The following is a 57671-nucleotide window of genomic DNA, read 5'->3' on the forward strand; positions in this document are numbered from 1 at the left end:
ATAGCCGTTAAACATCAGTGTGGGCACACGCTTGGAAAACAACCCGCCGCCAATGACCCGCTCGCTCGCTTGGGACCAACGCGGATGGTCTACCTCTGGGTTCACATTACTATAGAACCCGTATTCCCCTGCATTCGCCTTGTTCCAGCTGGTGGGCGGCTGCGTATCCGTCAGAGTGATCCGCACCACGGATTTGATCGATTTGTAGCCATACTTCCACGGCACCACCAAACGCAGCGGCGCGCCGTTCTGTTTAGGGATTTCCTTGCCGTAGATTCCGGTCGCCATAATCGTTAACGGGTGCATCGCCTCATCCAGCCGCAGCCCTTCGACATAGGGCCAGTCGAGCGCCTTATACGCGACACCCGGCATTTCATCGGGGCGCAGCGCGGTTTCAAACGACACGTATTTCGCACCTGACTGAACGCCGGCCATATTCAGCAGGTCGGCCAGTTCGAACCCGTTCCACGGCACCACCATCGACCACGCCTCGACGCAGCGGAAACGATAGATACGCTCTTCGATGCTCATCTGCTGCATGATGTCGTCGAAGCCATAGGCCCCCGGCTTATCGACCAACCCGTTGATCTGCACCGTCCAGGGTTCGATTGTCAGACGGTCTGCGTATTTTGCGGGGTCGTCCTTGCCGGTGCCGAATTCATAGTAGTTATTATAGCTGGTGATATCTTCATAGCTGTTGGGCGCAAGCCCCTCGGGCGCGGCAGAGGCACGGCCCGCCATACCGGCCAGCCCGATCCCCGCCAAAGCGCCCCCCATGATCTGACGTCTATTCAGAAATGTAGCATGCGGGGTGATGTCTTTGTCCGTTAGCGTGTTGATCCAGCGATAGGCCATAACAGGCGCTCCTTACCAATATACCGGAACAAGCCTACTGCGGGTTAGCGTGCCCACCAAACGCAATCCGTTACATTTCAAGGGACACACCGGAATGTCAGGGCACCTCATGCAAACAGGGCCGAGGTTTCCCCCGACCCTGCCCGTTCAAGTTATCGCACTCTATACTGACACTATATACTATGTGCTCAGTGGACCGTCGCCTCGTCCGGTTTCGCGCGATTGCTGGCAGCAACGCGGTCGCCGATGATCAGCCCTTCGGCACCGGCATGTACCGGAATAAGATCCCCGTCCAGCACATCACCGGCCAGAATCATCTCTGCCAACGGATCTTGCAGTGCACGCTGGATCACCCGTTTCAAAGGACGCGCCCCGAACACCGGATCATAGCCTTCGTCGGCCAGCCATTTGCGCGCAGCGTCGTCCAGATCCAACCCGATCTTACGACCGGCAAGTCGTTTGAGCAGACGGTTCATCTGAATATCGACGATCCCCGCCATGTCGCCACGTGCGAGACGGTCAAAGATCACCGTTTCATCCAGACGGTTCAGGAACTCGGGGCGGAAGTGGCCCCGCACCGCATCCATTACATCCCGCTTTGCCTGCACCATGTCGCCCCCGTCAGGAAGCTGGCTCAGCGCTTGGGCACCAAGGTTGCTGGTCAGCACAATCAACGTCTGCTTGAAGTCGACCTTGCGACCCTGACCGTCGGTCAACACACCATCGTCCAAGACCTGCAACAAGATGTTGAACACATCGGGGTGCGCTTTTTCGACCTCGTCGAACAGCACAACCTGATAAGGGCGACGCCGCACAGCTTCGGTCAACACACCGCCTTCGTCATAGCCGACATACCCCGGAGGCGCACCGATCAGACGGGCCACGGCGTGTTTCTCCATGAACTCCGACATGTCGATCCGCACCATTGCATTCTCGTCGTCGAACAGGAATTCGGCTACAGCTTTGGTCAGTTCGGTTTTACCCACGCCTGTTGGCCCAAGGAACAGGAAGCTGCCCAAGGGACGTGCCTCGTCGTTCAGGCCAGCACGCGCACGGCGGACCGCGTTCGACACGGCCTTGACCGCTTGGTTTTGGCCAATGACACGGTTGTGCAACTGGTCTTCCATCCGCAGCAGCTTGTCACGTTCACCCTCAAGCATACGGCCAGCTGGAATGCCGGTCCAACGCTCGACCACGCTCGCGATCTGATCCGGGCGTACGGCCTCTGCGACCATGACGTCTGCCTCGCTTTCCTCCGCTTCGCCGAGCTTGCGTTCCAACTGCGGGATCACACCATAGGAAAGCTCCCCCGCTTTGGCTAGATTGCCTTCGCGTTTGGCAATCTCAAGCTCGGCACGGGCGCGGTCCAACTGCTCTTTCAGCTCGCGCGCGCCTTCAAGGCGATCGCGCTCGCCCTGCCACTGCGCCGTCATTGCGTCTGCTTTTTCCTGCAGATCACCTAGCTCTTTCTCCAGCTTGTCCAACCGGTCCTTGCTGGCGACGTCGTCCTCTTTCTTCAATGCCTCTGCTTCAATCTGCAGCTGCATGATCTGGCGGTCCAGCGCGTCCAGCTCTTCGGGCTTGCTGTCGACCTCCATGCGCAGACGGCTGGCCGCCTCGTCCATCAAGTCAATGGCTTTGTCGGGCAAGAAGCGGTCCGTGATATAGCGGTGCGACAGCGTGGCCGCAGCAACAAGCGCAGAGTCACTGATCCGCACACCGTGGTGCAGCTCATACTTCTCTTTGATACCCCGCAAGATCGATATGGTGTCCTCGACCGTAGGTTCACTCACCATAACAGGCTGGAACCGACGGGCCAAAGCCGCGTCTTTCTCTACGTACTTGCGGTATTCATCCAAGGTCGTCGCACCAACGCAGTGCAATTCCCCCCGCGCCAAGGCAGGTTTGATCAGGTTGGCAGCATCCATTGCACCATCAGCCTTACCGGCACCGACCAGCGTGTGCATCTCGTCGATAAACAAGATCACCTCGCCCGCGGCTTCAGTCACTTCGGTCAGGACGGCTTTCAACCTCTCCTCGAACTCACCACGATATTTCGCGCCGGCAATCAATGCGCCCATGTCCAGCGCCAGCAGCCGTTTGTTGCGCAGCGATTCAGGGACGTCCCCATCAATGATACGCAGCGCGAGACCTTCGGCGATGGCGGTCTTACCCACCCCCGGTTCACCAATCAGCACCGGATTATTCTTTGTACGGCGGCTCAAAACCTGCATGGCACGGCGAATTTCCTCGTCCCGGCCAATGATCGGGTCGATTTTGCCTTCGCGGGCACGTTCGGTCAGGTCCAGACTATACTTCTTAAGCGCTTCATACCCGTCTTCGGCACTGGCGCTATCAGCCGTGCGGCCCTTGCGGATATCGTTGATGGCAGCGTTCAGACCCTGCGCGGTGACTTTGCCCGCGACCAATGCGTCCTTGGCACCGGATTTGACCATGGCAAGCGCCATCAGCACACGTTCTACCGGCACAAAGCTATCGCCTGCTTTTTTCGCAAGCGCTTCTGCTTCGGCCAGAACTTTGGCTGTGGTATTGTCCAGATAGACCTGTGCCGCATCGCCTGACACTTTTGGCAACTTACCCAAAGAGAGTGTCAGCGTTTCGGTAACGCGCGCCGGATTGCCACCCGCAGCGACAATCAGATTGCTTGCCAGCCCTTGGTCATCGTCCAACAACGCTTTTAGTAAATGTTCCGGCGTCAGCCGTTGGTGGCTTTCACGCGTCGCGATTGTTTGCGCAGCCTGAATGAAGCCGCGCGAACGTTCTGTAAACTTGCCCAAGTCCATGAGCTTCTCCTTTTCTCAAAGCGACCACGGGTGCGACGCCTGCTTGGCAGCGCGTCATTATGTGATCCTCGTATTAGGATTTGGGGACAGGCAGGGGCGGCTTCAAGAGAAGGCGCTCACAAATACGTCAACAAAAAAATGCGCATCAAGCCAATATTTGAACGGATGATGAAATTTAATCACACCGCGAAGTCATTGGATTCGCTGTAAAAATTACTGTTTCGCAAAATTCCGCTTATGGCAATAGGCAATCAAATAAAAGTTAATTGACTGTTTTTAAGGGAAAATTTACATTTATCCACAAGGGTAGCGACAATAGATGGAACTTTTTAGTCACACCCACGTTGTACCGGCAGAGAATGACAAAGCCGATCAAGCCAAGTTTAATCAGTACAACAAGTTTTGAGGTACGAACATGCAGACGCGCCAAATCCAGATGAACGACGTTATCTATAATGCGACAGAGCAATGCTTCGAGGCACTGGTTACTGTTCATGATGGCGATCGCTCCCGCAGATATGCCTGCGCAATCAATGCGCCGATGACAATGTCATTTGATCAAGCCGCCGAAGGGCTGACCAAACAGGCAGAACGTCGACACTTGGGCCGCGGCGGCATGCATTCGGAATTTCGCAGCATCAAACCATCGCCCCGCAGCGGTCGCCCACGGTTCGACCCCAAGGCTTGGTTGCAATCTGTTGCAAAGCTCAACGGCCACCGCGCCGCTTGATTTTCAGTTTCGGCGGAACTGCCTGTGCGCCCGTCCCGGCGCATGTCCCGCCCGATCCAGAGACTTCTGCCTGCCTGCACGTCTCTGACACTTGCCCGGACAGCCCTTGTGCTGCCCGGGTTTTTTTTGTGCCCGTCGCGAGGTGTTTGCGTAGACACGAGAGTATGAACGCCGTAAGCCTCCAGCGTTTGTCCAATTTCATTACTATCGGAGCCCGCCCCATGTCAGATGACCGCCTGATCGTCGCCCTTGATGTTCCCCATGCTGTTGCCGGCCTTGAACTCGCGAAAAAGCTTGGCGATACGGTGAGCTTTTACAAAATCGGATTGGGAATGCTGACAGGCGGCGGCATGGCGCTGGCAAATGAGCTCATCCAAGAGCATGGCAAACGCATTTTTCTGGATATGAAACTTTTTGACATCAGCGCGACCGTCGAAGCAGCGGTAAGGGGTCTTGCGCAGTTTGATCTTGATTTCCTGACTGTTCACGGCGACCCCCACGTGGTGCGCGCCGCGATGCAGGGTGCCGCGGGTTCGCGCACCAAAATTCTCGCAGTGACAATTCTGACGTCGCTGGACCGGAACGATCTGGACGCCGCTATGATCCAGGCGGGCGACATTCCCGATCTGGTACAAACCCGGGCCGGTCGTGCACTGGATGCAGGCGCCGACGGGGTCATCGCTTCCCCTCAAGAAGCCGCGCTGATCCGCGCCCTGCCAGAGGCAAAAGGCAAGCTGATCGTAACCCCCGGCGTACGCCCGACCGGTGCGGCTCTTGGCGATCAAAAACGGGTCGCGACGCCGGGCCAAGCGATCAAGGATGGCGCGGATCATATCGTCGTCGGCCGCCCGATCTGGCAAGCCGAAGACCCCGCAGCCGCCGCCCGAGCGGTCCTGGCAGAGCTGCCCTAATCACCCCCAAATGGCATCAAACCCGTTTAATAGCGTGCTTGGCCTATGTGATAAATCGGTAACAAACCCAAACTGGCTACCGATCAAGCCCAATTGCGTGTATGTTTTATGACATTCATATGGCAACCTTACTTTGGTGATACTCCCCGACGAGCTGGTTCTTCCTGAAGTTCGTCACCTCCCCCCGCTTTAGGCGGGGGTCTTTCTTTTCCCAGTCTAAATTTTGCACCCAGCCGCGAAATGATCGCGACGCGCCTGCCCATGGCGCAACGGCACGCAATCGAATAGACTTGCCTTAACCTTCCCTTAACCCCATTTATTCGCCATGCCCGCACTCTGCCGTGACTGCCTGTCCGAAATCACGCCTGCCCGCCGGTGCTCTGCCTGCGGCAGCCCGCGCATCACGTCGCATCCCGAATTATTTGACCTCTCCATCGCCCATATGGATTGCGATGCTTTTTATGCGTCGGTGGAAAAACGAGACAACCCCGCACTGAACGGTAAACCCGTGATCATCGGCGGCGGGCGGCGCGGCGTGGTATCGACCGCTTGCTATATCGCACGGGTCAAAGGGGTTCGATCCGCCATGCCGATGTTTCAGGCGCTCAAGCTCTGCCCCGAAGCGGTCATCATTAAGCCTCGCATGGACGCCTATGTCGAAGCCTCCCGTGCGATCCGCGCCTTGATGGAAGAGCTCACGCCTGCCCTGCAACCGCTGTCACTGGACGAGGCATTTTTGGACATGACCGGCACGACCAAGCTGCACGGTGCGCCCCCTGCGGTGATGCTCGCGCGGTTGGTGCGCCGGATGAAGCAAGAGCTGGGGCTGACCGGCTCTATCGGCCTGTCGCATAACAAGTTTCTGGCCAAGGTCGCCTCTGATCTAGATAAGCCACACGGGTTTTCGGTCATCGGCAAAGGGGAAACGCAGACATTTCTGACCGACAAACCGGTGAGCATGATCTGGGGCGTGGGCGCTGCCACCCTAGGGGCGCTGAACAAGGCGGGCATACGCACCTTTGCTGACCTGCTGCGGTGGGAACGGACCGATCTAATTGCCCGTTTCGGGAGCATGGGCGACCGCCTCTGGCATCTGGCCCGAGGCCAAGACAACCGTCGCGTTTCCGCGCACGAACCGATGAAATCCATTAGCAACGAAACCACCTTTAACGAGGACACCTCGGACCCCGAACTGCTGGACGGTCACCTGTGGCGCATGGCGCAAAAAGTGGCGGACCGCGCAAAGGCCAAAGAGCTTGCGGGGCGCGTTGTTGTTCTCAAGCTGAAGCGTGCCGATTTTTCGCTGATTACCCGGCGGGTGTCTTTGTATGACCCCACTCAGCTGGCCGACCGCATCTACCGCACTGCACGCGGGCTGTTTGATCAGCTGGGCGAGCCGGGGCCGTTCCGACTTCTGGGATGTGGCATTTCCGATCTTAGCGCCGCGGATGGGGCCGACACGGCGGGTGATCTGCTGGACCCCGATGCCGTGCGGCGTGGTCGGGCCGAACGGGCGACCGATGCCATCCGCAACCGGTTCGGGGACAAGGCCATCGTCAAAGGGCGCGCGCTGCGCTGATTATTCCGCCGCGAGCGCCAGGCTTTCAGGCCGGATACGCGCGATTTCAGCAACAACGCCGCTCAGCGCTTTTTGGACATCCTCGAAATCGCCATTGGGACGCACCAATGATTCGTTCATATACAGCGATCGGTCCAATTCGACCTGTACCGCGTGCTGCCCCCGCGCCGGACGGCCATAAGCCTGCGTGATATATGCCCCCGCAAAAGGCGTGTTTCGTGTGACGGTAAAACCCGCGCTCGAAAAAGCGGCTTCGATTTGATCAACGACATCGTTGCCGGCAGCCGCACCAAAACGGTCGCCTAACACAACATCGGGCCGCTTGAGCCCCATCCGCGCGACCCCTTCCATCGCCTCATGCGGCATGGAATGGCAATCCACGAGAATCGCCTGCCCGTGATCGGCACGGGCGTCATTCAGCAGGCTTTGCAGCATATCGTGATACGGCACCCAATACGCCGCGATTCGCTCTCGGGCTTCGTCGAGCGTCAATTTGCCCTGATAAATCGACCGCCCATTCGCCACAACGCGCGGGATAACCCCCAAACCCGAGGCCACCCGCGGGTTATGCGCCTGCCGACGCACCCCTTCGATCAAGGCGGGGTCCAGCTCGTCTCGCGACCGGTTCAGATCAAGGAACGCACGCGGGGCACCCGCCATCAGAAATGGAGCCCCGAAATGGGGGGCGGATTTGAACAAAAGATCAACGAACGCGTCCTCTGACGAGCGGATGCTATGCCCGTCCAACACTGTGGACCGCAGAAAGGAAAAGCTGTAATTCCGACCCGAATGGGGCGACGCGAACACCGTGCAGGAATGGGCTTGATCAGGGCGAACGACTTCGTAGGCGATGTGTGGCATTGTTGCACCTTTCAAAAATGAACATAGCGCATGTTTTTACAAAGCCAAAACCCCTTGATCATGCCTGCGACTCTATTTATAGACCCCGCTACTGGTGCAGATATTTCGTGCCCTGATTTGGTTCGGGGTGCAAATTTTGTGCTACATAGGGGGTGATTAGCTCAGCGGTAGAGCACTTCGTTGACATCGAAGGGGTCACTGGTTCGATCCCAGTATCGCCCACCACCTAATTCATGGCTCAGCATTCGCTGAGCTGCCCGCAACCCGGCGCTGGCCCGCGCCACGACACAGGAGAAAGACCATGAAGGTTCGCAATTCGCTCCGCTCGCTCAAGAATCGGCATCGTGACTGCCGCGTTGTGCGTCGCAAAGGCCGCGTTTACGTAATCAACAAAACGCAGCGCCGTTTCAAAGCCCGTCAGGGTTAAGCTTCGCGCGCATTTGATTAAAAGCCGCTCCTTCGGGGGCGGCTTTTTTCGTTTGGGCTGATGGAACATGCCACGCCCTGCGCCGGCACCCCGGCCATTCGCGGCTGGCCCCTTGCGATCCCCCCAATACCCCCTAGGTTCATCTTTAACTTCAAAAGATGAACTGAAAGGGATCTCATGACCGATCTGCCCGACTACACCCCACCCGCCGTATGGGAGTGGGAACCCGGCAACGGCGGTAAATTCGCCAACATCAACCGGCCCGTCGCAGGCCCGACCGCGGATAAAGAGCTGCCAGTCGGCGAACACCCCTATCAGCTTTACTCCCTCGCGACCCCCAATGGTGTCAAAGTCACCGTGCTGCTGGAAGAACTGCTGGCAGCGGGCCACAAAGGCGCCGAATATGACGCTTGGTTGATCAACATCGGCGAAGGCGACCAATTCGGGTCCGGCTTTGTCGAGATCAACCCGAACTCTAAAATCCCCGCGATGATGGACCGGTCCGGCGATGCGCCACAACGCTTGTTTGAATCCGGTTCGATCATGCTGCATCTGGCCGAGAAGTTCGGCGAATTCATCCCCAAAGACCCAAGCCAACGCACCGAATGTATGTCCTGGCTGTTCTGGCAGATGGGCAGTGCACCCTATCTGGGCGGCGGCTTTGGCCACTTCTACGCCTATGCGCCGGTCAAGATTAAATACTGCATCGACCGCTTCGCGATGGAAACCAAGCGTCAGCTGGACGTGTTGGACCGGCATCTGGCCGATAACGAATATATGGCGGGCGAGTATTCGATTGCGGATATGGCGATCTGGGCTTGGTATGGTCAGCTGGTTCTGGGGCGGCTTTATGATGCGGCTGAATTCCTGAACGTCGACTCGTATGAAAACCTGATGAAATGGGCCAAGAAAATCGATGCGCGACCCGCGGTGACGCGTGGCCGTATGGTCAACCGTCCCTTCGGTGAACCCGAAATGCAGCTGCACGAACGTCACGACGCCAGCGATTTCGACACCAAAACCCAAGACAAAATCGACGGCTAAACGACCGCGTCTTGCCGTCCCTGTGCGGCAAGACGCTTATCCTATAAATTCAGTCAAGTATTCCTTGATGTCTGACCTCAAATCTGTTTCTTACTCTTTTTATAAGTTTTACACAGATGGAGGTCACCTCATGACTTTTACGAAAACCACGTTCACGGCTGCCTTGTTGGCAACGGTTGCCCTACCCGCTTTTGCAGAAGGTCAGCTGAACCTCTATTCTGCACGTCACTACGACACTGACGAGCGTCTGTATTCGGACTTTACCGAGCAAACCGGCATCACTATTAACCGCATCGAAGGCAAAGCAGACGAGCTGCTGGCCCGTGTGGCTGCCGAGGGCGCGAACTCTCCTGCGGACGTACTGATCACCGTCGATACGAGCCGCCTGAGCCGCGCCAAGGAAATGGGCCTGCTGCAATCCGTTGACAGCGACATCCTCGAAGAGCGTATCCCAGGCAATCTGCAAGACGCCGACAACGAATGGTTCGGCTTTTCGCAGCGCGCGCGGATCATTTTTTACAGCAAGGATGCCGTAGACAACCCACCGCAAACCTATCTGGACCTCGCCGACCCGGCCTACGAGGGTCAGGTATGCATCCGTTCCTCTACCAATTCTTACAACCAGACGCTGCTGGCCGCTTTGGTTACGCACCACGGCGAAGAAAAAGCCACCGAATGGGCGCAGGGCGTTGTGAACAATATGGCACGCGCACCACAGGGCGGTGACACCGACCAGCTGCGCGGTCTGGTTTCGGGCGAATGCGAAATCTCTGTCTCGAACTCCTATTACTTTGCCCGCGCCATCCGTACCGACGTGGACGGGCTCAGCGCTGATATTGATAAAATCGACGTGGTTTTCCCTGACCAAGAAGGCAACGGCGCACACATGAACCTGTCCGGTGCCGGTGTTGCAGCCAATGCGCCAAACCGTGATAACGCGGTCAAATTCCTCGAGTACCTGTCCTCCGACAGCGCACAGTCCTACTTCTCTGCGGGCAACGACGAATACCCCGCCGTTCAGGGTGTGGAACTGGCAGAGTCGGTTGCCAAGCTCGGCGAATTCAAAGCAGACGAGGTCAACCTCTCGGAAGTGGCCAAGAACATTCCGGCTGCACAGAAAATCTTTAATGCGGTTGGCTGGGAATAATCCCAGCCTGCCACGGCAGAGACATGACATTGAACCGCATCGGCCTTTGGCCGGTGCGGTTTTTTCATGGGCGATGCAAAAGGGTTAGGTTTGGCGCCCGACCTGCCGGCAGATCAGGATGACCGGAAGCAGCCCCATCGCCACGATTACGAGGCTCGGCACCGCAGCCCCGTCCAGCCGTTCGTCGCTGGCCAGCCGGTAGGCCTGCACCGCAAGCGTGTCGTAGTTAAAAGGCCGCATGATCAAGGTCGCCGGCAGCTCTTTCATCACATCGACAAAGACGATCAACAGCGCGGTCAGCAGACTGGGCGACAGGATCGGCAGGTGAATACGGCGCAGCGTCCCCACGGGGGTCTCTCCGAGCGACCGTGCGGCGGAATCCATATTGGCATGCACCATCGCTTGTCCGCCCTCATACGCGCCCAATGCGGCCGCGAGGAAGCGCACCATATAGGCGGCCACCAGAAGCCAGATCGACCCCGTCACCAACAAACCGGTCGAGATGTCAAAGGTGCTGCGCATCCATGCGTCAAGCTGGTTATCGAATGTCGCGAAAGGTACCATCAGCCCCACCGCGATCACCCCGCCCGGCACCGCATAGCCAAGACGCGCAATATACCCCGCCCCAAAGGACAGCTTGCCCGGACGTAGCCGCTGGAAGAAGCCAACGCAGACCGCCGCGGCCACGGTCAGCACCGCAGCCACCCCCGCCAGCGTGGCAGAGTTACGGATGAAGCCCAGATAGCGCGGGCTGAGCAGGTCCTGCTCTGACCCTGTGCCCATCCAGATCAGCACAATGACCGGTAGGATCGCACCAAAGATCACGGGGATACCGCAGGCCAACAGCGCCGCAGCAGCACGCCAGCCTGTCAGCGGTGCCGGAGGCATGGCCACGGCACGGCGGGCCGGATCATGGTACTTCGCCTTGCCACGCTGGATACGCTCAAGCATCGCGAGCAGCAGCGCAAAGCTGAGCAAGCACAGCGCGAGCTGCGCCGCACCAGCGCGGTCGAACAGGGAGAACCAGCTGGTGTAGATCCCTGTGGCAAAAGTCTGCACCCCAAAATAGGCGACGGTCCCGAAATCGGCGATCGTCTCCATCACCGTCAGCAGGACGCCTGCGGCAATCGCAGGGCGCGCCAGCGGCAGGCTGACCTTAAAGAACGCGGCCCATGCACTGCTGCCTAAAGCACGCGCTGCCAGAAACGTCGTGGCGGATTGCTGCAAGAAGGCCGCACGCGCCAGCAGGTAGACATAGGGGTAAAGCACCAGCACCAACATCAGCGCCGCCCCCCCCAAAGACCGTATCTCGGGGAACCAGTAATCGCGCGGGCCCCAGCCTGTCAGGTCACGCAGAGCGGTCTGCACAATGCCCGGATGGTCAAGGATATGCGTATAGGCATAGGCCAATACATAGGCAGGAAAAGCCAGCGGCAGCACCAGCGCGATCTCAAGCACGCGCGCACCGGGAAAGCGCGTCATGGTGACCAGCCACGCGGTCCCGACGCCCAAGGCAAAGGTCCCCATCGCGACCATTGCCACCAAGAGCAGCGTCGTGCCAGCATAGCCCAGCAGAACAGTATCGATCAGATGGCGCACCGTATCGGTGCCCCCGACCAATGCAGCCAGCAGTACGGCAATCATAGGCAAGGCACAGGTCGCTGCAATCGCGACCGCAACCCCCGCCAGCAAACGCACGCCATCGCGCGATTTTTTCACGGCGGCGGGGCTTGTATTTATATCCTGTGTCGTCATGCGATTGGTTTCGACTAATTCAGTCGGAAATACCAGCGGGATGACTGAAAATTGTACTGCCGCCCCATGCGCAAAGGCGTGATCTTGCCTTTGCGGCCTGTTTCACGCCGGACACCGGCGCGATTTAGTCATAGCTACGCTGGTCTTCGATCACCAAGCCATCGTTCGGCAGGCTTCCGGGGGCGGCCAGCACGACCTTGCCCTTCAGCTTGAGCAGCGCCGCGACAGAGGCACCGTAGGCTTCGGTATCGTCGCCTGTCGTCTCAAGGTGGACAGTCATCACGTCTTGTTCGTTCGCGCGGCTTGCCACAATGCGGGCTTTAGTTACCTCGGGGTGCTGCGCGACAAGGGCGGCGACCTGTTCGGGGCGCACGAACATCCCCTTGATCTTGGTGGTCTGATCTGCACGGCCCATCCAGCCCTTGATCCGCATATTGGTACGACCGCAGGGCGACGCCCCCGGCAAAACCGCACTCAGATCGCCTGTCGCGAAACGGATCAACGGATAATCGGGGTTCAACGTAGTGACCACGACCTCGCCTACATCACCGGGTGCGACGGGCGTGCCCGTACCGGGGGTCACGATCTCGACGATCACATTCTCGTCCACGATCATGCCCTCTGCGGCGGGGCTTTCATAAGCGATGTTTCCCAAATCGGCTGTCGCATAGCTTTGCAGACAGGTTATGCCGCGCTGCGCATAATAGTCGCGCAAGGATGGGAACAACGCACCGCCACCAACGGCGGCTTTGGTGATGCCAAGTGTCACCCCCATCTCGTCGGCTTTTTCCAAAATGATCTTGAGGTAATCTGGCGTGCCGGCATAGGCGGTCGTGCCGATATCACGGGCCGCGATGACCTGCAGTTCGGTCTGGCCGGTGCCCGCAGGCAAAACCGCCGCCCCCACAGCCCGCGCACCGGATTCAAAGATCATCCCCGCCGGCGTCAGATGATAGCCAAAGCAGTTCTGCACGATGTCGCCTTTACCGATCCCCACCGCATGCAGGAACCGCCCCATACGCCACCAGTCCGGCGCATCGGAGGATGGTTCGTAGATCGGGCCTGGAGACTGGAAGATATGGGTGAACGCATGCGCAGGCCTGGTTGTGAAACCGCCAAAGGGCGCCGATTGCGCCTGCTGTTTGCCGATCTCGGATTTGGGCAGGACGGGCAACGTGGCAAGATCGTCAGCGCTGGTGATCGTTTCTGCTGTGACCCCGTCCAGCGATCCTGCATAACCCGGCAGCGCCTGCGCCCGTGCGATCTGGGCTGGCAAAGAGCGGGCGAGGTCAGCCGCCCGCGTCTCTGGGCTGCGGGTCTCTAGGCGGTCAAAGTGGGACGTCTGTGCCATGTCGCTTGCTCGCAATTCATTTGGGTGATCAGGAAATGGAAGGGTCGTGAGGCGTGCGCTAGATCAACTGAGCCAGCGTTTGCGGCGACGGTAGCTGCGCACATCGCGGAACGATTTGCGCCCGTCGTCCGACATGCCAAGGTAAAATTCCTTAACGTCCTGGTTCTCGCGCAGATCCGCAGCAGGGCCGTCCATTACGACGCGACCGGATTCCAGAATATAGCCATAGTGCGCAAAGCGCAGCGCGACGTTGGTGTTTTGCTCGGCCAGCAAGAACGTTACGCCTTCGTTTTCGTTCACCGATTTGACGATCTCGAAAATCTGCTCAACCAGCTGCGGTGCAAGGCCCATCGACGGCTCGTCCAGCAGGATCGTTTCGGGACGCGACATCAAGGCGCGACCGATCGCACACATCTGCTGTTCCCCGCCCGAGGTATAGCCCGCCTGCGATTTGCGCCGTTCGCGCAGCCGCGGGAAATATTCATAGACCATCTCTAGATCACGCGCGATGGCCGCCTTGCCGTCGCTGCGGGTATAGGCCCCGGTCAGCAGGTTCTCTTCGATGGTGAGGTGCTCGAAACAGTGACGCCCCTCCATTACTTGCACGACACCGCGTTTCACCATATCTGCAGGGCCCGAGTTATGGACCGGCTCGTTACGGTATTTGATCGACCCTTTGGTAACCTCGCCGCGTTCTGAATGCAGAAGGTTGGAGACCGCCTTGAGCGTCGTCGTCTTGCCCGCGCCATTGCCGCCCAACAAGGCCGTGATACCGCCCTTGGGCACCTTCAGGCTCACGCCCTTTAGCACCAGAATGACCGAGTTGTAGATCACCTCGATATTATTGACCTCAAGAAGGGTCTCGACCTGCGCGTCGGGCGTTGGGGTGGCATCCAGCATGGGTGTCTCTTTCACTAGGTGGCGTGGGGATCGGACGCGGCAGCACTGCCGCCGCGCCCTTGTTTAATGGCTGCGTTTAGCAGCTGGGTTCGATACCGGATTCTGCTGCAAAGGCCTGCGCATCTTCGGTGACCAGCGGGGCCAGCACGTCTTGGTCCGACTGGATATAGTCAGTGATCAGGCTCCAGCTGTCGGCCGCTGCATCCCATTGCGCCACAGCACCAAAGCCGTTGCCGCCATGGTTTTCGCACGACACGGTGAACTCCGGCCCGAAGTTGGGCAGACCCAGATCCGCCATTTTGGCTTCGGTGATTTCCAGTGCCTCCATGCCATCACGCATCTGCGCCGGTGTCAGCGCCTTGGTGTCGTGAATGCCCTGTGCCGTTTTGGCAGCTTCAGCCGCCAGCATCGCCGCATAAAGACCACGGTTATACAAAGCGGTCCCGATCTGGTCGCCCGCGCCTGCCGCTTTACCTGCATCAACAACAAACTTCTGGATGTCGTCGAAGACGGGGAAGTCATCGCCCACATTGTGGAAGGTCAGCGCCTTGTAGCCGTTGGCTTTTTCGCCTGCTGGACGCACGTCGTTTTCAGAACCGGACCACCAGATGCCGATGAACTGATCCATCGGATAGCGGATGTTCGCGGCCTCTTGGACGGCGACCTGATTCATCACGCCCCAACCGTACATGATCACGTTGTCCGGCTTTTCACGACGGATCTGCAACCACTGGGATTTCTGTTCCTGACCGGGGTGGTCAACGGGCAACAGCGAAAGTTCGAACCCGTGCTTTTTGCCAAGCTCTTCCAGCGTGCGGATAGGCTCTTTGCCGTAGGCAGAGTTGTGATAGACCAGCGCGATCTTCTTACCTTCAAGGCTGCCACCGTTCAGATCCAGCAAGTGCTTGATCGCGACCGATGCGCCGTCCCAGTAGTTCGCGGGGTAGTTAAAGATGTTGCTAAAGACTGACCCGTCTTTGGCCGATGTGCGGCCATAGCCCATCGAGTGGACAGGAATGCCGTCTGCCGTAGCTTTAGGGATCAGCTGGTAGGTGATGCCAGTAGACAGCGGCTGATAGACCAACGCGCCTTCGCCCTTGGTGCTTTCATAGCATTCCACACCTTTTTCGGTGTTATAGCCGGTTTCGCATTCGATCATCCGGATCGGTTCACCACCGATGCCGCCGTCACGTTCGTTCAGCAGCGTAAAATAATCCGCATAGCCGTCGGCAAACGGAATGCCATTCGCCGCATAGGGGCCCGTGCGATAGCTGAGCGACGGGAATACAAGCTCTGCCATTGCGGGGCCCGCAGCCAGAGCAGCGCCTAGCGCCAACGTAGTCATCTTCAGTTTCATCGGTGTTTCCTCCCTTGGATGTATCCGATCTTGCCGGGTTGTCCCGGTCGTCTTCTTCGGCCTTGGGTCTCCTCCCCCGTTGGCCATGCCGCCCCCCGCTAGTGCGGGAAGGGCCACAATCTCAGTTTTTCCTTGGCGACGCGCCACAGCTGCGCCAGCCCGTGCGGTTCCGCGATCAAGAAGATGATGATCAACCCGCCCACAATCACAAGCTGCAAGTGCGCCACGATATCCGTCGGCCAACCCAGCCAGTCGACGCCCACGATTTTCAGGGCCACAGGCAAGAGCACAAGGAACGCGGCCCCGGCAAAGCTGCCAAAGATCGACCCCAGCCCGCCGATGATGATCATAAAGAGCACAAGGAATGATTTCTGGATACCAAAGACTTCGCCGACCTCGACCGCGCCCAAATAGACAGAAAAGAACAACGCACCCGAGATACCGATAAAGAACGAGCTGACCGCAAAGGCCGTCAGTTTTGCCCGCAGTGGGTTCACCCCGATGATCTCGGCCGCGATATCCATGTCACGGATCGCCATCCATTTGCGCCCCACCGACCCGCGGGTCAGGTTCCGCGCCACATAGGCACTGAAAATCACGAACATCAGGCAAAACAGATAGGTCGCCCAAGCTTCGGTATTCGGGCCCGTGACCTCGATCCCGAAAAAGGTCCGTTCAGGCGCACTGATCTGGCCCGAGGCAGAGTAGTTGTAGAACCACGGCACACGGTTAAAGAGCCACACCAGAAAAAACTGCGCCGCCAACGTGGCCACAGCCAGATAGAACCCTTTGATCCGCAGTGACGGCAGGCCGAACAACACGCCGACACAGGCCGTGACCAGACCCGACAGCAGCACATGCACCAGCATGCTGACTTCGGGAAAAGCCGTCATGAACTTGTAGCAGGCATAGGCCCCCACAGCCATAAAGCCGCCGGTCCCCAGACTGACCTGTCCGCAATAGCCCACCAGGATATTCAACCCGATCGCCGCGATGGCGTAGATCAGGAACGGCAGGAACAGCGAGTTCACCCAGTAGTCGTTGATCATAAACGGGATCACCGCGATGGCGATGAACAGCACAAAGTAATAGCGATACCGGTCAAACTTGATCGGAAACGTCTGGCTATCTTCCGCATAGGTGGAGCTGAAATCCCCTGATTCACGATAAAGCATCAGATGCGCCCCTCATTCCAAATGGTTTTAATTCCTGGGGCCCGAACCCTACACATTGGCAAAGCCCCAGTCAGGGAGTTGCCAAAACTACACACGCTCAATGATCTTCTCCCCGAACAAGCCTTGCGGACGGAACACCAGAAAGATCAGCGCCAACATGTAGGCAAACCAGTTCTCAGTCGCACCGCCAAGGAAAGGCGCACCAATCAGGAATTCGAACAGTTTCTCACCCACACCGATGATCAAGCCGCCCACGATGGCACCGGGAATAGAGGTGAACCCCCCCAGCATCAGCACCGGCAACGCCTTGAGCGCGATCAGCGAGAGCGAGAATTGAACCCCCGATTTCGTGCCCCACATGATGCCTGCCACCAGTGCGACAAAGCCCGCCAACGACCACACGAGGATCCAGATAAAGTTTAGCGACACGCCGACCGACAAAGCCGCTTGGTGGTCATCCGCCACAGCGCGCATGGCGCGGCCCTGTTTGGTGTATTGCGCAAACATCACCAGCCCGATCACCAGCAACGCGGCGATAATGCTGGCTACGATATCCAGGTTATCGATGAAGAACCCGTAGCCAAAGGCGTTAAAGGTGGTGTCGTCGATCCAGGTGTTCAAACCCTGCGGCAGGCCCACATCCATAGATTTGATGTCAGACCCCCACATCAGATCGCCCACCCCTTCAAGGAAATAGGCCAGACCGATGGTCGCCATGAACAGGATGATCGGCTCTTGCCCGACCAGATGGCGAAACACCAACCGCTGGACCGCATAAGCCAGACCGATCATCACCACCATGGTCAGCAAGATCGCAAGGAACGCCGGTACATGCCATCCGAAATGGTGAATATCCGTGCCCAGGATCGCGTTGATCAGATGGCTGAACGGCACCTGCCCGTCGATGATCCCGGCAAGGGTCAGAGCCGCGAACAGCGCCATCACACCTTGGGCATAGTTGAAAATACCCGAGGCTTTGTAGATTAGAACAAACCCCAACGCGACCAGTGCATACAGCACGCCCGCCATCAGACCGTTCAGGAACACCTCGATTGTAAAGGCCAGTTGCTCAGGCATATCAGACCCTCCTCATCGCAAAACCAGTGGCAAAATCAGTCATGGGCAACCCCCAGGTACGCGTCGATCACGTCTTGGTTGTTGCGCACCTCGCTTGGGGTGCCGTCGCCGATCTTCTTGCCGTAATCCATCACGACGACGCGGTCGCTCAGGTCCATCACAACGCCCATGTCGTGTTCGATCAGGGCAATCGTCGTGCCGAATTCATCGTTCACATCCAGAATAAAGCGGCTCATGTCCTCTTTTTCCTCGACGTTCATCCCCGCCATCGGTTCGTCCAGCAGCAGGATCGACGGCTCAGCAGCCAGCGCGCGCGCCAGTTCAACCCGCTTCTTCAAACCATAAGACAGCCGCGACACCGGCGTCTTGCGGATCGCCTGGATCTCAAGGAAGTCGATGATCTTTTCGGCCACTTCGCGGTTCGCGGTCTCTTCGCGCTCTGCCTTGCCCTTCCAGATCGACTGCCAGAACATGCCGGTCTTCATATTGGTCAAACGCCCCGTCATGACGTTGTCCAGCACCGACATCCCCTCGAACAAGGCGATGTTCTGGAACGTGCGTGCGATGCCTTGCTGCGCCACCTCGAACGGTTTCATCGACGGACGTGGGGCACCTTTGTACCAGACCTCGCCTTCTTGCGGCACATAGAACCCGCTGATCACGTTCAGCATGGATGACTTGCCCGCGCCGTTCGGGCCGATGATGGCGCGGATTTCGCCCTGACGGATATCGAAGGAGATATCCTTGATCGCCTCTACCCCACCGAACCGCAGGGTGATGTTTTTCATTTCCATCACAACAGGGCCAATCTGGCGCCCATCCGCTGTGACATAGCCGTCGGTCATATCTTTCACGCCGCAGCCCCCTTCCAAATGGTCTTAAAATCCACTGCGCAACCGCAGCGCCCGCATGATCCGTTTGATGGCATGCTCATTGCGCGGCCATCTTGCGGGTGTCTGCGAACACCTTGGCGTCGCGCACCTCAAGCGTAGCCGCGATTGACCCCTTGCGCCCGTCTTCATAGGTCACTTCGGTGACCGTGCTGACCGAAGGCGACCCGTCGTAAAGTGCGGCGATGATGTCGGCGAACTTCTCGCCGATGACTTTGCGCCGCACTTTGCGCGTGCGCGTCAACTCTCCGTCGTCGGCATCAAGCTCTTTGTGCAGCACGACAAAGCGATGCACCTGACAGCCCGACAGCATTTCATCCTCGGCGATAGAGGCGTTGACCTCTTCCACATGGCTCTGGATCGTGTCCATTACTTGGGGATGCCGCGCCAGTTCTTGGTAGGACGCATAGCCAATGTTGTTGCGCTCCGCCCAGCTTCCGACCGCTGTCAGGTCGATATTGATAAAGGCGGTGCAGGCGTCGCGCCCGTTGCCGAAAACCACGGTCTCCAGGACATTGGGAAAGAACTTGAGCTTGTTTTCCACATATTTCGGCGCAAACAGGCTTCCATCGGCCATTTTGCCCACATCCTTGGCGCGGTCGATAATGCGCAGATGGCCCGAGCTTTCCTCGATAAAGCCAGCGTCACCGGTCGCGACCCAACCTTCGGCATCCTTGGTATCGGCGGTGCTTTCGGGGTTTTTGTAATACTCGACGAAAACGCCGGGGCTGCGGTAGAACACTTCGCCATTTTCGGCGATCTTTAGCTCCACGCCGGGGCAGGTCACACCAACCGTGTCACTACGCACTTCGCCGTCCGGCTGCGCGGTGATAAACACCGTCGCCTCTGTTTGTCCGTAAAGCTGTTTCAAGTTGATCCCGAGCGAGCGATAGAAATCGAAAATCTCGGGCCCGATTGCCTCGCCCGCGGTATAGCCGACGCGCACGCGGCTGAGGCCCAGCGTGTTTTTCAGCGGGCCATAGATCATCAACTCGCCCAAGGCATATTTCGCGCGGTCCATCGCACCGACGGATTTACCATCCAGAATCGCGGGGCCAACCCTGCGCGCATGGGCCATGAATTTATCAAACAGCCACTTTTTGAACCGGCTTGCGTCCTCCATGCGGATCATCACCGATGTCAGCTGGGTTTCAAATACGCGGGGCGGGGCAAAGTAGTAGGTCGGGCCGATCTCGCGCAAATCAACATGCATCGTATCAGCCGATTCAGGGCAGTTCGTGCAAAACCCTGTCCACAGCGCCTGACCTACGGAAAAGATGAAATCCCCCACCCAAGCCATCGGCAGGTAGGCCAGAATATCGTCGGTCTGGCGCAACTTGTCGAAGACAGAGGAAGATTTGGCTGTCTCGATAATGTTGCGGTTGCTCAGCACCACGCCCTTGGGCTTGCCCGTGGTGCCTGAGGTATAAAGCATGACGCCCGTGCTGTCGTAATCCAGCTTGGCCTGACGTGCCTCAAGCTCTTTGATGTGTTTATCGCGTGCCTTGCGGCCCATGTCTTGGACGGCGCTATATTGGTCCAGCGCGGCGTGATCGTATTTGCGCAAGCCGCGTGGATCGAGATAGATCATGCGTTCGAACTGGGTCAGCTGGTCTTGAACGTCCAGCACCTTGTCGACCTGTTCCTGGTCGCCCACGACGGCAAACCGTGCGCCGCAATGGTCCAGTACATAGGCCATCTCTTCTGCGTTGGCATCCTGATACAGCGGCACCGGCACCGCGCCAACCATCTCTGCGGCCATCATGGCCCAATAGAGATAGGGGCGGTTGCGACCGATGATGGCGATAAAATCGCCTTCGTTCGCGCCAAGTTCCAGCAAGCCAAGCGCAAGCGCTTCGACCTCGTCGCGGGTCTGCGACCAGGTCCAGCTTTGCCAGATGCCATATTCTTTTTCGCGATACGCGGGTGCGTTCGCAAATTGCGTTGCATTACGATGCAGCAGCGCCGGAACCGATTGCGGTCCGTCGGCGCTCACGAGCGTGTGAGCCAAATGTCTTCCTCCCAAACCCTGCTCTTTTTCGGCAGGTCGATCGCTGGTGCGATTTTGATGTCGCACCATGATGTTGACCCGATGCTCTGCGTCAACTTTTACCTAATGATTTCTCAATCCTAACGAATTGTAACAGGCGTGATTTCACAGGTTGCGCTTGGCGGCACGGTGGCGATGGTGCAGTCTGACGCGGGGGGCGGCCGGATGCAGATTGACGATAATCAGACGAAACTCATGACGGCTGCGGGGCTGAACCTGATCGCGCAGGCACTGACAATCTATGACGCCGATTTGCGGCTGGTGCTTTGCAACGCGCCGTTCCAGCAGATGTTCAACCTGCCCACAGCGCTTGTGACACCTGGTGCCAGCTTTCAGGAAACGATCACGCTGCTGGCGCAGTCAGGGGAATACGGCGACGTGGACGATGTGGGGCCGTTTGTGGCGGAACGCGTGGAACAAGCCCGCGCGTTTGAACCGCATTATATGGAACGCACCCGCGCGAACGGGCGTACCATTTCGGTCGAAGGGTCCCCGCTGCCCCAAGGTGGATGGGTCACCGTCTATACCGATATTACCCGTACCAAACAGCATGAGGCCCTGCTGCGCGCGCGGTCGGACGCGCTGTCGGGGCAGGTGTTGGCCCACGCCGAAGAGCTGTCGGCGACCAACCGCGAACTTGCCGCCATGAACACCGCGCTGGAGGAAGCGAAACGCCAGCTGACCTTGTCAGAGGCGCGGTCCCGTCTCACGACCGAAATGATGCCAGCCCATATTGCGCATGTCGATGCAAACGCACGCTATACCTATACCAACCGGCGGCTCGCCTCTGTCATGCCGGGCCGCCGCGCTGACCTGATCGGCAACCATATCGCCGACGTTCTGGGCCAGCAGGCCTATGAATGCGTCGCCCCGTCGCTGGTCCAAGCGCTCGCTGGGAAACCGTCGGTGATCGAATTTACCGACGACCTTAGCGCCCGCCGCATCCGGGGGGCCTTTACCCCCGATACCCATGGCGGTGTCTATATCCTGTCGATGGATGTGACCGAAGAAACCCAAAACCGTGTCGCCCTGCAACAGACCCGACGGCGCGAGATCGCAGCGCAGGTGATCTCTGGGCTGGCGCATGATTTTTCCAACCTGCTGACCATCATCCTTGGCCTGCAATCACGGCTTGGGCGGCTTGACGGCCAACCGGCTGAAGCCGCCCCGTTGATCGAGGGCACCCTTGCAGCCGCGCGTCGGGGTGGCACCTTGCTCAGCTCTATTGCGGATATGACGGGGGCGCGCACGCTGCGCCCGACCGCAACACATATCCCGCGGCTGCTTGAGGATCTGTCCCTGATCGCGCGGCCTACCCTGCCCAAGGGAATGACGCTGAGCATCGACAGCCAGATGGTCGACGCGCCTGTTCTACTGGATAGCGGGCTGGTGCAGGACGGGCTGTTAAACCTGATCCTGAACGCCCGCGATGCCTGCGGGGCCGCGGGGGCCATCTCGCTTGAGGTGCGCCAGGTCCATGATACCTGGATCGAATGGGTCTTGCTCGACACCGGCCCCGGCTTTTCGCCCATGGCGCTTGAACACGGGTTCGACCCGTTTTTTACGACCAAAGGGGCCGAAGGATCGGGACTGGGGCTGCCGATGGTCTATGACATGGTGAAATCGGCGGGGGGCGACTTGCGGCTTGGCAACACCACCAAGGGCGCTCAGGTGACCATGCGCCTCCCCTATCGCCCTGCAGTTACCGCCACCACCGGGCTGGTATTGCTGGTCGAAGACGCCGATGATCTGCGCGCTCTGGTGCGGGATATGCTGATGGGCCTCGGCCATTCCGTGATCGAAGCCGCCAGCGCGGACGAAGCGACCGCGCTGCTCGCCGATCTGCCCGATATCGCGCTGATCCTGTCAGACATCCAGCTTGTCGGCGAGGCGACAGGGCTGGACCTTGCCAAACGGCTACCACCCGACGCGCCGCCACTGGTGCTGATGACCTCGCTGCCGCCCGATGACGCCCAGTTCCTAGAGGCGCAAACCCTCGCACCTGTTTTGCGCAAACCGTTCGAAGCCGCGGACCTGACCGCATTGATTGCCCCGAAAGAGATCGCCGCCCAATGACCCGCCCCCTTGTCACCATACTGGACGATGAACCCGAAATCCGCACGCTGCTGGCTGACGCGCTGGAGGAAGCGGGCTTTGACACGCTCTCGTTCGGCCGCGCCCGCGCGTTCGAGGCCGCCTTGGCGACCCACACCCCCGACGTTTGCCTTGTCGACCTGTCCCTTCCGGATTCCGACGGGCTGACGCTGGTGCACCGTCTCGCGTTGGAACAGGGCGCGATTGTTATCATCATCTCGGGCCGCGCTCAGGTGCAGGACCGCGTCACGGGGCTGGAGCTTGGGGCCGATGATTATATCATCAAACCCTTTGATCCTGCCGAAGTCGTCGCCCGTATCCGCGCCCGCCTGCGCAGCGCCAAGCCGTCGCCCCAGGCAGGCACGGTCGCGGCATTCAGCGGGTGGAAAGCGCATTTCGACCGCTATACGCTGGAGGATGATACCGGTGCCGAAATCCCGTTTTCCCATGCCGAGGGGGAGGTCCTGCGCCTATTTCTCGACGCGCCCAAACGCTTGCTGAGCCGCGCACAGATGCAATCAAGCTTGGGCGGCGTCGCCTCTGAAAGCTTTGACAGGGCGATGGATGTCCGCATCTCTCGTTTGCGCACCAAGCTGCGCGAAGACCCCAAGAACCCCCAGCTTATCAAGACGATTTATGGGGCGGGCTATATCTTTCTGGGCGACGTCACATGGAGCTGACACCCCGTTCATGTCCCATCTTTTTAGCGACCGCATGAACCTTGGTATTGCGCGCCTGCCCTGTGGCCCGTTAGTTTCCACCGATGATCGAATGTTTGCTCTACCGGACCAACGCTGCCCAACGACGGCTGTTCTACCGCGTGGAAATCGCGATGAACCTTTTCAGCGAAGTATCCGTACTGCGCGAATGGGGTGTGGCCGGCGGACAACCCAAAGCGGTCGTCCAGTGTTTCGGCAACCTGCGCGAGGCGTCAAAAATGGCCGATCGCTATCGCAACCGTGCTGAACGCCGCGGGTATCTACGCCACTGATCCCAAATGGGTGTCGACCCGGGCCGGCATCTGCCCCAACGTCTCACACGATATTGTGGTCGCGCAAAAGGTTGGGGTTGATCTGCAGGGTTACTCTGCGGGTTGGGGGACTGTCGCGGCCTCTACTTTCACGGCAGAGAATTTGAACTCGGGGATTTTCCCATAGGGGTCAACCGCCGGATTGGTCAGGATATTCGCCGCGGCTTCGACATAAGCGAAGGGCAGAAAAACCATATCGGGCGACACGGCGCGGTCTTCACGGGCCATCAGCTCGATCGACCCACGCTTTGTCGTCAGACGGATATACGCCCCCGGCTGCACCCCCAGCTTGCGCAGCGTCGACGGGTGCAGCGAACAGTTCGCCTCGGGCTCCAACCCGTCCAGCACATGGGACCGCCGTGTCATTGACCCCGTGTGCCAATGCTCCAGCTGGCGCCCTGTGGTCAGGATCATCGGATAGTCTTCGTCGGGCGCATCATCAGGTGCGATAATGCTGGCAGGCGTGAACCGTGCGCGCCCGTCTTGCCGCGGGAACCCGTCGGCAAAGACAATCGCCTGCCCCGGATCAGTGGGACTGGTCGAGGGATAGGTCACGGCCCCTTCGCTCTCTAGACGGTTCCATGTGATGTTATTCAGCGACGACATGTTCAGCTTCATCTCGGCGAAGACCTCGCTCGGGTCGGTATAGGTCCACCCCAGCCCCAGACGTTTCGCCAGTTCGACCTCTATCCACCAGTCTTCTTTAGCGTCGCCCGGCGGCGGAACGGCCGGGCGGCCCATTTGCACCTGACGGTTGGTGTTGGTCACAGTGCCGGATTTCTCGGCAAAGGCGCTGGCGGGCAGGATCACGTCGGCAAAGTTCGCGGTTTCGGTCAAAAAGATATCCTGCACCACGAGATGATCAAGCTTGGCCAGCGCATCGCGGGCATGTTCCACATCGGGGTCGGACATGGCGGGGTTCTCACCCAGAACATATAGGCTGCGGATGTCGCCATCATACACCGCGTCCATGATTTCGGTCACGGTAAGACCCTTCTGATTGCTGAAATCGCTGCTTTGCCACACATCGGTAAAGGCAGACCGCACGCCGTCGTCAGACACCGGCTGGTAATCGGGCAGGAACATCGGGATCAGCCCCGCATCAGACGCGCCCTGCACGTTGTTCTGCCCCCGCAACGGGTGTAGCCCCGCACCGGGCCGACCGATCTGCCCCGTCATCAGCGCGAGCGAGATCAGGCAGCGCGAATTATCGGTGCCGTGGATGTGCTGCGAGATGCCCATGCCCCAAAAGATCATCGCCGCATTGGCCCCCGCAAAGGTCCGCGCCACATCGCGCAGGACCTCAGGCTCAATACCGCAAATCTTGGACATTTTCTCGGGGGTAAAGGTTTTCAAGTGGGCTTTCTCGATTTCCCAGTTTTCGGTGTAAGCCTCGATATACTGTTGATCGAACAGCTTTTCCTCGACGATCACATGCATGATCGCGTTTAACATCGACACATCGGTGCCGGGGCGGAATTGCAGCATATGCGATGCATGACGTTTAAGCGCTTGCCCGCGCGGGTCCATCACGATCAGCTTGCCGCCGCGCTTGGCAAATTGCTTAAAGAACGTCGCCGCGACGGGGTGGTTCTCGGTCGGATTCGCCCCGATCACAATCGCTACATCGGCGTTTTCGATCTGGTTGAAGGTCGCGGTAACGGCCCCCGAACCGACGTTCTCCATCAGTGCTGCCACGGACGATGCATGGCAAAGCCGCGTGCAGTGGTCGACGTTGTTATGACCAAAACCCTGACGGATGATCTTTTGAAACAGGTAGGCTTCCTCGTTCGTGCATTTCGCCGACCCAAAGCCCGCCACGCCCGTGCCGCCGATCTTTTTCATGCCACCCGCGGCAAAATCCAGCGCTTCGTCCCAAGTCGCTTCGCGGAAGTGGGTTTGCCAGTTGCCGGGATCGACATTCAGCCCTTTGGGTGGTGCATCCTTGCGACGGATCAGCGGTTTGGTCAGCCGGTGCGGGTGGTGGATATAGTCGAAGCCAAAGCGCCCTTTGACGCACAGCCGCCCCTCGTTCGCGGGGCCGTTGATGCCATCGACGTATTTGATTTTGCCGTCCTTAACCTTGAGCGACACCTGACAGCCGACACCGCAGAACGGGCAGATGCTGTCGACCTCGCTGTCGAAATCCGCACTGTCGCCGACCTGATCAGCGTCCAGTACCGTCGCTTCCATCAGGGCTCCGGTGGGGCAGGCCTGCACACATTCGCCGCATGCCACACAAGAGGACGCGCCCATCGGGTCGGCCATGTCGAACACCGGATAACTGTCCTGCCCCCGACCGGCCATGCCGATCACGTCGTTGACCTGCACCTCGCGGCACGCACGCACACACAAATTGCACTGGATACAGGCATCAAGATTGACCCGCATTGCGACATGGCTGTCGTCCAGCAGCGGAATGCGCCCCTCTTCCAGCTTGGGAAAGCGGCTTGCTGTAACCCCTTCCATTTCGGCCATATCCCACAGATGGCTGGACTTATCATGTGCCACCTCACGCGCGGGCTGATCTGTAACCAGCAGCTCCATCACCATCTTGCGGGCATTTTCCGCGCGGGCATTGTTGGTGGTCACGACCATGCCGTCGCTTGGTTCACGCAGGCAAGACGCAGCCAGAACGCGCTCGCCTTCGATCTCGACCATACAGGCGCGGCAGTTCCCGTCAGGGCGATACCCCGGCTCTGGCGTAAAGCACAGATGCGGGATTTTCAGCCCGCGACCATTGGCGATTTCCCAAATGGTCAGCCCGGCATCGGCCTCGACCGTTTCGCCGTCGAGCGTGAATTTAACCTTGTTCGCCATGTGGAAACCTCCTGTACCGCCCCACAGTATAGGCAGGGCACCTCCACGTCGGCAGTCATAATCCCGACACCCTGCCCCGTTTTTGCGCCACCGGCGTTTCCGATATGCGGCGCGGGGGGCCTGCGGCAAAAAATCCCTGCGCAAGGTGCGGGCAGCCTTTCAACCCGCGCAAGGCTTGCCTATCAATGGCGCAACAGAAAAAGGCGCGCCATGTCCCACATTACTCTTATCCGCCACGGTCAGGCAAATTCACAAGCCAAAGACGAAATCAGTTATGACAAGCTCAGCCCGCTTGGTCATGAACAGGCCGCGTGGCTGGGCGATCACCTGCGGCAGTCGGAAACGCATCATACGCGGCTTTATACCGGCACGCTGCGGCGCCATAAAGAAACCGCCGAAGGCATGAACACCGGGCTTGAACCGGTCCGCGATGCACGGCTGAACGAGCTTGAGTATTTCACGCTTGCCACCATGATGGAGCAACAGCACGGCATCCCCTTTCCGACCGAGCAGGGCGGCTTTACCAAACACCTCCCGTTGGTGTTCGAGACGTGGAAAAGCGACCAGCTTGAAAACCCGCCCGAAAGCTACGCCAACTTCGAAAGCCGCATCAAATCCGTGCTCCAGGAAATCTCGGACGGGGACGGTCCCGCGCTGGTGGTGACGTCGGGGGGGCTGATTTCTATGGTGATGGCGCAGGCGATGGGGCTGGGTATTCCGGCCATGTCGCGCATTGCGCTGGCGATCATGCACACGTCAATGCACCGGTTGTTCCCCATCGGCGGCCATTGGTCACCGGTGTTGTTCAACGCGGTGCCCCATCTGGACACGCCTGCACGCCGCGTCGCGCAGACCCATATTTGAAAGGTAAAATGATGCTTTCGCTTTATTACACGCCCGGAACCATCTCTGTTGCGGTGGCGATCGCCCTCGAAGAAGCGGGCCTGCCCTATCGCGCGGTGCGCGTTGATTTCGCCACGGCAGAGCAGACAAAACCCGACTATCTGGCAATCAACCCCAAGGGCCGCGTCCCCGCGCTGCGCCTTGAGGATGATACGATCCTGACAGAAACGGGTGCCTTGCTTGATTATGTCGCCGCCATCGCCCCCAAGGCAGGGCTGTCCCCGTCGGACGCGACCGCAGCGGCACAGATGCGCAGTGCGATGTATTACCTCGCCTCGACCATGCATGTCGCACACGCCCACAAAATGCGCGGATCGCGGTGGGCCAAGCACCAGTCAAGCTTTGACGATATGACCGCTCAGGTGCCCGAGACCATGGCCGCCTGCGCCGAATTTGTCGAAAATGATATCCTGCGCGGACCGTATGTATTGGGCTACGCTTTCAGCCTCGCCGATCCGTATCTGTTCGTCGTGTGCAACTGGCTTGCGGGGGACGGCGTAGAGACGGCGGCCTTCCCCAAGATCACCGAGTTCATGCAGCAGATGACCGCCCGCGACAGTGTCGTCGCGGTAAAAGACAAAGGCATGCTATGACCGCGCCACATCTCTGGGTCCGTGCCGAACAGCGCGACAATGAAACCCGCGTGGGCATTACGCCCAAAGGGGTTTCGACGCTGATGGAACAGGGTTTCCGCGTCACGGTCGAAGCGTCGGATACCCGCGTCATCGCAACCGACGCCTACAAGGCCACAGGCTGCGCCATCGCGCCCCAGAACAGCTGGCCTGATGCCCCCGCTGATGCGATCATCTTTGGCCTGAAAGAGCTGCCCGAAAACGGCACGCCACTGGTCCATCGACACATCATGTTCGGGCACGCCTATAAAGGGCAATCGGCAGGGCGCATCCTGCTGCAACGCTTCAAGGCTGGCGGCGGCATGTTGCTGGATTTGGAATATCTAACAGATAATTCCAGTCGCCGTGTCGCCGCCTTTGGGTATTGGGCAGGGTTTGCGGGTGCTGCGGTGGCCGTCAAATGCTGGGCAGCCCAAACTCGCAACAAGGTCGTCGCCGCGATCACGCCTTATCCAGACGCCGACGCGCTGACCCGCGACCTTGCGGCACAGATTGACGGGCTCGAGGTGCCGGACGCTTTGGTCATCGGCGCGCTTGGTCGGGTCGGCAGCGGTGCGACGGATTTATGCGCGCGCCTTGGCATCAAAGTAACCGGTTGGGACGTGAAGGAAACTGCTCACGGCGGCCCCTTCCCGGAAATCTTGCAGCACGTGCTGTTTTTCAACTGCATTCTGGCGGGGCCTCAAACGCCGGTTTTTGTGCCCAAAAGCGCGCTCGATAGCTCACGGGCGCTGCGGGTGATCGGGGATATCGCCTGCGACCCCGATAGCGATTTCAACCCTGTGCCGGTCTATGACCGCGCGACAACATGGCAAGAGCCTGCCTTGCGCGTCCACAATACCCCGCCACTGGACGTCACCGCGATTGATAACCTGCCATCGATGCTGCCGCTGGAAAGCTCTGAAGACTACGCCGCGCAGCTGCTGCCCACGCTGTCCGCGCTGGCCGATGATGATGCCCCTGTCTGGCAGCGTGCACGCGCAGTTTTCGCCACGCAGAGCGCAAAGCTGTAATGCCTTGCGGTTGGGCAGGTCACCTGCCCGACCGGATTACCCGAACAGACGGTAATAAATGCCGTCGGGTAGGAACTGCGCCAGCCGGAAGAACAGCGAAAATCCGAACGGAAAGCTTTTCTTAAAGCTGGTGCCGCTCATGTGTTCGACCACCTGTTGGGCGGCGGCCTCGGGCTCCATCAGAAACGGCATTTTAAAGTCGTTCTTGTCGGTCAGCTGCGTCTTAATAAAACCGGGGTTGATCACCTGCACCTTGATGCCGGTTTTGCGCAGATCAGCGTGCATACATTCCGCCAGCGACAGGGTACCCGCCTTGGAGGCAGTGTAACCGATAGATTTTGGCAATCCACGATAGGCCGTGAGGCTCGAGGTAATAACGATATGCCCCGCGTCGCGCTTGACCATATCAGGCACGACTTCTCCCATCACGCGCACAAGGCCGGTAAGATTTACGTCTATCATCGTGGTTGCGTGTTCAGGCTCCCACGCCTGCGCGGCGAATGGCCAGTAGGCCCCCGCCAGATAGACAATTCCGTCCACCGGACCAACAGCTTTGACCGCAGCACGGATACTATCGATATCCTGCACATCGATGGTCTGATAGCTGGCGGACACGGGCAATTCCTTCGTCAATGCCGCCAGCTTGTCTTCGGATCGGGCCGAGACAATGACTTCGGCACCCAGTCGGCCAAGCTTATGCGCAAGAGCTTCGCCTAATCCCGCACTCGCCCCGATCAGCCAATAGCGCTTTCCGGTCCATTCGGTCATTGTTCATCCTTTCTACGAATTGTCGCAACAAGCTCGGCCACCTTCAGGCCAAATTTGCGAAATTGGCTGCGGTTGATGATCGTGCCGTCCCGGGTAAGATACATCCAGTCCACGGTTTTCAGCAGGTGCGCACCGACATCGTCGGGCAACTGGATGACATATTTCGACTGTACCGTCGCGCCAACGTTGCGCCCTTTGGCAGTGCCGATGACGTCGGGCGCCGTCGCGGTGAAATGCCCTGCCTCACCCAATGTGATCGTCCAGACACGGTCTTGGGTGGTATTATCGTCATAGACGAAATGTTCGTTAATCTGCGCGGTGTCGCCATCCCATGTCACAACAAAGTCAGCCACAAAGCTGCTGGTCACCCGTCCCGACGGGCCAAAGATTACGCCTTCGCAGACCATGGCCCCGTTTAAATGTTTCTTCATGTCGAAGACCGTGTAGTCGTCCGCATAGTCCGACGGCTTTTGTGCAGAAAAGCTCATGACAAGCCGCCGCGCCAGCCAGACCGCAAGCACCAGGGCAGCCCCTATAAAAACATACAGAACATCGATCATATTTCGTCATCCTTTTGCAGCGGCGTGGCGGCCATCAACCCGATGGCAATCAGCTTGAGCACGCAAGGCACACCGGCATAAAGCCCTATGAGGGTAGAGATCGCCACAGGTCCATTGCCCGTGGCAGCACTGTCAAAACCGGACGCCTGCAGGGTGGGAAGTAGCGCTATGGCAGCGAAGGCAAGGGAGAATTTTGACACAAGTGACCACAGCCCGAACCCTTCGGCGGCGGATGGGGCCACAACCGCCATACGTGCTGCAAACATGGCAGGTAGAAGCGTCAGATCGGCCCCGAGCACCGCACCGGAGGCAAGACACACCAGCACGAACCACGCCAGATCCCCCACCCCCAGCAATAATGTCCCCGCGAACACCACAATCGCCAGCGTCATCGCAGCAAGCAAGACGGGCTTGGGGCCGAAACGCTCTGCCAGTTTGCCCCAGAACGGGGCCGCGACGGCAGCAGAGAGGAAGAACAGCAACAGCAGCGGCCCCTCCCACCCCGGTGCGCGCAACACGCTTTCGACATAGAACAGGAAGAGCGTCGACGTGACTGCAACGGGGGCGGCATTGAAAAGCGCGATCACCAGCAGCCGGCGCGCGACGGGATCGCGCAGGACCACGCCGATACCCGTGGTGCCCACAACGCCTGTGCTGTGCCACTCGCCCCGCATGGCAAAAACGCCCGCCGCGCCAAGCACGGCAAAGCCGACGGCGAACCCCGCAAACGGTGCATTTAACACCACCCCGAGCATCACAGGCAGCACCGAGGCGACGCAGACGCCCAGCAACGCCCCTGTCTCGCGCCAGCGTGCCAACATCAGATGCCCACGCCCGGGCAACGTCGCCGCCTTGGCGACGCCTTGAGCATAAAAACAGATCGTGAGGAAACTGAACGCAGAAAACACGCCCGTCAGTGTCAGCGCAAACCAGATCAGCGGCGGCAGCAACGGCGGAACCGCAAACAGCGCAAACATCGACCCTGCCATCAGGGCTGTGCCGACAGCGACAGCCACCCCGCGCTTGTGGCGCAGCATATGCGACAAGCGCCCCAGCAGCGGGTCTTGGACCACATCAAGCAGGCGCAGCCCAAACAGCACCGACCCCAAAGCGCCAAGGGACACCCCGTATTCATCAACAAAGAACTTTGGCGCATGGATGTAAATCGGCAGCCCCGCCGCCGCCAGCAGCGAAGCAAACAGCGCATAGGCCGGCAGTTGATGCGCCGAGCGGGTCACGTTTTCGAGACGTCATTCACCGGCGGTTCGGGGCGCGGGCGATAGCCGCCGCCCTTCCACCAGAGTTTTAGCGCCTGCCAGTGGATTAGCCCGAGCACACGCCGCGCCCCGAACGGACGCCGCAGCAGCGACCACACGATTGCGCGGTTCGTCAGCGGGGTGCGCGTACCGGTTAGCGTGGCGATCAACCCGCCAGTGGTCCGGGTATAGTCGATCCAGACCCCGATATGATCATCGCGAATATCAAAGCGAAAGCTGTATCCGCCTTCGACCGGCTGAAAGGGCGAGACATGAAAAATCTTCGTCGCGTGCAGGTGATCGGTCGGCTCTATCGGGCGCAGGTCATCGTGGTGACACAGATAACTGTGGCGGTCGCCGAATGTGTTCGACACCTCTGATATCACCGCGATCAACGCCGCGTCGGCGCGTCGGCAAAGCCAGAAACTAACGGGGTTAAAGCCATGCCCCAGAACCCGAGGCTGTGCCATCAGCTCGATCCGCGCGACGCCGGTGACGTTATGCTGCGCCAGAACATCGCGCACCCAAGCGGCCCCGCGACCCGCACCTTTGGGGCCACCGTGGTCCGCGTCCCACAGGGATGTCACAGCGCCGCGGTTGCGCCCGAATAACGTGGGCGTTTGCAGATCGGCCTCTGCATCCAGCACCACATAATCGATAGAATAGCGAAAGCTGTTTTCGACCGCCCCCTTGCGCCCATGATAGGTCACGCCCCGGATATGATCCACGCGCGCTGTCATTCGGCGGCCAGCGACACCTTGGCCTTGGCACGCAGCCCCTGGACCACATCGACAGCGCTGGATAGCCCGTCTTCGTGAAAGCCGTGCTTCATCCATGCGCCGCAGAACCAGGTGTTCTGTGCGCCATTGAATCCGCGCACCTGCTCTTGGGCTGCCAACGCGCCCAGATCATAGACCGGATGGCGCAGAGTGACCTGATCATAGATCAGTTCCTCGCGGATCGGGCGTTTGGTGTTGAGCGTGACAAAATGCGGATCGTCCATCGGGATAGGTTGCAACGAATTCATCCAGTATGTCAGGTCGATCCGGTCGGTCTGCTGTCCCTTGTCCTCAGCATAAATCCAAGATGCCCAAGTTTTGCGCAGCTTGGGCATCACGGATGCATCCGCATGCAGCACCACATCGTTGGGTTGGTATTTCACCGCGCCCAAAGCCGCACGCTCTGCCGTGCTGGGGTCGGCCAGCAGTGCAAGTGCGTCATCCGAATGGCTGGCAAACACGACCTCGTCAAAGGCTTCCCATTCCGCGCCGTTGGTTTTCACCTCTACCCCCAACGGGATACGGCGGACGGATTGGACAGGGGTGCCAAGGCGGATGTCGACGCCTTTGTCCGACAGCGATGCCCCCAGACGGTTCACGTAATTCTGTGACCCGCCGTCGACCGTATACCACTGGTGCTGGCCTGTGTGGCTTAGCAAAGCGTGGTTTTCAAAGAAGTCGATCATCGAATAGGCTGGGAAATCCATGATCTTGTCCACGGGTGTTGACCAGATCGCGCCGGACAGCGGCGTCAGGTAATATTTGCGGAAATATTCGCCCGCGCCCAGCTTGTCCAAAAAGCCCGCGATGGTCAGCGTGCGATCCTGCGCCAGTTTGGTCGCCGTGTTGTTGAACCGCACGATATCGGTCAGCATCCGCAGGAATTTGGGGTTTAGTGCATTGCGCCGCTGCGCAAAGATCGAATCCAGCGTCATCAGGCCATATTCAAGCCGCCCCCCGTCAATGGACGCACCAAAGCTCATGTTGGATTTAACCACGGGCACGTCCAGTTCTTTGAACAGTGCGGCGAGGTTGGGATAATTGGCATAGTTGAACACGATAAAGCCCGTATCCACAGGCTGATCGCCCTTCCTGCCCGCCATCTTGGTGCGCGCATGACCGCCCAGACGGGGGCAGCTTTCGAACAAAGTGACCTGATGGTCGTCGCCCAACATATGCGCAGCCCCCATGCCGGAAATACCCGCGCCGATGACGGCAATTTTTCGCTGGCCAGCCAAAGGGGTGTTCTGTGGCGGGTCGATGGCTTCAAATGGCATAAGGCGAGAAATTCCAGTCTGTCAGGTTTGGTCTGTGCTTGGGCTGATACACGGGCCGGACTGTACATGAGTTGCAGTTAATAACGCACTAACTACGACTTTCTGTAACACCCCTGTCGTGGCTCCTCGCTTAGTTAGCCCGTCAGGGCGTTTTGTCAGGGCGCGACAAGGGTACAACGCGACTATCCTGCTCTGACAACTCTTCGAAATCGAAATTATCAAGCCGCGCCGCACGTTTGCCCGCGCGTTCGGCGGCAGTGCCCAACCCTTCAAGGTCGGCGCGGGCCTGCCCGAAATGGGTGTTCAGCTTGCCCACGCGTTCCACCACAAGCTCTACGTCGCGGTGCAACATCTTGAGCGTCTTGCGAATGGCCCCCGCCTGTTCCCGCATCCGCGCGTCTTTCAGGATCGCACGCATGGTGTTCAGCGTCGCCATGCAGGTGGTCGGTGATACGATCCAGACCCGCGCGTCAAAGCCTTCACGCACCAATTCGGGAAAGTTGGCGTGGAGTTCCGCATACACGGCCTCGGAGGGGAGGAACATCAGCGCGCCATCGGCTGTTTCACCTTCGATGATGTATTTCGTGGAGATCGCTTGGATGTGCGCTTTGACCGCGACACGCATCGCACGGGAGGCGTCCTTGACCTCGTAATCGGTCTTGGCACGGCGCAGCGCCTCGTAGGCTTCAAGCGGGAATTTGCTGTCGATCGCGATCGGCCCGGGCGGGTTCGGCAGGTGGATCATACAATCCGCGCGTTTGCCGTTCGAGAGCGTCGCCTGCATGGTATAGCTGTCGCTTGGCAGCGCCTTGGAAACGATATCACGCAGCTGGATTTCACCGAATGCGCCACGGGTTTGCTTATTGCTCAGGATGTCTTGCAGTGACAGTACATCGCCGGACAGTTTGGTGATATTATCCTGCGCCTTGTCGATCGCCGCCAGCCGCTCCTGAAGCTGGGTCAGACTGGTGTTTGTCTGCTTGCTTGACCCGTGCAACGTCGCGCTCATGCGTTCCTGCATCTCTGCAAGCGACCGCGCGGATCGGGCAGCGTTATCGGCCAGCCGGTCCTGCATCTGCTGCTGTACATGGGCCATCCGCGTCTCGATGCTTTGTACCATCTGGGCTTGCGCATTGGCCTGCGTGTCCGACACGGTCTGCAAGCCGCCGCGCAGTTGTTCCTGCCCCATGCCAAGCTGTTGCACATGGCCCCCCAAGATTTGCATCTGTCGCGCCAACGGGGCGGTAACACGCGCCGACCGGCCCGCGGCCCGCACGGCCATCACCAGCAAGATCAGCACCAGCAAGACCACGCAACCGCCACCGATCAGCAGCAGCATCGCAGGGTCTGTCAGCACATAGGTTTCATCACCAACCTGGATCATGTGCGTCCGAACAGACGTTCAATATCGCTCAACTTCAGCTCGACATAGGTGGGGCGGCCATGGTTGCACTGGCCGGAATGGGGGGTCGCCTCCATCTCGCGCAGCAGCGCGTTCATTTCCTCGCCGCGCATCCAGCGTCCCGACCGGATTGATCCGTGACAGGCCACACGGCTGAGGATCGCCTCGATCCGGGCCTGCAGTGTGTTGCTTTCATATTGGTCCGCCAGTTCATCGAGGATATCCAGCACCATCGCCTTGGCGTCCACCGTGCCAAGGATCGCGGGCGTTTCACGCACGGCGATCGCGCTACCGCCAAAGGGTTCGATCCCCAGTCCAAAGCGCGCCAGTTCATCCGCGACCTCAAGCAGCCGCGCACAGTCAGAGGTCGACAGATCCACGATTTCGGGGATCAACAAGGCCTGCGCTGCAACACCGTTTTCCGCCATCTGGCGTTTCAGCTTTTCATAGACCAGACGTTCATGCGCCGCGTGCTGGTCAACAATCACCATGCCCGTCGCCGTTTGTGCGATGATGTAATTCTCATGCACCTGCCCGCGTGCGGTTCCCAAAGGAAAGTCCGGCGCGGGTGCCGGCGTCTGCGCGTCATGGCTTTGTGCATCAGGGGCGTCAGCACCATACTGCGGCGGCGTATCTACACGGCCCCACATGCCAGCGGTTTCGGCAAATCCCGGCTCCGGTGCTTGGGCCTGATAGGCGGTCGTGCGCGCACCAAGAGAGGGGCGGTCCATCTGATATACACGCCCGGCAGGTTGTTCGGGCCGCATCGCCCCCAAGGTCGCATTCGCTACAGTGGTCGAGGCACGGTGCCCCGCATCCGCCAGCGCATGTCGCAACCCTGAAACGATCAACCCGCGCGCCAAACCGGGGTCGCGAAAGCGCACTTCGGATTTGGCGGGGTGGACGTTCACGTCGACGAGCTTGGGGTCACAATCGACAAACAGCGCGGCAGCAGGATGGCGGTCGCGGCTCAGCAGGTCAAAATAAGCCCCGCGCAACGCGCCCACCAAAAGCTTGTCGCGCACCGGGCGGCCATTAACGAACAAATATTGCGTCACCGCAGAGCCGCGCGAGTAAGTGGGCAAGGCGGCATATCCGGTCAGGTGCAGACCGTCGCGTTCGGCATCAATGGCCAGCGCATTTTCGGCAAACTCGCGCCCCAGCACTTGTGCCAGACGGCCATGCAGCGCAGCGAACATATCGCCTTGTTCTGCGTCCGCGCGAAACACCTCGCGGCCCGGACCATCGCCGGACACATCGCGCAGGGTGAAACGCACGAAAGGTTCCGCCATCGCCAACCGCTTGATGATGTCAGAGATCGCCTGCGCCTCGGCGCGGTCGGTCCGCAGGAATTTCAAACGCGCAGGGGTGGCAAAGAACAGGTCGCGCAGCGTGACCACCGTGCCGCCGTTCAGCGCGGCGGGGCGCACAGGGCCAGTCACGCCCCCGTTGACCGAAATCTCTGCCCCGTCTTGCCCAGCCATGCGGCTGCAAATGGTAAGCCGCCCGACAGCGCCCAGCGATGGCAACGCCTCGCCGCGAAAGCCGAATGTGTGGATGTTCAGCAGGTCCGTTCCGTCGATCTTGGAGGTCGCGTGCCGTGACAGCGCCAGCGCCAGATCGCCCGCCGCAATGCCGCAGCCGTCGTCCGTGACGCGGATCAGGGTTTTGCCCCCGTCGGCATATTCAACCGTAATCTGGCGGGCACCCGCATCAATCGCGTTCTCGACCAGTTCCTTGACCGCAGAGGCAGGGCGTTCAACGACCTCTCCGGCGGCGATACGGTTAATCGCAGAGTCGTCCAGTTGCCGGATAACCGGAGGATTTTCGCTTATGTTGGGGTTTGGATGCGCCATGCGGCTAGACCTAGCATAGAGGCGCGCGATTCTGAAAGCCGCGAATAGAGACGGTTAACGCCTGTCGGCGGTGTTAATCCTGTGTGGCCGCGTTGAACCAGGCGACGATCTCGGCGCGTTCGCTGGCCTGCATATGGCTCAGGTTCGCAGGGGGCATCGCATCTGTCACACCCGCTTGCAAATAGATCTGTTTCGCGGCGCTGGCGATCTGGTGTTCGGTCTCGAGCCGGGCGGATTTCGGCGGCCAGAGCAGCCCGTCCCACGCCGGTTCTGCGGCGTGGCACATGCTGCACCGGCCACGCACGATGTCATGCACCCGGTCGAACCCTTCGGCTTGGGCAAAGCGCAGCGCAGGGCCAGTGGCCTCTTCGGGTTCGACACTGCGGAACATGGGCGCAGTCGACAGCCACATGATCGTGACGAACAACAGCGCGGTGACCGCCCATGTCCACGTCGGGTTGCCCTGACGCGCGTGCAAGCTGTTGAAGTAGTGGCGGATTGTGACCCCCATCAGGAATACCAGCGCCGCGATCAGCCAGTTCATTTCCGACGCAAATGCCAGTGGGTAGTGGTTGCTGAGCATCAGGAAGATCACCGGCAACGTCAGATAGTTATTATGCGTGCTGCGCTGTTTGGCGATCTTGCCGTATTTCGCATCCGGCACCCGCCCCGCCTTGAGGTCGGCCACCACGATCCGCTGGTTCGGCATGATGATGAAAAACACGTTTGCCGACATGATCGTCGCGGTGAAAGCCCCCAGATGCAGCAGCGCTGCGCGCCCCGAAAAGACTGACGTATAGAAATAGGCCATCCCCACGAGGATCACATACAGGCCGATCATCAGCCGCGTGTTGTTGTCGCCGAATTTGCTTTTGCAAATTTGATCGTAGACCAGCCAGCCAAAGCCAAGCGACAGCAGGGAAATCCCCACCGCCTGCCAGTTCGCCAGCTCTGCAACACTGGGATCAACAAGATAGAATTCGGCCCCGAGGTAGTAGACCAGGATCAGCAACGCAAAGCCCGAGAGCCAGGTCGAATAGCTTTCCCATTTGAACCAGATCAGATCGTCGGGCATCTGCGCAGGTGCCACCAGATACTTTTGGACGTGATAGAACCCGCCGCCGTGGACCTGCCACTCTTCCCCGTCTGCGCCGGTTTTGAGGTTGCGGTCGCGGTGCAGGCCCAGATCCAGCGCGATGAAGTAGAACGACGACCCGATCCACGCAATGGCCGTGATGACATGCACCCAGCGAACGGCAAACTCGATCCAAGCGCCAATGGCGGCCATATCGTACATGGGGGTAGCTCCTTAGTGACGTGTCTTGGTTGTATGCGGCAGCGTGCCTTTGGAGCTGCCCGACAACCCGCCCGAGACTTCCTCGGTTGATTCCTCGGCAAGTTCTTCGGGCAGAAGCAGGTTCAGCACAATAGCAATCAGAGCGGCGGGAAGCAGTCCGCTGGTCAGCAGAATCTTGGCCGTGTCAGGCAGGTGTTGCACCGCACCCGGCTCCAGCTGCAGCCCCAGACCAATCGAGATCGAGATGGCGAAGATCACCATATTGCGGCGGTTCCAGTCCACATCCGACAACATCGACATGCCCGCCGCCACGACCATGCCGAACATTACGATGACCCCGCCGCCCAACACCTCGATCGGGATGGTACGGATCACGCCGCCCACCTTGGGGACGAGCCCACAGACGATCAGGAACAACGCGCCGATGGTGACGACATGGCGGCTCATGACGCCGGTCATCGCGATCAGGCCGACGTTCTGGCTGAACGATGTGTTGGGCAGGCCACCAAAGATGCCCGCAACAGCTGACCCGATCCCGTCGGCATAGGTCGCGCCCTGAATTTCGCTATCCGTCGCTTCGCGGCCCGCGCCGCCTTTGGTGATCCCTGCGACGTCGCCCACGGTTTCAATCGCCGAAATGAACGCCATTAAGCAAAAGCCGATGATCGCTGCGGCCGAAAATTCGAACCCGTATTTCAGCGGGTTGGGCAGTGCAAAGGCGGCGGACCGTGACCATGACCCGCTGATATCCCCAAAGCTGAGCATCCCGACGGCCAGTGCATAGACGTAGCCTACGATCAATCCGATCAGCACCGCGGAAATGGACAGCATCCCGCGGGTGAAAAACTTAACCCCCAGCGTAACAAAGATCACCACCAGCGCGGCTGACCAGTTCAGCAGGCTGCCATAGGCCGGCGTGCCAATTGCCGGCACCCCACCTGCGGCGTATTGAATGCCGACCTTGACTAAAGCCAGACCGATCATCGTGACCACCAGCCCGGTGACAAGCGGCGGCAATGCAAAGCGGATCTTGCCAATAAACAGCCCCAGAAACGCGTGAAACATGCCCCCGATCACCACGCCGCCAAACAAGGCAGCCAGTCCGTCGACACCTTTGCCCGCCACCAGCGGGATCATGATGGGGATGAACGCAAAGGATGTGCCTTGCACAATCGGCAGCCCTGCCCCGACCGGCCCGAGCGTCAGCGTTTGCAACAGCGTCGCGACACCGGCAAACAGCATCGACATCTGGATCAGGTACAGCAGTTCGGGAAAGTCAGGCGAGTTCGACCCGAAGCCAAAGCCCGCCGCACCCGCGATGATGATGGCGGGGGTGACATTTGACACAAACATCGCCAGCACATGCTGAACACCCAAGGGAATGGCGCGATGCAGCGGCGGCATGTAATTGGGGTCGCGCAGTTGTTCCGGCGTGCCGATGGCGTGGCGTGTCATAATCAATGTCCCTTGTTGATCGCTGGCCGCAGTTTGTGCGGTCCTGTTAGGCGCGGGGTTTACCCCTTGATCACATAAGGCGGGTCCAGCGGGTATTCGTCAAGGTTCGCGCTTGCGCCGATGCTGTCCACAACCGCGAATAGCCCTGGCTCTGCCAAAGGCGTAAGCACGCCGTGCCATGTCCCGCGGCGAAAGTTCACGCCCTGATGAGGCGCGGTAACAAAGGCCAGCGGCGTGCCGGGGGCATCGCCTTTGTCCCGTGCGACAATGACAAGAAACGGCTCACCAGACAGCGGGAGGAACGCCTGCGATCCTTCGGGGTGACGTTCAAGCAGGTCCAACCGGTAAGGCAAGCTACGTGCCTGCGCGTTAAAAATGCTGATGCCCGCGCGCCCCTCCGGCCCGAAATCAAGCGCTGCCAGATCATGATGCCGTCCGCACAGCCCTGCGTTGATGATACGGTCCGGTGTACCAGAGGCGTCCAGCACCTCTCCGAAGGGGGCGAAGGCGGCAGCGGTCAGCGGCTGAACGGCGATCTCGCGCATGGCAGCGCCGGTCATAGCGACAGCGGCATGTGGCGGTTCACATCCTTATACAGCAGATAGCGGAACGGCTCATCGCCCGTCGCGATACAGGCCTGCGGACAAAAAGCGCGTAACCACATGAAATCGCCCGCTTCTACCGGAACCCAGTCGCGGTTCAGCAAATAATCCGCCGTGCCTTGAATGACATAGAGCCCGTGTTCCATCACATGGGTTTCCGCAAACGGAATGCGACCGGCCGGCTGGAAGGTCACGATATTGACGTGCATGTCGTGGCGCAGGTCACCGGGGTCGGCAAAACGCTGGGTTGCCCAAGCCCCATCGGTATCGGGCATGGCAATAGGCGCGACATTCTTGTCATGGGTGACGAACGCATCCGGCGCATCGATCCCTTGGGCAGGGACATACCGTTTACGCACCCAATGGAGACCACACGGCGTATCGCCGGTGTTCCACAGCGTCCACGGGGTAGCAGGGGGAATATACGCGTAGGACCCCGCCACCAGATCGTGGGCGTCGCCATCCAGCGTCAGCCGCGCCGTCCCCGTCGCCACAAACAAGACCGCCTGCGCCTGTGCGTCCGGCTCGGGGGTGTCGCTGCCACCATTGAGGGCAAGTTCTATCGCGTATTGCGCAAAGGTTTCGGCAAATCCGGTCAGCGGCCGCGCCAACACCCAAGCGCGTGTATTCTTCCAACCCGGCAACAGGCTGGTCACGATATCGCGCTGCACCGAGGCGGGGATCACCGCATAGGCATCGGTGAAAACAGCTGTGCTTTCGGGCGACACGGATTGATCCGGCAGACCGCCGGGGGGGAAGGCATAGGTCATAGCATATCCTCTAGCCGCAGACGTGCGATCCGTTCGACCTGCGCGCATGCAGTGGTAAATTCATCTTCGGTTGCATTGGCGATACGGGTTTCGAACTGGCGTAGGATGCCGTCCTTGTCGTGATCCTTGACCGCGATGATAAACGGAAACCCGTGTTTGGCGACGTATTGGCTGTTCAACGTCTCGAACCGCGTACGCTCGGCGTCGGTCAGTGCGTCCAGCCCGGCGCTGGCTTGCTCCTGCGTGCTTTCCGCCGTCAGCCGTTTGGCCGCCGCCAGCTTGCCCGCCAGATCGGGGTGCGCGGTCAGCACGCCCAAGCGTTCCGCCCGCGTCGCCGACCGGAACATCCGCGCCAGTGCATTGTGAATCCCCGCGACAGAGTTATGCGCAGGCCCGAGTTCAAGCTCGAAGGCGCGTTCCGCGATCCACGGCGAATGTTCGAACACGCCACCGAATTTGGCGACAAAGCTGGCGCGGTCCATTTGATCCAGACGCAGGCGCGGCTGCGGCGGATGGGTCGCGCGCCAATGGTCTGCGATATCGATGCGGCGCGGCGTCCAGACGCCCTCGAACCCTTTGATATAGTCGATAAAGCGTTTCAGCGCCTGTATCCGCCCCGGGCGCCCGATCAAGCGACAGTGCAAGCCGACCGACATCATTTTGCCCTGACCTGCGCTGCCTTCGGCATAAAGCGCATCGAAGGTATCGCACAGGTAGGTGTAGAACTGTTCGCCCGAGTTAAAGCCCTGCGGCGTGGCAAACCGCATGTCGTTGCAGTCAAGCGTATAGGGTATGATCAGTTGATCGCGGCCCGCCACCTGTGTCCAGTAGGGCAGATCATCGTCGTATGTGTCAGAGATATAATCGAATTCGCCTGTCTCGGCTGCCAGCGCCACCGTGTTCACAGAGCTGCGTCCTGTGTACCAGCCGCGGGGAGCGTGACCGACGACTTCGCGGTGGAGACGGATGGCCTCGTCCATGTTAGCGCTTTCGACCTCGGCGGTGTGATCCTTGTAGTCGATCCACTTCAGCCCGTGGCTTGCGATCTCCCAGTCGGCTTGGGTCATTGCCTCTACCTGCTGGGGGGACCGCGCCAAGGCGGTGGCGACACCATAGACGGTGACGGGAATATTGGCACCGGTGAACAGGCGGTGCAGCCGCCAGAACCCCGCTCGCGCGCCGTAGTCGTAGATAGATTCCATATTCCAGTGACGCTGCCCCGGCCAAGGGGCGGCCCCGACGATCTCGGACAAGAATGCCTCTGATGCGGCGTCCCCGTGGAGCAGACAGTTTTCGCCGCCCTCTTCGTAATTCAGCACAAATTGTACAGCGATCCGCGCCCCTCCCGGCCATTGAGCGTCAGGCGGTGTCGGGCCGTAGCCGTGAAAATCACGAGGGTAACGTGTCATGAGATCGTCCTTTGGTCAGCGCCCGCCTGCAAAGGGAAACCTCGCACTGTGGGCCGATTGTTTTGTTCAACCTACAGTTTTCTGGCACTGATTTTTCGCAATGTACAGCCAGCCACCCCCTTACAGAAGGTTGGCTGGCTGCCAGATCGGCTCGAGTGGCCCTGCTCTCTTATACCGAAAGTTCTAAGGCGCTGGCCGGCCTGAAACTAAAACACATGGGGGGATAAAATCGGGCGGGAAGGTGAGTGGAAGGGGCCGCTCTTGCTGCGCTATGCAACACGAGTCCTGCCGGCCCCTGCCCAATGATCGCCGCACCAGATGCGGCTTGCCCGATCATAAGAATTCTGTCCCCCAGAATACATATTCGGATTGTATGGATCGCTGGCAGGCGACACCTCCGATTATATGTTGTCTACCATATAGGCTCAGGATGATTCGCGGCTCAAGCAAAAACGAATCGGTATGTGCATATTTTTTCGCCGCCCCCCGAATCGCCGGCTTTTCCCGCCCCTCGGCCTTCCCCGCTGATCCGCCATTGACCTGCCGTGACACCTGCCTATCGTAAGGGTCCAACGGATCAGGAAAGACCCTACTCATGGCAAACGGCTACTTGACGACGCATGTTCTGGACACCGCACGTGGACGCCCCGCAGGGGGGATGGAGATCACGCTGTACCGGATCGAAGGGACCAACCGCATGAAGCTGGTTCAAATGAGCACAAATGCCGACGGACGCACCGACACGCCGATCCTGCCCAAAGGCCAGTTTGCAGCCGGCACGTACGAGCTGGTGTTCGACGCCGGAGGCTATCTCGACGCGATCGGGGCAGAGCCCGAGTCACCGCGGTTCCTTGACCAAATACCGCTGCGTTTTGGCATTTCGGACACGGACGCGCATTACCACGTGCCGCTTTTGCTATCGCCTTTCGGGTATTCCACCTATCGCGGCAGCTGAACGCCGCTGCCAGATGTGACGTGAGGGCGCGATGCTTGCATTGCGCGCTTGCCCCGTGGCACATTGACTGTCTGATCAGACAGGAAAGCGCCCATGTCCACGCATGTAAACAACCCGACCGAACTGGCACAAAGCCACCTGCCGCAGGTGACTGAACCCCGCAATCCGGGGATGCCGCTGGATATGGATTGGGTGCGCGCCGTGCAGGTAAACACCTCTGCGGTAGAGCGTCGTGCCGCTGGCCTGCCCGCACGCCGGTCCGTGAAAAAAGACCATCAAGCCGCGTGGCTGCTGCGCGCCGTCAGCTGCATCGATCTAACGACGCTATCGGGCGATGACACTGCCCGCCGCGTGGAACGGCTGTGCGCCAAGGCCCGTCAGCCGATTGCACCCGCTTTGCTGGACGCGCTTGGCATGTCGCGGATCACCGTGGGCGCGGTCTGTGTCTACCACGAGATGATCGCCCCCGCCAAAGCAGCACTTGAAGGCACCGGCATCCCGATTGCTGCCGTGTCCACCGGTTTTCCCGCCGGGCTGTCCCCTTTCGAGCTGCGCCTGCGCGAGATCGAGATGAGCGTCGCCGCAGGAGCCGCCGAGATCGACATCGTTATTTCACGCCGCCATGTCCTATCGGGCGACTGGCAGGCGCTTTATGATGAAATGCGTGCCTTCCGCGCCGCATGCGGTGACGCCCACGTCAAAGCGATCCTTGCAACCGGAGAGTTGGGCAGCCTGCGCAACGTCGCGCGTGCGTCGCTGATCTGCATGATGGCGGGGGCGGATTTCATCAAGACCTCGACCGGCAAGGAAAGCGTCAATGCGACCCTGCCCGTGACCCTCGTGATGATCCGCGCGATCCGCGACTATTTCGACCGCACCGGCTTCCGCGTCGGCTATAAACCTGCGGGCGGGATCTCGAAAGCCAAGGACGCGCTGATCTATCTTGCCATGATGAAAGAGGAATTGGGCGACCGCTGGTTGCAGCCTGACCTGTTCCGTTTCGGGGCGTCGTCGCTGTTGGGCGACATCGAACGCCAGCTCGACCACCATGTGTCGGGCAGCTATTCCGCAAGCCATCGTCACGCCATTAGCTGAGCCGCGTGAAACCAATGTCGGATTTGAGTATTTTGAAAAGGGTGAACCCATGAGCGTGTCCGAAATCTATGAAACCATGGACTATGGGACGGCACCGGAAAATGCCGCTGACGCGCTGGCGTGGCTGGTCGATCAAGGCAGCCGTTTCGGGCATTTCATCGACGGCGCGTTCACCGACGCACGCGATGATTTCGAAAGCCGCAACCCTGCGAACGGGAATGTGCTGGCGACGCTGACGCAAGCCAGTCAGGCCGAAGTCGACACCGCCGTCGCTGCTGCACGCAAGGCGCAGCCAAAGTGGGTCAAGCTTGGCGGACACGGGCGGGCGCGGTTCCTGTATGCCTTGGCGCGGTTGTTGCAAAAACACAGCCGGCTATTTGCCGTGCTGGAAACGCTGGATAACGGCAAACCCATCCGCGAAGCGCGCGATGTGGATGTGCCACTGGCGCAGCGGCATTTCTACTATCACGCAGGCATGGCCCAGCTGATGGAGTCCGAGCTGCCCGACGCAGAGGCGCTTGGCGTGTGTGGGCAGATCATCCCGTGGAATTTCCCGCTGTTGATGCTAGCGTGGAAAGTCGCACCTGCTTTGGCGATGGGGAACACGGTGGTATTGAAACCTGCCGAGTATACGTCGCTGACCGCGCTGCTGTTTGCCGATATCTGTATGCAGGCTGGCTTGCCCAAGGGGGTTGTGAATATCGTGACAGGCGACGGCCCCGTGGGCGAGATGATTGTGCAATCGGATGTCGACAAGATCGCCTTTACTGGATCAACACCCGTGGGCCGGCATATCCGCGAGGTGACAGCCGGGAGCGGCAAGGCGCTGACGCTCGAGCTGGGGGGCAAGTCGCCCTATATCGTGTTTGACGATGCGGATCTGGATTCAGCCGTCGAGGGGCTGGTCGACGCGATCTGGTTCAATCAGGGTCAGGTCTGCTGTGCAGGCTCGCGCCTGTTGGTGCATGAACCTGTGGCGGATCAGTTCTATGCCAAGCTGCGCGTGCGCATGGCGAAGCTGCGGGTCGGTAATCCGCTGGATAAATCCGTTGACGTGGGCGCGCTGGTCGATCCCGTTCAGGTGCAGCGCGTGACCGATATGGTCGCCGCCAACACCAGTGGCGAAGTGTTTACCGCAGGCGAGATCCCTGCGACCGGCTGCTATTATCCCCCCACGCTGATCACAGGCATGAACCCTGCCGATCCCTTGATGCAGGACGAAATCTTTGGCCCCGTGCTGGTATCCACCACATTCCGCACCCCCGCCGAGGCGGTCGAACTGGCCAATAACACCCGCTACGGTCTGGCCGCGACGGTCTGGTCCGAGAACATCAATCTGGCGCTGGATATCGCGCCCAAGCTGGTCGCGGGCATCGTATGGGTGAACGGCACCAACATGATGGATGCCGCCGCAGGCTTTGGCGGGGTGCGCGAAAGCGGCTTTGGCCGTGAAGGCGGCTGGGAAGGCCTGACAGCCTACACCCGTTCGAAAACCACGCAAAAGCCGTTGAAAGAGATCGCCGCCTTTACCGGCAGTGGCACGCCAGCGGACCCGATTGACCGAACCGCCAAGCTGTATATCGGGGGCAAGCAAAGCCGTCCCGACAGCGGCTATTCCGCACCTGTGTGGGGCAAGTCCGGCGATCTGCTGGGGCATGTCTCGCTTGCGTCGCGCAAGGATGTGCGCAACGCCGTGGAGGCCGCTCACGCTGCAAAGGGCTGGAGCAAGACAACCGGCCATTTGCGCGCGCAAATCCTGTATTACATCGCTGAAAATCTGGCCGCACGCGGGGATGAGTTCGCGCAACGGCTGGATGCGATGCAGGGTGGCAAGACCGGCAAAGCCGAGGTCGATCTGGCGGTCAAACGGCTGTTCACCTATGCCGCCTGGGCCGACAAATATGACGGTCAGGTGCATGGCGTGCCGATCCGCGGGGTCGCGCTTGCGATGAAAGAACCTGTTGGCGTTATCGGCGCGCTTTGCCCCACAGAGGCCCCATTGCTTGGGTTGATCTCCTGCATGGCCCCGGCGATTGCCATGGGCAACCGTGTCATTCTTGCGGCCAGCGGCCCCTTCCCGCTTGCTGCGACGGACTTTGTTCAGGTTCTAGAAACCTCTGATGTGCCGGCGGGCGTGGTGAATATCGTGACCGGGCCGCAGAAGGACACGGCAGAAACGCTGGCGCGGCATATGGATGTAAATGCGGTCTGGAGCTTTGGCGACAAAGCGCAAAGCGAAACCGTGGAACGGGCCAGCGCGCAGAACCTGAAACGCACATGGGTCAACAACGGCATGGCGCGCGACTGGGATGGCGCAGAGGGCGAAGGCAAAGCGTTCCTGCAAGCCGCGACCTCGGTCAAGAATATCTGGATTCCCTACGGCGAATAACGTCTTCTTGTCCTGCTGAAACGAAAAACGGGCGCTGTGGAGCGCCCGTTTTTTTGTATGTGTGGTTTGCTAAAGGAGCCGTCAGTCGTTCTGACCTGGTGCGGTGCCGTCGACCCCTTTGGGTTGCCCGACGACGACAAAGGCCAGTCCTTCGGGATCAAGCAACTCGTCTGCAACGCGTTTCACATCATCCAGCGTCACGGCTTCGACCTTGTCATTGCGGGTGGCGATATAGTCGATGGGCAGGTCGATCATTTGCATCCCCACAAGGATACTGGCGATGGTCTGGTTGCCATCAAAGCGCAGCGGGTAGGAACCTGTGATATAGGTCTTGGCATCATCCAGCTCTTGCTGGGTCACACCGTCGGCTGCGGCCTTGGTCCATTCCTCCTTGATCACGTCCATCGCCTGCCCGATCCGATCGTTGGCCGAGCTGACGGAGCCTTGGATCGTCTCTGCCAGATCCATAGGAACCAAGGAGGAATACACGCCATAGGTCAGCCCGCGCTTCTCGCGGACTTCGGTCATGAGACGGCTTTCAAAAGACCCGCCGCCCAAAACCTGGTTCAGTACCGTTGCAGCAAAGAAATCATCGTCTTTCTGCGAGATACCGTTCTGCGCAAAGAGCGCGACCGATTGCGGCGTCGGGAAATCCACGACCGTCGTGCCCGAGGGGATGGTCACCTCGGCACGAGGGGGCAGCGGCGCGCCGGTCTTAGGTAGATCTCCCAGCAGGTCGTCCAGCATCAGGCCAAGCGCTTCGGGCGTAATATCCCCCACCGCGCCAATGAAGATGCGGTCGCGGGCCAGAACCGCCTTATGCGCCGCGATCAGGTCGTCACGGGTCAGGGCGGTCACGGTGTCTTTCGTCCCGCTGAGAGGCGAGCCGTAGGGGTGATCGCCATAGAGCAGTTCATCCATCTTCTTGCGCGCGATATCGTTGGGGTCCTTGGCACTGGAACGGATGCCAGACAGAACCTGACCGCGCACACGTTCAATCGCGTCGGGATCAAAACGAGGGGACTGCACCGCCTGTTTCAGCAGCGCGATAGAGGCGTCCTGATTTTCGGTCAGAAAGCGCGTTGAAATTGCCAGTGCGTCATCATCCACACTGAACCGGAAACTGCTGGCGAGACCTTCGGCGGCGCGCGCAAAATCGCGGGCATCCATGTCACCGGCCCCTTCTTCGAGTAAGCCGGACATCAGGTTGGTAGCACCGCGTTTTTCGGGCGCATCCAGCGACGCGCCCCCGCGAAACCGCAGGTCAAGCGCCACGAAGGGGATCGAATGTTCCTCTACCAGCCAAGCGGTGATGCCACCGGGGGATGTGACCTCTTGGATATCCACCTCGGCGCGGGCGGGCAGAGCGGCTAAAACCGTCAGAACTACAGCGTAAAATAGTCTCATTCTGTCACCTCTTCGCGCATCAGCCACCCTGTGACAGAAGCCTCGCGGTTAAACACATCCTTGGCGGCCTGCATGATGTCATCGGCTGTCACGGCCTCGAGCACATCTGGCCAGTCTTGCACGTCTTGCACGCTCAGCCCGATCGCCAATGCGCTGCCATAGCGATTGGCGACGCTATCGGCATTGTCGCGCGCATAGATTTGTTCGGCGCGGACCTGTTGCTTGATGCGTTCAAGCTGTTCGGCATCCACACCGTCTTTCATGAAACCGGCAACGGCCGCGTCCATTGCATCTTCGGCGTCCTGTAGGGAGACGCCGGGCTGCGGGACCACGACAATGTTAAAGGTCGTATCATCCAGCGATTGGCCACTGTAGAATGCAGCAGAATAGGTTGCTATTGACGTATCGAACTGCAGCTTTTCGGAGAAATAGGACGTCGTGCCGCCGCCCAAAAGCTCCGCCAATATCGTGAGCGCCGCTGCGGTTTGTTGATCACCGGGGTCACGTTCCTGGGCAAGATACGATCGGCTCACGTATTCCTGCGCGACGCGGTCATCGCGGAAAGTCAGACGGCGTTCAGCGGTTTGGGGCGGTTCTTGGGTGCGCAAACGTTCAGGCAGCTCGGGATTGGCGGGGATTTTACCGTAATATTGCTCAGCCAACTGTCGCACATTGTCAGGTTCCACATCGCCAGAGACGACGAGAATAGCATTGTTGGGCGAATAGTAGAGCTTATAGAAATCCAACGCATCCTGCAGGTCCAGCTCGCGCATTTCATGCATCCAGCCGATGACCGGCGTGCCGTAGCGGTGATTAAGGTACTGCGCCGCGTTCAACTGTTCGCGGAATAGCGCGCTCGGGTCATTCTCGGTGCGCTGGTTGCGTTCTTCGATAATCACGTCGCGTTCAGTCGCGATGTTTTCCGGCGTCAGACGGATGTTTCTCATCCGGTCCGATTCCATTTGCATCATCAATTCGAGCCGATCCGCGGCAACCCGTTGGAAATAGGCGGTATAATCATAACTGGTAAAGGCATTGTCGCGCCCGCCGTTCTTGGCAACCGTGGCGGAAAATTCACCGGCTTCCATCTTGTCGGTGGCCTTGAACAACAGGTGTTCGAGGAAGTGCGCCACGCCGGAAGACCCTTTGGGTTCATCCGCGGAACCGGCGCGGTACCACACCATCTGCTGCACGGACGGGGCACGGTGGTCTTCGACGACCACGACCTCCATCCCGTTGTTCAGCGTGAAATGTGTGACGTCTTCGTTGTCTCGCGCCAGCGCCACTGTGGTGGGCAAGGCAAGCGCGAATAAAGCCCCGAGGGCCGGTAATCTGATCATGGTCGGTCCTTTGAGCAGGGTCCTAAGACCTCTTACTTACGCCACCTCGCGGGGCGATCAAGGGACCTAACAGAATTGTAATTCAGCCAGCGTCACTCTGCCGGAGGCGCAGAGGGTGTGCGCGCACCGGCACGACGCCAACGCGCGGCCTCGCGGGGGGCGTCTAGAATCTGACGTTTATAGGCTTGATCGTAGCGATCCGTCGGTACAATCTTGATTTGCGTGAACCGTGCCTTGCGTTTGCGGAAGGCGGCGTCGGTTTCGGCCAGTTCCTGACGGATATTATTGGTTACACCCATGCGGCTGGCCTGTTGCACCAGCGCCACGTCGGACGCCGGAATGCCTTCGGCATTGCTTTGCGGGGTGCCGCCAAAGGCCAAGACCCCTTCGGCAATCGCATTACGATCGGTCAGGTTCGCCTGCCCCGGCGTCGGCACGGGCAGCGTGGCATAGCTGTCAGGCTGCTGCAGCGACTTGGCGGGCTGGATCATGAATTCGTCAGGCCCTTTCGCAGAGCTGCGAATGTCCCGCAGGCCAGTGTTGCCGCAGGCCCCAAGGGCAAGCGGTAGCAAGACAAGAGCGGCGACAAAGCGCATGACGGATCTCCTTAAGGACTTGTTAAGGTCTTTGTACCAATATCGCAGTCACGCGGTAATTGTCACTGGCCTTTTTTCGGGGCCTTTTTCGGTGTGGCTTTTGCCGGTTTCTTGGGGTCGCCCGTGAAATAAATCAGCCCCAACGCGCCCGCGAAAATGAAGATATCCGCGATGTTAAAGACGAAAGGATTATTGATCCCACAGCAAGACATGTTCAAGAAATCAAGTACATAGCCATAGATCAACCGGTCAACGACATTTGCCAGTGCGCCACCGATCAGCATGCCTGCGCTGATATTGGCCCAAAGGCTCATGGTTTGGCGGTTGGCCCAGACGACCACACCCACGCAGATGGCACAGGCCAGCCCGATGAGGATCCAACGACTTGCGTCGGACCCGTCACCGAAAAGGCCAAAGTTGATCCCGCGGTTCTCGCCGTAGCGAAAATTGATCAGCGGCGGCAATACGTCGATAGACCGGATGCGGCTCAGCTCCATCGCGTGCACAACAATGTACTTGCTCAGTTGATCCGCCAAAAACGCCGCGAAACCGGCCCAGAAAATAATACGCATACCGACCGCTTTCCGTGGTTAGTGGCGGAAGTGGCGCATGCCGGTAAAGACCATGGCAAGGCCGGCCTCGTCCGCTGCTGCGATCACTTCGTCGTCTCGCATGGACCCACCTGGCTGAATGAGGGCTGTCGCCCCTGCTTCGGCGGCGGTGATCAGCCCGTCAGCAAAGGGGAAAAACGCGTCGGACGCCACAACAGAGCCTTGGGTCAACGGTGCAGGCAAGCCCATGGCTTCGGCCATGTCCTGTGCCTTGCGTGCGGCGATACGTGTGCTGTCGACGCGGCTCATCTGGCCGGCACCGACGCCCACGGTCGCGCCATCCTTAACGTAAATGATTGCGTTGGATTTCACGTGCTTCGCGACGGTCCAAGCGAACATCAAGTCCGACAGCTCCTGTTCGGATGGCTGACGCTTTGTCACGACCTTCAGGTCATCCATAGTGATGCGACCGACGTCTTTGTCCTGCACCAGATAGCCACCCGATACCTGACGGAACGACAGCGCCGCCTGTGCCGGATTGGCCAGACCGTTGGTGGTCAGCAAGCGCAGGTTCTTTTTCTTGCCGAAGATCTCCATCGCTTCGGGTGTGGCGTTCGGGGCGATCACGACCTCGGTAAAAATCGCGCTGATTGCGTCGGCGGTTTCTGCGTCAAGCGTCTGGTTCAAGGCGATAATTCCGCCAAAAGCGCTGGTGCGGTCGCAGTCGAACGCGCGGGTATAGGCGTCGACCATTGATGTGCCTTGCGCCACGCCGCAGGGGTTGGCGTGCTTGATGATCGCACAGGCAGGCCCGTTGGCCGGATCAAATTCGCTGACCAGTTCGAACGCCGCATCGGTGTCGTTAATGTTGTTATACGACAGCTCTTTACCCTGATGCTGGGTGGCTGTTGCAACACCGGGGCGGGCCGACCCATCGGTGTAGAACGCCGCTTGCTGGTGGGGGTTTTCACCATAGCGAAGGGTCTGTGCCAGCGTGCCGCCGACAGTGCGCCGACGCGGTGTGCCCCCGACCTGCGCAGCCATCCATGTGCTGACAGCGGTGTCATACGCCGCTGTGCGGGCATAGGCCGTCTGCGCCAAACGCTGACGCAGTGCATAGGTGGTCTGGCCGTTATTCTCGGTAAGCTCTGTCATCACTGTCGCGTAATCTTCAACGTCGACGATCACATTCACAAAACCATGGTTCTTGGCGGCAGAGCGGATCATCGCGGGGCCACCAATATCGATATTCTCGATCACCTCGTCATATCCGGCACCCTTGGCGACGGTCTCTTCAAATGGATAAAGGTTCACGACCACCAGATCGATCGCGCCAATGTCATGTTTGTCCATCGCTGCGACATGTTCGTCATTGTCCCGCAGCGCCAGCAAGCCGCCGTGGACAACGGGGTGAAGTGTTTTGACTCGTCCGTCCATCATCTCGGGAAATCCGGTAACCTCGGATACGTCCTTGACCGTCAGACCTGCGTCGCGCAGCGCCTTGGCCGTGCCGCCGGTGCTCAGCAATTCGACCCCATGCGCCGCGAGCGCCTGCCCCAGTTCGACCAGACCGGTCTTGTCAGATACGGAAAGAAGCGCGCGGGAGACGGGGTAGAGATCAGGCATCAGGGAGGTTCCTTTGGTCAATCTTGGTCATCATATGGATCGTCGAGCGATAAATCTCGCACGCCAATCGCAGTTTCCTGCGCTTTGGACAAGGACCACCTGACCCTGCTGGCATAGTCAACGACCCGCCCGCTGAGTAGAATCTGCACGGACGCACGGGGCTTAAGGCGGTTGCGCTCGAGGTAAACACTTGGTTCCAAAGACAGTTTATGGGTCCCGTCGTGGCGGAAGACCCAGATTTCACCGCTTTTCTGCGCCATAGAGATTGCCGCCCCGCCCAGATCAACAGTGGCATCCACATCGGGGTGCAAGTGAAAACGAATCTCGAACGGGATACCGCCCAGTTTCACCGCGTCCATTTCGCGGTCAAAGGCGCGCTTTTCGGCGTCCTCTATGGCCAGCAGCATATCCTCGCCTGCGAGACCGCGACCGTCATGGGCCAGTTCAAGACTGCGCGCATGGGTCAGACCAAAGCCCGCGACATATCCGTTATGCCCGCCCTGAAACTGGGTACCATCCCCGACCGACCCAATTTCCACGGGCACATAAGTCGGGCATTCAATAAGGGCCTCGGCGCTTGTGTACCGGTCCGGCTCTGCCAAGCGCGCGCTGGAATATCCCCCCAGCGACAAGCCCGAATGCGACGGCGTCGCGCGCCCCGCCCGGCGCCAATCGGCACCAAATGAATCACCTGGTCCGCAGTTCACGACCAAGGGACGACGCCCGCTGGTCAGTTCAAACGCAAGCGTAGAGGCGTGCGCATTGAACGACGCCGCCCCACCCGGAGGCGGGCTGGCGTCAACAATCACGCTGGTGCGCCCTGCTGACAAACGCGCATAGCCCATCGACAACCCGTCCGGCTGCCGTGTTTTGATTTTGGCCGTTGCCAAGGCATGATCGAGCCATCCTTCGGCTCCGCGACCGCCGCCATGGAACCGCGCCAAGCCACCGTCTGCATGGCGCAGCGTCCGCAACGTCGGGGCGATGCGTTCGATCGCTTCCATATGCGCAGCCGGCGTGCCGCGCCCTGCATCGCTAAGCGCGGCGGCGGCCCACGTCAAAAGGGTGAAAGCGTGCAATAGTTCTTCGGGGTTACGGGTGGGCAAACCGCCCTGCGCATCGATCTGCGCCTCGCACTCGCGAGCCAGCGCCTTGATTGCAGGATCGGCACGCGCCTCTTGCCCTTCGAGCGATAACCCTGCGTAAATCAGCCCTGTCAGCGCCTCGAACCGCGGCAGGCCGGGTGCGGCAGCGTGCCAACGGCGCGACAAGAAATCTGCCTGTTCCACCAGCGAACGGTAGAAAACATCGCTTTGGTCCTGAGACGTGCCACGCAAGACAAACAGCGCATGGTTGATCCAGCGGATCAGCCGGCGACCGGTCAAATCAGGCGTCCAACCGATGCCCCGCCCCTTGCCGTAGTGATCGATCCACCCCCAAAGCCAACGTTGCGCGGTGGCGCGGGCGCGCACGTCGCCGACCGCAGCCAGATCATCCATCCAGGCAAAGCCGTGCAGATCACGGGCAAAATCCTGATCCGGCGTGGCGACTTCCCACAGGCTCGAGGCGTCCGGCGCTTCGATCAGGCTGCCTGAAAACAAAAGGTTGCCCGCGATTAGCTGCCGCCCGCGTGCGAATGACCCGATCGTGCGGGGTTCGGGCGAGGATACGAATCCCGTGGCTTTGGTACGCGTCTTGGTCGCGGCACGGGCGTGCCACTGATTTAAAAAACGCGTTTTTCGCGCATTGAAGCTGTTACTTGTCATGCGGCTGCCCTTGTACGCTCTGCTGGCGTTTCGCGGATGGTAGCCGCTGTTGCCACCTGAGTCACCGCATTTTGACAGGCCCTGTCGCGGGCGACGAAAATCCGCCCGCACATTCGGGGAAGTTTAAGCGTCCTTGCGCAGGCAGACGATGTAGAACCCGTCCATACCACCCAAATCAGGCCAGTAATCTGGACGCAAGCGCAGCCCGCCCTCTTCTGTGGTCCAAGCCGAATCTACGCCGGGCACGGCCAAGGCATCGGGGTCCACACGCATGTCAGCGTGACGCTCTAACGCCTCGTCGACCTGTACCTCGCCCTCATCGGGCAGCAGCGAGCAAGTACAGAAAACCAAGCGACCGCCAGGGTTTAGCAGCGACCAGGCATGGTCGATCAATTCCGATTGCAGTTCGATCAGGTCGCCGAATTCCGAACCATCTTTGGCATGGGGCAGATCAGGGTGCCGACGGATCGTGCCCGTCGCAGAGCAGGGCGCATCCAGCAAAATCGCATCGAACATCCCCTCGAAACGCCGCGCATCCACGACAACCGATTTGGCCGGCAGGTGTACCCGCGCGAGGTTTTCCTTGACCCGCTGCATCCGTTGCTTCGAGCTGTCAACGGCCGTGACCTGTGCACCCGCAGCAGCAAGCTGCATGGTCTTGCCACCCGGCGCGGCGCAAAGATCCAAAACGGCCTCGCCCTTTTGCGGCGCAAGAATTTTGACCGGCAATGCGGCAGCCGCATCCTGAACCCACCAATCACCTTCGGCGAAACCGGGCATGGTTGTCACCTGCCCTGCATCCACAACGCGCACCGAGCCGGTTGGCAGAACGACACCGCCCACGGCCTCTGCCAGTGCGGCGGGGTCGCGTTTGGCGGTCAAATCAAGCGGTGCACCTGCGAAATGCGCGGCTTCGATGCCGGTTATTGCCTCGGGCCCCCACGCCTCGGCAAGCGGGCCACGCAGCCACTTGGGCAAACGCGGAGAGCGCAAGGCCGCCCAGGCTTCAGGCCCTTCGGCGGCAATCTTGCGCAGCACTGCGTTGGTCAGCCCCTTGAGGTGACCCAGTTTTTTATGCGTCGCGACCAGTTCAACCATCGCATTCACCACGCCATGCGCCGCACCGCCCTGACAAAGCTCGATCGTGCCGACCCGCAACGCATTGCGCACGGTCAGCGGCGGATATTTCGAGAGGTGTTTCTGAAGCAGGCGATCCGCCCGTTCCATCCCACGCAAGGTATCAGTGGCTAGTCGCTGGGCCCGCGCACGATCATCGGGGGGCAGCTTGTCCAGCACACCCGCCGCAAGAAGTTCTGACATCAAACGTTCTTCCCCCAGGATCATATCCAAAAGGTACACCGCACTTCTGCGGGCCTGAACGCCGGTGTCTGACATGCGATACGCTTTCTTCTTTAGGGTGCCCGGGTTGTCTGGGCTTGGTTCCGGCGTATATCAAGGTGACAGTGGCCTCAAGAGGATGAGAGAATGACCGAAGCCGTCAAACGACCCATGCCAAGCCCACCCCATGATCCGACCCCCATGCCGGAGCCCGGGCCGGATATTCCGCCGCAACCCACGCCCGATCCGATGCCTATGGTAAACCAAGAGCTTCCCGCCGCCGCGCAACGCGCGCTGGCGGAGGCCGCAGAACGCCGGAAGGCAGCACAGGCGCTGGACCTTCCGACGGAGCTTGGTGGCCGCGACGGGCCAGAACCGGTCCGCTACGGTGATTGGGAAAAGAAGGGGATCGCGGTCGATTTCTAAAGTCGTCGCGCATCAGAAAATTGGATAGTGCACAGGGTCAAGCGCAGCGTAATCTGCCGAGAAACCGACGGATCACCGCAGCGAGAATACCGCCGACTGACCTGCACCCTTGTCCGAGGTGAAACGGATTTTTCCACCATTTACAGCGACTTCCTGACAATTATAGCCAAGGTCATCATCGCCCCAGGTTAGACTGCGGCAGAAATATCCACCCTTCCAGACCCATTTTCCTGACACGTCCCAAACGGCACCCGTGCCCGAAATACCGCCGCCTTCAGAAACGCGCAATTCGACCAGGGGGCGGGTCAATGTCTTACCCTCCACCACCGAGACAAAGTCGCGTTGGCTGTCCAGTTTCTGATACTCCGCCCAAGCAGGGCCGATCAGCGCCAGAAATGCCGCGCACGTCAGTAACGTCAGTTTTCTCATCACACCCTCCAACCAGATTGTTCACACGAACATACGGGGCAAAGGTTAAGATAGTTTCACCGCAGTTAAAGGACAGGGCGGCGTCGGCGTTCAGTCATTCAGCCCCAAAACGTCCAGCATATCATAAGCGCCGGCAGGTTTTCCCTGCCCCCAGAGTGCGGCTTTGATAGCACCGCGCGCAAAAACTGCGCGATCAGAGGCGATGTGGCGCAAGATGATTCGCTCCCCTGCGGCAGCAAACATCACGTCATGCTCGCCGACGATGTCACCGCCACGGATCGCCGTAAAACCAATATTGCCGCGCTTGCGTGCACCGGTGATACCGTCGCGCCCGCGATCAGAAACATCTGCCAGCGCAACACCGCGCCCTTCGGCAGCCGCCTCGCCCAGCATCAGCGCCGTGCCCGAAGGCGCGTCGACTTTCTGGTTGTGATGCGCCTCGATCACCTCGATATCAAAGTCTGCGTCCAGTGCGGCCGCGACCCGTTTGGTCAACTGGGTCAACAGGTTGACGCCCAGGCTCATGTTACCAGCCCGCACGATAACTGTCTGTTTCGAAGGCGCATCCAGACCGTTGATCTGCGCATCGGACATCCCCGTGGTGCCTATAACATGGACGACACCGGCTGCCGCAGCGATCTTCGCAAAGGCGAGGGTCGCTTCGGGTGCGGTGAAATCAATAACCGCCTGCGCGTCCCTCATCGCCGCTGCGGGATCGTCGGTAACGATCACGCCTACTGCTGCGCCGCCCATGGCCACACCGATGTCCTGACCGATCCACGCATGCCCTACCCGTTCAACCGCGCCTGCAAGATGCACCCGGTCGCTGGCAAAAACCTGCCCGATCAACATCTGGCCCATACGGCCCGAAGCCCCTGTAATCACTATGCCGGGTGTGTCGCTCATGTTATGCTCCT

The 57671-nt window shown here is 59.7% G+C and carries 49 protein-coding genes and 1 tRNA gene (1 of these 50 only partly in view); 17 read left to right on the forward strand and 33 right to left on the reverse strand.

All coding sequences use genetic code 11. The features are described 5' to 3' along the window. Together msrP and clpB are read right to left on the reverse strand one after the other, a co-directional pair. Positions 1-855: the 5' portion of a protein-methionine-sulfoxide reductase catalytic subunit MsrP gene (msrP, locus tag ACVBAU_RS00260; protein ID WP_448327215.1), read on the reverse strand. Its footprint begins 54 nt before the window's first position; only the first 855 of its 909 coding nucleotides appear in the window; it begins with the start codon at positions 853-855; its stop codon lies beyond the left edge, outside the window. Positions 856-1043: 188 nt separating this feature from the next. Then, complete coding sequence (gene clpB / locus ACVBAU_RS00265) at positions 1044-3659, reverse strand: ATP-dependent chaperone ClpB (protein ID WP_448327217.1); 2616 nt, start codon at positions 3657-3659, stop codon at positions 1044-1046. Between the two features lie 415 nt (positions 3660-4074). On the opposite strand from clpB, the gene ACVBAU_RS00270 reads away from it, so the two are divergent. The 3 genes from ACVBAU_RS00270 to ACVBAU_RS00280 all read left to right on the forward strand — a co-directional run bounded on the left by ACVBAU_RS00270 (position 4075) and on the right by ACVBAU_RS00280 (position 6879). Further along, positions 4075-4389, forward strand: coding sequence for an orotidine 5-phosphate decarboxylase (locus ACVBAU_RS00270; protein WP_138924918.1), 315 nt, complete (start codon positions 4075-4077; stop codon positions 4387-4389). Positions 4390-4610: 221 nt separating this feature from the next. Continuing rightward, a complete protein-coding gene (gene pyrF, locus ACVBAU_RS00275; RefSeq protein ID WP_323803785.1) occupies positions 4611-5300 on the forward strand; it encodes an orotidine-5'-phosphate decarboxylase in 690 nt (229 codons plus the stop codon). A gap of 325 nt (positions 5301-5625) precedes the next feature. Beyond that, on the forward strand, positions 5626-6879 hold the full coding sequence (locus ACVBAU_RS00280; RefSeq protein WP_448327219.1) for a DNA polymerase IV: 1254 nt from the start codon (positions 5626-5628) through the stop codon (positions 6877-6879). Here ACVBAU_RS00280 and ACVBAU_RS00285 read toward each other — a convergent pair whose 3' ends face one another. Beyond that, a complete protein-coding gene (locus tag ACVBAU_RS00285; protein WP_138924915.1) occupies positions 6880-7740 on the reverse strand; it encodes an N-formylglutamate amidohydrolase in 861 nt (286 codons plus the stop codon). A 150-nt stretch (positions 7741-7890) separates the two neighbouring features. On the opposite strand from ACVBAU_RS00285, the gene ACVBAU_RS00290 reads away from it, so the two are divergent. From ACVBAU_RS00290 to ACVBAU_RS00305, 4 genes are all read left to right on the forward strand, one after another. Beyond that, a tRNA-Val gene (locus ACVBAU_RS00290) sits at positions 7891-7965 on the forward strand. Between the two features lie 76 nt (positions 7966-8041). Further along, on the forward strand, positions 8042-8167 hold the full coding sequence (gene ykgO / locus ACVBAU_RS00295) for a type B 50S ribosomal protein L36 (RefSeq protein ID WP_005850168.1): 126 nt from the start codon (positions 8042-8044) through the stop codon (positions 8165-8167). Positions 8168-8344: 177 nt separating this feature from the next. Continuing rightward, on the forward strand, positions 8345-9211 hold the full coding sequence (gene yghU, locus ACVBAU_RS00300; protein ID WP_138924914.1) for a glutathione-dependent disulfide-bond oxidoreductase: 867 nt from the start codon (positions 8345-8347) through the stop codon (positions 9209-9211). A gap of 130 nt (positions 9212-9341) precedes the next feature. After that, on the forward strand, positions 9342-10358 hold the full coding sequence (locus tag ACVBAU_RS00305; protein ID WP_138924913.1) for a Fe(3+) ABC transporter substrate-binding protein: 1017 nt from the start codon (positions 9342-9344) through the stop codon (positions 10356-10358). Positions 10359-10442: 84 nt separating this feature from the next. Here the strand turns inward: ACVBAU_RS00305 and ACVBAU_RS00310 are convergent, their stop codons facing one another. The 8 genes from ACVBAU_RS00310 to ACVBAU_RS00345 all read right to left on the reverse strand — a co-directional run bounded on the left by ACVBAU_RS00310 (position 10443) and on the right by ACVBAU_RS00345 (position 20874). Next, positions 10443-12113 (reverse strand): ABC transporter permease, encoded by a 1671-nt coding sequence (locus ACVBAU_RS00310; protein ID WP_138924912.1) that lies wholly within the window; start codon positions 12111-12113, stop codon positions 10443-10445. Between the two features lie 124 nt (positions 12114-12237). Next, on the reverse strand, positions 12238-13464 hold the full coding sequence (locus ACVBAU_RS00315; RefSeq protein ID WP_448327225.1) for a phenylacetate--CoA ligase family protein: 1227 nt from the start codon (positions 13462-13464) through the stop codon (positions 12238-12240). Between the two features lie 63 nt (positions 13465-13527). Further along, positions 13528-14364: an ABC transporter ATP-binding protein gene (locus ACVBAU_RS00320; RefSeq protein WP_138924910.1), complete on the reverse strand. Its 837-nt coding sequence runs from the start codon at positions 14362-14364 to the stop codon at positions 13528-13530. A gap of 76 nt (positions 14365-14440) precedes the next feature. Beyond that, complete coding sequence (locus ACVBAU_RS00325) at positions 14441-15721, reverse strand: ABC transporter substrate-binding protein (protein ID WP_138924909.1); 1281 nt, start codon at positions 15719-15721, stop codon at positions 14441-14443. 98 nt (positions 15722-15819) lie between these two features. Beyond that, a complete protein-coding gene (locus ACVBAU_RS00330) occupies positions 15820-16896 on the reverse strand; it encodes a branched-chain amino acid ABC transporter permease (protein ID WP_138924908.1) in 1077 nt (358 codons plus the stop codon). Positions 16897-16983: 87 nt separating this feature from the next. Then, complete coding sequence (locus tag ACVBAU_RS00335; RefSeq protein ID WP_005850184.1) at positions 16984-17973, reverse strand: branched-chain amino acid ABC transporter permease; 990 nt, start codon at positions 17971-17973, stop codon at positions 16984-16986. A 35-nt stretch (positions 17974-18008) separates the two neighbouring features. Then, entirely contained in the window at positions 18009-18818 is an 810-nt protein-coding gene (locus tag ACVBAU_RS00340; RefSeq protein WP_254700581.1) for an ABC transporter ATP-binding protein, read from the reverse strand. 85 nt (positions 18819-18903) lie between these two features. Then, positions 18904-20874: an AMP-binding protein gene (locus ACVBAU_RS00345; RefSeq protein WP_448327228.1), complete on the reverse strand. Its 1971-nt coding sequence runs from the start codon at positions 20872-20874 to the stop codon at positions 18904-18906. Between the two features lie 204 nt (positions 20875-21078). Between ACVBAU_RS00345 and ACVBAU_RS00350 the strand changes: the two genes are divergently transcribed. From ACVBAU_RS00350 to ACVBAU_RS00360, 3 genes are all read left to right on the forward strand, one after another. Further along, positions 21079-22989 (forward strand): PAS-domain containing protein, encoded by a 1911-nt coding sequence (locus ACVBAU_RS00350; RefSeq protein WP_448328861.1) that lies wholly within the window; start codon positions 21079-21081, stop codon positions 22987-22989. Continuing rightward, on the forward strand, positions 22986-23687 hold the full coding sequence (locus ACVBAU_RS00355) for a response regulator transcription factor (protein WP_138924906.1): 702 nt from the start codon (positions 22986-22988) through the stop codon (positions 23685-23687). The genes ACVBAU_RS00350 and ACVBAU_RS00355 overlap by 4 nt, the downstream gene beginning before the upstream one ends. Positions 23688-23770: 83 nt before the next feature. Next, positions 23771-23998, forward strand: a complete 228-nt coding sequence (locus ACVBAU_RS00360; protein ID WP_448327229.1) for a WGR domain-containing protein — start codon at positions 23771-23773, stop codon at positions 23996-23998. Between the two features lie 90 nt (positions 23999-24088). Here the strand turns inward: ACVBAU_RS00360 and fdhF are convergent, their stop codons facing one another. Beyond that, positions 24089-26857 (reverse strand): formate dehydrogenase subunit alpha, encoded by a 2769-nt coding sequence (gene fdhF, locus ACVBAU_RS00365; protein WP_335744554.1) that lies wholly within the window; start codon positions 26855-26857, stop codon positions 24089-24091. Between the two features lie 210 nt (positions 26858-27067). Between fdhF and ACVBAU_RS00370 the strand changes: the two genes are divergently transcribed. The 3 genes from ACVBAU_RS00370 to ACVBAU_RS00380 are packed head-to-tail and all read left to right on the forward strand — an operon-like array spanning position 27068 to position 29405. Beyond that, positions 27068-27721 carry a histidine phosphatase family protein gene (locus ACVBAU_RS00370; RefSeq protein WP_138924903.1) on the forward strand — a complete coding sequence of 218 codons (654 nt, stop codon included), beginning with the start codon at positions 27068-27070 and terminating at the stop codon, positions 27719-27721. Positions 27722-27732: 11 nt separating this feature from the next. Beyond that, positions 27733-28353 carry a glutathione S-transferase family protein gene (locus tag ACVBAU_RS00375; protein WP_448327232.1) on the forward strand — a complete coding sequence of 207 codons (621 nt, stop codon included), beginning with the start codon at positions 27733-27735 and terminating at the stop codon, positions 28351-28353. Continuing rightward, complete coding sequence (locus ACVBAU_RS00380) at positions 28350-29405, forward strand: saccharopine dehydrogenase (RefSeq protein ID WP_448327233.1); 1056 nt, start codon at positions 28350-28352, stop codon at positions 29403-29405. Before ACVBAU_RS00375 ends, ACVBAU_RS00380 begins: the two co-directional genes overlap by 4 nt. Before the next feature lie 36 nt (positions 29406-29441). Here the strand turns inward: ACVBAU_RS00380 and ACVBAU_RS00385 are convergent, their stop codons facing one another. The 12 genes from ACVBAU_RS00385 to puuE form a co-directional block, all read right to left on the reverse strand. Next, on the reverse strand, positions 29442-30173 hold the full coding sequence (locus ACVBAU_RS00385; protein ID WP_448327235.1) for an SDR family NAD(P)-dependent oxidoreductase: 732 nt from the start codon (positions 30171-30173) through the stop codon (positions 29442-29444). Continuing rightward, positions 30170-30733: a DUF3833 family protein gene (locus ACVBAU_RS00390; protein WP_335744557.1), complete on the reverse strand. Its 564-nt coding sequence runs from the start codon at positions 30731-30733 to the stop codon at positions 30170-30172. Before ACVBAU_RS00390 ends, ACVBAU_RS00385 begins: the two co-directional genes overlap by 4 nt. After that, a complete protein-coding gene (locus ACVBAU_RS00395; RefSeq protein ID WP_448327237.1) occupies positions 30730-31971 on the reverse strand; it encodes an MFS transporter in 1242 nt (413 codons plus the stop codon). Before ACVBAU_RS00395 ends, ACVBAU_RS00390 begins: the two co-directional genes overlap by 4 nt. Next, the gene (locus ACVBAU_RS00400; RefSeq protein ID WP_448327239.1) at positions 31968-32729 is read right to left on the reverse strand and encodes a DUF1365 domain-containing protein; all 762 of its coding nucleotides are present in this window, start codon (positions 32727-32729) and stop codon (positions 31968-31970) included. Before ACVBAU_RS00400 ends, ACVBAU_RS00395 begins: the two co-directional genes overlap by 4 nt. Next, entirely contained in the window at positions 32726-34045 is a 1320-nt protein-coding gene (locus ACVBAU_RS00405; RefSeq protein WP_448327241.1) for an NAD(P)/FAD-dependent oxidoreductase, read from the reverse strand. The genes ACVBAU_RS00400 and ACVBAU_RS00405 overlap by 4 nt, the downstream gene beginning before the upstream one ends. Before the next feature lie 142 nt (positions 34046-34187). Beyond that, a complete protein-coding gene (locus ACVBAU_RS00410; protein WP_138924896.1) occupies positions 34188-35429 on the reverse strand; it encodes a DNA recombination protein RmuC in 1242 nt (413 codons plus the stop codon). Further along, positions 35426-37303, reverse strand: coding sequence for a DNA mismatch repair endonuclease MutL (gene mutL / locus ACVBAU_RS00415; protein WP_448327243.1), 1878 nt, complete (start codon positions 37301-37303; stop codon positions 35426-35428). The genes ACVBAU_RS00410 and mutL overlap by 4 nt, the downstream gene beginning before the upstream one ends. Before the next feature lie 73 nt (positions 37304-37376). Next, a complete protein-coding gene (locus ACVBAU_RS00420; protein WP_448327245.1) occupies positions 37377-38600 on the reverse strand; it encodes a urate hydroxylase PuuD in 1224 nt (407 codons plus the stop codon). A gap of 12 nt (positions 38601-38612) precedes the next feature. Further along, positions 38613-40055: a uracil-xanthine permease family protein gene (locus ACVBAU_RS00425; protein ID WP_448327247.1), complete on the reverse strand. Its 1443-nt coding sequence runs from the start codon at positions 40053-40055 to the stop codon at positions 38613-38615. A 59-nt stretch (positions 40056-40114) separates the two neighbouring features. Then, a complete protein-coding gene (locus ACVBAU_RS00430; protein WP_448327249.1) occupies positions 40115-40615 on the reverse strand; it encodes an ureidoglycolate lyase in 501 nt (166 codons plus the stop codon). Continuing rightward, complete coding sequence (locus tag ACVBAU_RS00435; protein ID WP_448327251.1) at positions 40612-41427, reverse strand: bifunctional allantoicase/(S)-ureidoglycine aminohydrolase; 816 nt, start codon at positions 41425-41427, stop codon at positions 40612-40614. The genes ACVBAU_RS00430 and ACVBAU_RS00435 overlap by 4 nt, the downstream gene beginning before the upstream one ends. After that, complete coding sequence (puuE, locus tag ACVBAU_RS00440) at positions 41424-42836, reverse strand: allantoinase PuuE (RefSeq protein WP_138924891.1); 1413 nt, start codon at positions 42834-42836, stop codon at positions 41424-41426. Before puuE ends, ACVBAU_RS00435 begins: the two co-directional genes overlap by 4 nt. 595 nt (positions 42837-43431) lie before the next feature. On the opposite strand from puuE, the gene uraH reads away from it, so the two are divergent. From uraH to ACVBAU_RS00455, 3 genes are all read left to right on the forward strand, one after another. Next, positions 43432-43791 (forward strand): hydroxyisourate hydrolase, encoded by a 360-nt coding sequence (uraH, locus tag ACVBAU_RS00445; protein ID WP_335744564.1) that lies wholly within the window; start codon positions 43432-43434, stop codon positions 43789-43791. Positions 43792-43884: 93 nt separating this feature from the next. After that, entirely contained in the window at positions 43885-44886 is a 1002-nt protein-coding gene (gene deoC / locus ACVBAU_RS00450) for a deoxyribose-phosphate aldolase (RefSeq protein ID WP_448327253.1), read from the forward strand. Positions 44887-44935: 49 nt separating this feature from the next. Further along, positions 44936-47275 (forward strand): aldehyde dehydrogenase family protein, encoded by a 2340-nt coding sequence (locus ACVBAU_RS00455; protein WP_448327255.1) that lies wholly within the window; start codon positions 44936-44938, stop codon positions 47273-47275. A gap of 81 nt (positions 47276-47356) precedes the next feature. On the opposite strand, the gene ACVBAU_RS00460 is transcribed toward ACVBAU_RS00455, so the two are convergent. The 7 genes from ACVBAU_RS00460 to ACVBAU_RS00490 form a co-directional block, all read right to left on the reverse strand. Beyond that, positions 47357-48682 carry a M16 family metallopeptidase gene (locus ACVBAU_RS00460; protein ID WP_448327256.1) on the reverse strand — a complete coding sequence of 442 codons (1326 nt, stop codon included), beginning with the start codon at positions 48680-48682 and terminating at the stop codon, positions 47357-47359. Continuing rightward, positions 48679-50022: a M16 family metallopeptidase gene (locus tag ACVBAU_RS00465; protein WP_448327258.1), complete on the reverse strand. Its 1344-nt coding sequence runs from the start codon at positions 50020-50022 to the stop codon at positions 48679-48681. Before ACVBAU_RS00465 ends, ACVBAU_RS00460 begins: the two co-directional genes overlap by 4 nt. Positions 50023-50114: 92 nt before the next feature. Beyond that, a complete protein-coding gene (locus ACVBAU_RS00470; RefSeq protein WP_448327260.1) occupies positions 50115-50618 on the reverse strand; it encodes a DUF3035 domain-containing protein in 504 nt (167 codons plus the stop codon). Positions 50619-50680: 62 nt separating this feature from the next. After that, positions 50681-51190 carry a signal peptidase II gene (gene lspA, locus ACVBAU_RS00475; RefSeq protein WP_138924884.1) on the reverse strand — a complete coding sequence of 170 codons (510 nt, stop codon included), beginning with the start codon at positions 51188-51190 and terminating at the stop codon, positions 50681-50683. Between the two features lie 18 nt (positions 51191-51208). Next, the gene (gene purH, locus ACVBAU_RS00480) at positions 51209-52795 is read right to left on the reverse strand and encodes a bifunctional phosphoribosylaminoimidazolecarboxamide formyltransferase/IMP cyclohydrolase (RefSeq protein ID WP_448327263.1); all 1587 of its coding nucleotides are present in this window, start codon (positions 52793-52795) and stop codon (positions 51209-51211) included. 17 nt (positions 52796-52812) lie between these two features. After that, positions 52813-54561: a heparinase II/III family protein gene (locus tag ACVBAU_RS00485; RefSeq protein ID WP_138924882.1), complete on the reverse strand. Its 1749-nt coding sequence runs from the start codon at positions 54559-54561 to the stop codon at positions 52813-52815. Positions 54562-54684: 123 nt separating this feature from the next. Then, complete coding sequence (locus ACVBAU_RS00490) at positions 54685-55956, reverse strand: RsmB/NOP family class I SAM-dependent RNA methyltransferase (RefSeq protein WP_138924881.1); 1272 nt, start codon at positions 55954-55956, stop codon at positions 54685-54687. Between the two features lie 90 nt (positions 55957-56046). Here ACVBAU_RS00490 and ACVBAU_RS00495 point away from each other — a divergent pair, with 90 nt between their 5' ends. Next, the gene (locus ACVBAU_RS00495; protein WP_093734096.1) at positions 56047-56325 is read left to right on the forward strand and encodes a DUF1674 domain-containing protein; all 279 of its coding nucleotides are present in this window, start codon (positions 56047-56049) and stop codon (positions 56323-56325) included. Positions 56326-56397: 72 nt separating this feature from the next. Here ACVBAU_RS00495 and ACVBAU_RS00500 read toward each other — a convergent pair whose 3' ends face one another. Together ACVBAU_RS00500 and dapB are read right to left on the reverse strand one after the other, a co-directional pair. Then, positions 56398-56754 carry a dihydrodipicolinate reductase gene (locus ACVBAU_RS00500; RefSeq protein WP_138924880.1) on the reverse strand — a complete coding sequence of 119 codons (357 nt, stop codon included), beginning with the start codon at positions 56752-56754 and terminating at the stop codon, positions 56398-56400. 90 nt (positions 56755-56844) lie between these two features. Beyond that, positions 56845-57660 carry a 4-hydroxy-tetrahydrodipicolinate reductase gene (dapB, locus tag ACVBAU_RS00505; RefSeq protein ID WP_138924879.1) on the reverse strand — a complete coding sequence of 272 codons (816 nt, stop codon included), beginning with the start codon at positions 57658-57660 and terminating at the stop codon, positions 56845-56847. Between the last annotated feature and the right edge of the window lie 11 nt (positions 57661-57671).

It is taken from the genome of Sulfitobacter sp. M13, assembly GCF_053474885.1.

Bases quoted from the DNA above. Each gene is read 5' to 3' on its own strand.
- clpB (WP_448327217.1), bottom strand. From the start codon at position 3,659: ATGGACTTGGGCAAGTTTACAGAACGTTCGCGCGGCTTCATTCAGGCT.
- ACVBAU_RS00270 (WP_138924918.1), top strand. From the start codon at position 4,075: ATGCAGACGCGCCAAATCCAGATGAACGACGTTATCTATAATGCGACA.
- pyrF (WP_323803785.1), top strand. From the start codon at position 4,611: ATGTCAGATGACCGCCTGATCGTCGCCCTTGATGTTCCCCATGCTGTT.
- ACVBAU_RS00280 (WP_448327219.1), top strand. From the start codon at position 5,626: ATGCCCGCACTCTGCCGTGACTGCCTGTCCGAAATCACGCCTGCCCGC.
- ACVBAU_RS00285 (WP_138924915.1), bottom strand. From the start codon at position 7,740: ATGCCACACATCGCCTACGAAGTCGTTCGCCCTGATCAAGCCCATTCC.
- ykgO (WP_005850168.1), top strand. From the start codon at position 8,042: ATGAAGGTTCGCAATTCGCTCCGCTCGCTCAAGAATCGGCATCGTGAC.
- yghU (WP_138924914.1), top strand. From the start codon at position 8,345: ATGACCGATCTGCCCGACTACACCCCACCCGCCGTATGGGAGTGGGAA.
- ACVBAU_RS00305 (WP_138924913.1), top strand. From the start codon at position 9,342: ATGACTTTTACGAAAACCACGTTCACGGCTGCCTTGTTGGCAACGGTT.
- ACVBAU_RS00310 (WP_138924912.1), bottom strand. From the start codon at position 12,113: ATGACGACACAGGATATAAATACAAGCCCCGCCGCCGTGAAAAAATCG.
- ACVBAU_RS00315 (WP_448327225.1), bottom strand. From the start codon at position 13,464: ATGGCACAGACGTCCCACTTTGACCGCCTAGAGACCCGCAGCCCAGAG.
- ACVBAU_RS00320 (WP_138924910.1), bottom strand. From the start codon at position 14,364: ATGCTGGATGCCACCCCAACGCCCGACGCGCAGGTCGAGACCCTTCTT.
- ACVBAU_RS00325 (WP_138924909.1), bottom strand. From the start codon at position 15,721: ATGAAACTGAAGATGACTACGTTGGCGCTAGGCGCTGCTCTGGCTGCG.
- ACVBAU_RS00330 (WP_138924908.1), bottom strand. From the start codon at position 16,896: ATGCTTTATCGTGAATCAGGGGATTTCAGCTCCACCTATGCGGAAGAT.
- ACVBAU_RS00335 (WP_005850184.1), bottom strand. From the start codon at position 17,973: ATGCCTGAGCAACTGGCCTTTACAATCGAGGTGTTCCTGAACGGTCTG.
- ACVBAU_RS00340 (WP_254700581.1), bottom strand. From the start codon at position 18,818: ATGACCGACGGCTATGTCACAGCGGATGGGCGCCAGATTGGCCCTGTT.
- ACVBAU_RS00350 (WP_448328861.1), top strand. From the start codon at position 21,079: ATGCAGATTGACGATAATCAGACGAAACTCATGACGGCTGCGGGGCTG.
- ACVBAU_RS00355 (WP_138924906.1), top strand. From the start codon at position 22,986: ATGACCCGCCCCCTTGTCACCATACTGGACGATGAACCCGAAATCCGC.
- ACVBAU_RS00360 (WP_448327229.1), top strand. From the start codon at position 23,771: ATGATCGAATGTTTGCTCTACCGGACCAACGCTGCCCAACGACGGCTG.
- fdhF (WP_335744554.1), bottom strand. From the start codon at position 26,857: ATGGCGAACAAGGTTAAATTCACGCTCGACGGCGAAACGGTCGAGGCC.
- ACVBAU_RS00370 (WP_138924903.1), top strand. From the start codon at position 27,068: ATGTCCCACATTACTCTTATCCGCCACGGTCAGGCAAATTCACAAGCC.
- ACVBAU_RS00375 (WP_448327232.1), top strand. From the start codon at position 27,733: ATGCTTTCGCTTTATTACACGCCCGGAACCATCTCTGTTGCGGTGGCG.
- ACVBAU_RS00380 (WP_448327233.1), top strand. From the start codon at position 28,350: ATGACCGCGCCACATCTCTGGGTCCGTGCCGAACAGCGCGACAATGAA.
- ACVBAU_RS00385 (WP_448327235.1), bottom strand. From the start codon at position 30,173: ATGACCGAATGGACCGGAAAGCGCTATTGGCTGATCGGGGCGAGTGCG.
- ACVBAU_RS00390 (WP_335744557.1), bottom strand. From the start codon at position 30,733: ATGATCGATGTTCTGTATGTTTTTATAGGGGCTGCCCTGGTGCTTGCG.
- ACVBAU_RS00400 (WP_448327239.1), bottom strand. From the start codon at position 32,729: ATGACAGCGCGCGTGGATCATATCCGGGGCGTGACCTATCATGGGCGC.
- ACVBAU_RS00405 (WP_448327241.1), bottom strand. From the start codon at position 34,045: ATGCCATTTGAAGCCATCGACCCGCCACAGAACACCCCTTTGGCTGGC.
- ACVBAU_RS00410 (WP_138924896.1), bottom strand. From the start codon at position 35,429: ATGATCCAGGTTGGTGATGAAACCTATGTGCTGACAGACCCTGCGATG.
- mutL (WP_448327243.1), bottom strand. From the start codon at position 37,303: ATGGCGCATCCAAACCCCAACATAAGCGAAAATCCTCCGGTTATCCGG.
- ACVBAU_RS00420 (WP_448327245.1), bottom strand. From the start codon at position 38,600: ATGTACGATATGGCCGCCATTGGCGCTTGGATCGAGTTTGCCGTTCGC.
- ACVBAU_RS00425 (WP_448327247.1), bottom strand. From the start codon at position 40,055: ATGACACGCCACGCCATCGGCACGCCGGAACAACTGCGCGACCCCAAT.
- ACVBAU_RS00430 (WP_448327249.1), bottom strand. From the start codon at position 40,615: ATGACCGGCGCTGCCATGCGCGAGATCGCCGTTCAGCCGCTGACCGCT.
- ACVBAU_RS00435 (WP_448327251.1), bottom strand. From the start codon at position 41,427: ATGACCTATGCCTTCCCCCCCGGCGGTCTGCCGGATCAATCCGTGTCG.
- puuE (WP_138924891.1), bottom strand. From the start codon at position 42,836: ATGACACGTTACCCTCGTGATTTTCACGGCTACGGCCCGACACCGCCT.
- uraH (WP_335744564.1), top strand. From the start codon at position 43,432: ATGGCAAACGGCTACTTGACGACGCATGTTCTGGACACCGCACGTGGA.
- deoC (WP_448327253.1), top strand. From the start codon at position 43,885: ATGTCCACGCATGTAAACAACCCGACCGAACTGGCACAAAGCCACCTG.
- ACVBAU_RS00455 (WP_448327255.1), top strand. From the start codon at position 44,936: ATGAGCGTGTCCGAAATCTATGAAACCATGGACTATGGGACGGCACCG.
- ACVBAU_RS00460 (WP_448327256.1), bottom strand. From the start codon at position 48,682: ATGAGACTATTTTACGCTGTAGTTCTGACGGTTTTAGCCGCTCTGCCC.
- ACVBAU_RS00465 (WP_448327258.1), bottom strand. From the start codon at position 50,022: ATGATCAGATTACCGGCCCTCGGGGCTTTATTCGCGCTTGCCTTGCCC.
- ACVBAU_RS00470 (WP_448327260.1), bottom strand. From the start codon at position 50,618: ATGCGCTTTGTCGCCGCTCTTGTCTTGCTACCGCTTGCCCTTGGGGCC.
- lspA (WP_138924884.1), bottom strand. From the start codon at position 51,190: ATGCGTATTATTTTCTGGGCCGGTTTCGCGGCGTTTTTGGCGGATCAA.
- purH (WP_448327263.1), bottom strand. From the start codon at position 52,795: ATGCCTGATCTCTACCCCGTCTCCCGCGCGCTTCTTTCCGTATCTGAC.
- ACVBAU_RS00485 (WP_138924882.1), bottom strand. From the start codon at position 54,561: ATGACAAGTAACAGCTTCAATGCGCGAAAAACGCGTTTTTTAAATCAG.
- ACVBAU_RS00490 (WP_138924881.1), bottom strand. From the start codon at position 55,956: ATGTCAGACACCGGCGTTCAGGCCCGCAGAAGTGCGGTGTACCTTTTG.
- ACVBAU_RS00495 (WP_093734096.1), top strand. From the start codon at position 56,047: ATGACCGAAGCCGTCAAACGACCCATGCCAAGCCCACCCCATGATCCG.
- ACVBAU_RS00500 (WP_138924880.1), bottom strand. From the start codon at position 56,754: ATGAGAAAACTGACGTTACTGACGTGCGCGGCATTTCTGGCGCTGATC.
- dapB (WP_138924879.1), bottom strand. From the start codon at position 57,660: ATGAGCGACACACCCGGCATAGTGATTACAGGGGCTTCGGGCCGTATG.